The following is a 57,062-nucleotide window of genomic DNA, read 5'->3' as shown; positions in this document are numbered from 1 at the left end:
CCTGAATGACGGTTTGAAAGGAAATGCTGGCGGCGTTTTCGGCCACGGCCCGGACATTGGCCCGCGCGATCGGCAGGAAGGTCTGGAATACGCGCTTCTGCTGGAATTCGACCCAGATCAGGCTGCCGTAACGCCCGGACGGGCGTTCGTGAATGGCGACCATGTAGCGCTCGCTCAGCGGGATTTCCGACCACGTCTGCGAGAAGTACGTATAGAAATCGCGGCCGGCGAGCGTGACGGCGTCGGTCGTGACCGTGCCGCCAAGCTGGTCTTCCGGAAGTGCGTGGCGGGCGGCGGCCTTGGCACTGGCCGACGCGGCGCCGGCGGCCGGCTTCGCGGCGGCCAGGCCCGCGCCGGGCGCGGGTCTCGGTGCTTCAAGGACGCGCTCGGCGTTCAGCAGCGTCGAGGGCGGCGCGATCGGATGTCCGCCGTTCGCCGCGGCGGAAGGCGGCGCGTCGACGGTGTCCTGGGCCTGCGCGCGTGCCGTCGCGAATAGCGACAGGCACGTCACGGCCCCCCAGGCCAATCGCCTGCTTGCGCTCGAAACCATTTCCCCGACCCCCGGATTCATTTGTACGAAATAGGCCGGCGCCCGATTTTCGGGTTATTCGTTCCTGGTCGAACGCGGCACATGGTGGGGGGAGTCAGCAAGAGGCGTGCCTGCGGCTGTTTTAAACGGATTTTATTTTCAAGTGGTTATTCGTCTTATTTTTGGGGTGCATATTTTCTTCACGTAAAACGTTTGCGAGTCTGATATTCATTAACAAGCTTTCTTTTATTTATGGCGCATTACAGTTAAATCAGACGATATTCGATGGAAATCGTAATTTTCAAATTCCTGGCGATGCTGATGCGCGGCAAACGTAACGTGCTGCTACGAGCACGCCCGTAACGACACGACGTAACGTCCCGTTACACACGTAGAATCGTCCGACGAAAGCGCAGGTTCCGGGCCTCCGCCCCGGAAACATCTCTCCACGTTATTCATGTGAACGGACTTCGGGAGCACTCATGTCATCTCGCACGTATCTCGTCACCGGCGCATCGCGCGGCATCGGCCTCGCGGTGAGCGCATTGCTCGCACGGCGCGGCCATCGCGTCATCGGCCTCGCGCGGCATGCGCAGGGCATCGACTTTCCCGGCGAATTGCGCGCATGCGATCTCGCCGACCTCGAACAGACGGCGGCAACCCTTGCACGCATCAGCGAGCAGCACGATGTCGACGGCATCGTGAACAACGCCGGCATCGTGTTGCCGCAACCGCTCGGGAAGATCGATTTCCAGTCGCTGCAGACCGTGTTCGATCTCAACGTGCGGGCAGCGATCCAGGTCACGCAGCATTTCGCGGATACGATGAAGGCACGCGGTTACGGGCGCATCGTCAACATCTGCAGCCGCGCGATCTTCGGCAGTCTCGATCGCACCGCGTATTCCGCCGCGAAGAGCGCACTCGTCGGCTGCACGCGCACGTGGGCGCTCGAACTCGCCGAACACGGCGTGACCGTCAACGCGGTTGCGCCGGGGCCGATCGAGACGGAACTGTTCCGGCAGACGCGGCCCGTCGGCAGCGAAGCCGAACGCAAGGTGCTCGCGACGATTCCCGCGCGCCGGCTCGGCACATCCGATGACGTGGCGGCCGCGATCGCGTTCTTCCTGTCGGACGAAGCCGGTTTCGTCACGGGGCAGGTGCTGGCCGTGGATGGCGGCGGCAGTCTCGGCGGGCGTAGCTGACGCACGGCACGAAGCAGGCAGGCACGAGGCCCGGCAGCGGCCGGTTTCGGCGCGCATTCCGGGTGCGCGCATATGCGTGTGCTGATCGCCGGCATTCCGCTTGCGCGCATATTCCGCTACCCCGTTAGCATGTGACGAATCGGACTTTGGGTGCCGCGCGCGCGACGCTAAGATCGCCGATCCCGTAGATCGAGCGTTCAGAACAATGAAAAAGTCCGCGTCGCCGTTGCATGCTTTTCGTTTCCGTGTCGTCTACGCCGCGATTGCCGGCGCGCTGTCGCTCGCATCGTGCGGCGGCGTCGACAGCGATACGCCTTCGTCACAAACGAACACCACGCCGCCGCTGGCGGCGAAACGCCCGAACATCCTGTACATCATGGCCGACGATCTCGGCTATTCCGACATCCATGCATTCGGCGGCGAGATCAACACGCCGAACCTCGACGCGCTCGTCGCGTCGGGCCGCATCCTGTCGAACCATCACACGGGCACCGTCTGCGCGATCACGCGCGCGATGCTGGTGTCCGGCACCGACCACCATCTCGTCGGCGAAGGCACGATGGGCGTACCGACCGACGAACGGCGCGGCCTGCCCGGCTACGAGGGCTACCTGAACGACCGTGCACTGTCGTTCGCACAACTATTGAAGGATGCCGGCTACCACACCTACATCGCGGGCAAGTGGCATATCGGCTCGGGGATCGTCGGCAGCACGACGGGCAGCGGGCAGACGCCGGACCAGTGGGGTTTCGAGCACAGCTACGTGCTGCTCGGCGGCGCGGCGACGAACCACTTCGCGCACGAGCCGGCCGGCTCGTCGAACTACACGGAAGACGGCCGCTACGTGCAACCGGGCCAGCCCGGGCAGCCGGGCGGCGCGGGCGGCAGCCCGGCCGTGTTCTATTCGACCGATTTCTATACGCAGAAGCTGATCTCGTACATCGATTCGAACAAGCGCGACGGCAAGCCGTTCTTCGCGTACGCGGCCTACACGTCGCCGCACTGGCCGCTGCAGGTACCCGATCCGTGGCTGCACAAGTACGCGGGCGTGTATGACGCCGGCTACGACGCGATCCGCAACGCGCGGATCGCGCGGCAGAAGGCGCTCGGCCTGATCCCCGCCGATTTCAAGCCGTTCGACGGCCTGCCTGAAACGACGGCCGCGTCGCCCGCGACCGCGAACAACGGCACGGCCGGCGCGAAATACATCAGCGCGGTGCATTCGGCCGCGGACGGCTACAGCGACTACGGCCCCGGCAAGGTCGACAAGCTGTGGTCGAGCCTGTCGCCGGCCGAGCGCAAGGCACAGTCGCGCTATATGGAGATCTACGCGGGGATGGTCGAGAACCTCGACTACAACATCGGCCTCCTGATCCAGCACCTGAAGGACATCGGCGAATACGACAACACGTTCATCATGTTCCAGTCGGACAACGGCGCGGAAGGCTGGCCGATCGACGGCGGCGCCGACCCGACGGCGACCGATACCGCGAACGGGCAGGATCCGATTTACTCGACGCTCGGCACCGACAACGGCAAGCAGAACGCGCAGCGCCTGCAGTACGGGCTGCGCTGGGCCGAGGTGAGCGCGTCGCCGTTCCGGCTCACGAAGGGCTATTCGGCCGAAGGCGGCGTATCGACGCCGACGATCGTGCGCCTGCCCGGCCAGTCGCAGCAGTTGCCGACGCTGCGCGCGTTCACGCACGTGACCGACAACACGGCGACGTTCCTCGCGGTCGCGGGCGTCACGCCGCCGTCGCAACCGGCGCCGCCGCTCGTCAACACGCTGACGGGTGTCGACCAGAACAAGGGCAAGGTCGTCTACAACAACCGCTACGTGTATCCGGTCACGGGTCAGTCGCTGCTGCCCGTGCTCACGGGTTCAGCGACGGGCGAGGTGCATACGACGCCGTTCGGCGACGAAGCCTATGGCCGCGCGTACCTGCGCAGTGCCGACGGCCGCTGGAAGGCATTGTGGACCGAGCCGCCGCTCGGGCCGATCGACGGTCACTGGCAGCTGTACGACCTCGCGTCGGATCGCGGCGAGACGACCGACGTGTCGGCACAGAACCCGTCGGTGATCAGCACGCTGGTCGACCAGTGGAAGACTTACATGAGCAACGTCGGCGGTGTCGAACCGCTGCGTCCGCGCGGCTACTACTGAACCCGGGAGCGACAAGATGCGGTTCCGGTTCTGGACGATCGGCGCGGCGCTTGCCGGCACGCTGTTCGCCGCCGCGTTCGCGGCCGGTTATGCGAATCCCGTCGCACCGGCGGGCGATGCATTCGACGACGCGAATCGCGGCCGCGCGCTCGCGCCGCTCGGCTCGGAGCGGCAGTGCGCACGCTATTCGGGGCTGCCGGCCGGGTGGCGTGACGACGCGAAGGCCGGGATGGTGCACCTGCGCGGCGGCGCGTTCGTGTTCGGCAGCACGCGCGGCTACGCGGACGAGCGCCCGGTGGGCGACGGCCGCACGCGTGTCGGCGGGTTCTGGATCGACCAGACCGACGTGACGATCGCGCAGTTCGCCGCGTTCGTGCAGGCGACCGGCTACGTGACCGAGGCCGAGCAGCAGGCTGGCGCAGCCGTGTTCCACGTGCCGACACGCGACGAGATGAATGCGCGCGATCTTGCGTGGTGGTCGTGGGTGAAGGGCGCGTCGTGGCGTCATCCGCGCGGGCCGGGCAGCGGCATCGACGGGCTCGGCAACCTGCCCGTCACGCTCGTTACGCAGCGCGATGCGCTCGCGTATGCGCGCTGGCTGGGCCGCGACCTGCCGACCGAGGCCGAATGGGAATACGCGGGCAAGGCCGGCCGCGACGACGCATCGCTCGACGCGGCGCCGCGCGACGCGCAGGGCAAGCCGGCCGCGAACTACTGGCAGGGCGTGTTCCCGGTGCTCGACACGGCCGAGGATGGCCACGCGGGGCTCGCGCCCGTCGGCTGCTACGCGGCGAACGGGTTCCGGCTCTACGACATGATCGGCAATGCATGGGAATGGACGAAGGACGCGTACACGGGTCCGCACCAGTCGCATACGAACGGTGACACGGCGGCGGTCGCGCCGCCCACGCGCCGGCACGATACGCCGATGGTCATCAAGGGCGGGTCGTTCCTGTGTTCGCGCGATTACTGCGTGCGCTATCGCGCGTCGTCGCGCGAACAGCAGGAAGCCGATCTCGGCGCGTCGCATATCGGGTTTCGCACGATTCTGAGGGATGCGTCATGAAGCGCGTCATGGTTTGGGTGGGCGCGTGGCTGATGGTTGCGTGTGTGGCCGTTCAATCGGGTTCGACCGTTGCCGCCGAATCAGCCGCACCGGCCGTGCGCGTCGGCGTGACGCGCGGCGTGCATGCGCAGATCCTGGACGAAGTGAAGCGGGTCGCCGCGTCGCGAGGATTCGGCATCGATGTCGTCGAATTCGACGATGCATCGCGCATCGACGCGGCGCTTGCCGATGGCCGGATCGACGCGGCCAGCTTCGAGGATGCGCAACAGCTTGCCGCGACGCGCGCGCAGAAACGCTACGCACTGACCGAAATCGCGCCGACCGTCACGCTGCCGATGGCGCTCTATTCGCGCAAGCTGAAGAACTTGAACGAACTGCAGCCCGGCGCGACAGTCGCGATTCCCGCCGATCCGCGCGGGATGGCACGCGCGCTCGTGCTGCTGCAGAACGACACGCTGGTGACGCTGCGCGAGCAGGCCGGCCTGCATGCGACGCTGCGCGACGTGACCGGCAACCGGCTCGGGCTGAAGCTCGTCGCGCTGCGCCGCGATCGCCTGTACGCGGCGCTCGACACGGCCGCGTTCGTCGCGATCGACAGCGACGATGCCGCGCGTGCCGGGCTGCAACCCGCGCGCGACAGCATCAGCATCGAGGATGCGCGCTCGCCGTATGCGAACGTGCTGACGGTGCGCGATGCCGATCGCGCGAAGCCGTGGGTGACGCAGCTCGTCGCCGCGTATCACTCGGACGACGTCGCGCGCTTCATCCTCACGCGCTACCAGGATTCGGTGCGGCGGCCGTGGTAGACACCTACCTGCTCGCGTGCAACGCATGCGGACGCTGCTGTAACAGCGCACCGGCGCTGTCGTTGCGTGAACTGTTCCGGCATCGGCATCGCTTCGTCGGCGCACTGACGATCCGTCGTGTGCCGAAGCGGCGGATCGGCGAGCGCTGGCGTGCGGGCGGCCGCGAGCACGCGCTCGACGCGGACGACGTCGCGGCTTCCGATGCGCTGGCCGAGCGGTTGTTTCATCGCACCGGTAGCGCGGGGAACGAATGGATCGCGCTGACGCTGCAGGGCTACGACTATCCGTCGCTTGGCCGTTGCGCGGCGCTGGCCGACGACGGCCGCTGCAGCGTGCATGCGGACAAGCCGTCGATCTGCAGCGCGGTGCCGCTCGATCCGATGCTGCCGGACCGATTGCAGTCCCGCGTGCTGGCCGCACGACGCGACGATGCGGCGTGGCTTGGCGCGAACTGCATCGTCGAAACGGCGAGCGCGCAATCGTCGGTTGAATCTTCATTTCCGATTCCGCTGGTGACGGCCGGACAGGTCGCGGACCGTGCGGCGCTCGACGCGTATCGCGATGCGCTCGTGTTCGAGCGCGCGGTGTGGCGTGATGCGGTGTTCGCATCGTGGACCGATGGCGGGCAGGACGTGCGTCATGCGCTGTCGCGGCTTGCGCCCGGCGGCTACCTGACCGTGTCGATCGTGCCTGTCCTGCTCGCCGTCGCGTCGATATCCGCGCATTGCCGCGCGCTGTGCGTGACGTTCATCGACGCGCAACTCGCGTTGACCGGTATGAACATTGAAGCGGCACTCGCACGCCGGCATGCCGGCGACCGGCCCGCGACGCGCGAGTTGCGCGGCTTCGCGCAGGCGCTCGAACGTGCACGACAGGCACTGGCCGCGATGCCGGCGCCCGCGCCCGGCATGCGTGAAGACGCGCCGCGCATCGACGCGTGGCTCGACGACCGGCCCGGCATCGATACGCTCGCCGCGTGACGATCTCGGCACGCCGCACGTGCCTTACAATCGGCGCTCTTTCAATTCCCTTCGATGGAGCGGGCATGTACGCGTCGACCTTCATTTTCCGAGCCGGGCAATACGACGACGAATTCCACCGGCTCGACCGGCAGATCGCCGACATGGCGCGCGCGACGCCCGGCTATCTCGGCGAGGAGACGTGGGAGAACGCCGAAGCGGGGCTGATCCAGAACGTCTACTACTGGGAGTCGGAGGCGGCGCTGCAGCAGCTGATGCAGCATCCGGCGCATCTCGAGGCAAAGACGAAGCAGGCGCGCTGGCTCGACGGCTATCGCGTCGTGATTTCGAAAGTGTTGCGCGAGTATGGCGACGGCAAGCTCACGCAGCCGCATGCGGGGCAATCCGCCTGAATGCCTGTCTGATTCATTTCTTTCGCATTACGGATAAATAACACGGTGCCGAGCCTGGAAACCCGCGTACGCACGCGGGTTTCCGCTGCATCGCGTGCAATCAATTCTTCATCAAGCATGGCTAAGGTGGCGGGGCTTCACGTCGTCAGTCTGTCCACCAACAACGTCCTCACTCGATGTCGTACGGAGCCTTGTCCATGCCGAATTTCGCCTTGTCCGCGAAGCGCCGCCGCGCGCTGCGCGATCGTACCGTTCCTGTCGTTGCACTGACGCTGATTGCCGCGAGCATCGGCGCGCAGGCTGCCCCGCACGACAACGACGGCGATAGCCGTTTTGCGCCGGGTTTCGTGCCGGGCTTCCTGGTCCTCAGCCGCAGCGTGTACGACAACGTGTCGAGCAACGTCCAGCCCGGCGCGATCCTGCCGCCGAACTGCGCGAAGACCACCGGCGGTTGCGGCACGGCATCCGGCGCGCCGAACGACGGTACCTATCCGTACGTGTGGAACAACGACCGCTACGACGGCAGCTTCGGCATCACGTCGCGCATCTTCCTCGACCAGATCACGCCGGGCGGCGGCGTCGTCAGCACGCTCGAAGTGCCGAACAGCCTGCAGAAAGGCTTCGCGCACGACCAGATGGTGACGAGCTTCAGCTCGAAGTCGGAACTCGGCCTGCACCTGTCGCTCGACGGCAGCTACCTGACGTTCATGGGCTACGTCGCGCCGGTCAACGCGATCGACGTGTCGAACTCGAACACGCCGGTTGCGATCGATACGACGAACCCGGACGGGCAGAACTTCTATCGCGCGATCGCGCGCGTCGATCGCCACGGGCATTTCCGCTTCACCGAGACGAACGCGTACAGCGGCAACAACGGCCGCGCGGCGATCCTGAACAATCGCGACGGCCATGACCTCTACTACACGTCGGGCAATGCCGGCAACGGCTCGAACCCGCAACCGGACAACGTGATCCTCGGCGCGGGCGCGCAGCTGATCGACGGCGCGAAGCATCACGAAGCGCAGCAGGATCCGGGCGTGCCGACGCCGCTCGCGAGCTTCTCGGTCACGGAACTCGGCGCGAAGGCCGACAAGATCGGCAAGGACGACAACTTCCGCGGCATCGCCGTGCACGACAACGTCGTGTACTACACGAAGGGCAGCGGCGGCAACGGCGTGAACACCGTGTACTTCGTCGATACGACCGGCACCGCGTGCCCGTCGGGCGTCGGCGTGCCGTCGCCGAAGGCCGTGCTGCCGACGGCGCCGCTCGCCTACAACGCCGCCACGCTGCAGACGGCGGGCCTGCCGAACAACATGTGCGTGCTGGCCGGCTTCCCGGTCACGCCGAACAAGACCGCGACGACGCTCGCCTATCCGTTCGGGATCTGGTTCGCGGACGCGAACACGCTGTATGTCGCGGACGAAGGCGACGGCTACACGGGCGGTGCGGACCTGTACACGCATGCGGCTGCGCAGACGACGGCGGGCCTGCAGAAGTGGGTCTACGACGCGGGCACGAAGCAGTGGAAGCTCGCCTACACGCTGCAGAACGGGCTGAACCTCGGCCAGCCGTATTCGGTCGCGGGCTACCCGGCGGGCAACAATTCGGCGACGGGCCTGCCGTGGGCACCGGCGACGGCCGGCCTGCGCAACCTGACGGGCCGCGTCGAACGCGACGGCACGGTGACGATCTGGGCGATTACGTCGACGGTCAGCGGCAACGGCGATGTCGGTGCGGATCCGAACCGGCTGGTGGCCGTGCGTGACGTGCTGAAGAACACGAGCGCGACGACGGCTGCGCACGAGCAGTTCGCCGTGCTGCGGACTGCGAAGTTTGCGGAAGTGCTGCGGGGGATCGAGTTCGCGCCGGGGACGGATACGGGCCGGTCGCACTGAGGCAGGCAAGACCCGGTTGATGCCGGGTGACAGGGGCACGGCCGGGCGTTTCAGCGGCCGTGCCCTTCAACGTTGTAGCGGCGCGTACGCGATTCGCGCGGCGAGGTCGAATGCGTGCCGGCTGTGCGGCCTCGCCCCGCGCGGGCCCGTACCGCATCAAAGCGCTTCGACCAGCAAGCGCTTGCTCTTCTCGCAGTATTCGTGACACGCGGCCCGCGCCGCAATCGACGCGCCATGCACGAACCTCGGCGCGTCCGCCCGCCGCGACATCGATACGACGATCGACGGCGGCGACGGCTGCAGCGGCAGTTCGACCACTTCGCCGCTTTCGATCAACGCATCGACGAACAGCACCGGAATCGCAGCCACGCCGAACCCGTCGCGCACGAGCTGCACGATCACCGAGATCGACGGCGAACCCGTGATGCGCGTCTCCGCCAGCGGCACGCCGTGCGCATGAGCGAGCGTGCGGACGATATCCTCGAGTGCGCGATGGGGTGCCGTCCCGCGCCCGTAGGTGAGAATCGGCTGGCGCAGCACCTGCCTGGCGAGCCCCGTGCGCGTGTTCGGCAGCAGCCCCGCGCGCGCGATCCAGCGCACCGGATAGTTCGCGAGCGCATCGCACACGACCGACGCCTCGTCGCTGCCTTCCACGCGGATGATCAGGTCGAGCTCGCCGGCCATCAGCCGGCGCTGCAGCACCACGCTGACGTCGACGGTCAGGTCGATTTCGAGCTGCGGATAGTCGGCCGCCAGCCGCCGCATGTAGTGCGGCAGCCAGCTGTGCACGACGGTCTCGATCACGCCGAGCCGCAGCTTGCCGCGCAGCGCGCTTTCGCCGGATGCGGCGGCCTGCAGCTCCTGCGTCGCCTCGACCACGGCCTTCGCATAGCCGAGCAGGTATTCGCCGTTCGGCGTGAGCCGGAATTCGCGGCTGTCGCGGTCGACGAGTACCGTCTGCAGTTCGTCCTCGAGCGCCTTCAGGCGCTGCGAGATCGCGGCCGGCGTCGCGTGCAGCGCGGCGGCCGTCGTGCGGAAGTTGCGCAGCTTCGCGAGCGTGACGAAAGTTTCGAGAAAACGCGTGTTCATGGCGGTCGGGCGATGGGTGGATGCGCACTTTGCCGGTGAGGAAAAGTGAACGGAGCCGGGGAAAACCCCAAGATCCGTTAAGAAATTCTATACACGAAGCGCAAAAAAACTCGTTGGCGACAAAATTTTTTCTTTTCTATTCTTCGCCGTATCCGATGACACGGCACCGTCATCCCGACGACATACCGATCTGCGATAGAACCTCATGACGCCTTCCGAATTCCGCCAGTCCGTGCGCCACGGCGCGTTCCGCGGCCCGACCGCCGGCCACTGCGGCCCGTACGCACAAGCGAACCTCGCGATCCTGCCCGAGGCGGTCGCGCACGATTTCCTGCGCTTCTGCCAGGCGAACCCGAAAGCCTGCCCGCTGCTGGGCGTCGGCGAACCCGGCGCGTTCCGGGTCGACGCGCTCGGCGAGGATCTCGACATCCGCACCGACGTGCCGAGCTACAACGTCTACCGCGACGGCCGCCTGACCGAGCGCGTCGAGTCGCTGGAAGCGTTGTGGCGCGACGATTTCGTCGTGTTCGCGATTGGCTGCTCGTTCTCGTTCGAGGACATGCTGGCCCGCGAAGGGATCGGCCTGCGCCACGTCGAGGAGGGGCGCAACGTGCCGATGTACCGCACGTCGATTCCGAACCGCCGCGCGGGGATCTTCGGCGGCCAGCTCGTCGTGTCGATGCGGCCGATGCGCGGCGCCGACGCGATCCGCGCGGTGCAGATCACGAGCCGGTTTCCGGGCGTGCACGGCGCGCCGATCCATCTCGGCGACCCGCGCGAACTGGGCATCGCCGATCTGAACGCCCCCGAATTCGGCGACGCGGTGACGATCCGCGACGGCGAGCTGCCGGTGTTCTGGGCGTGCGGCGTGACGCCGCAAACCGCATTGATGGACGCGAAGCTGCCGATCGCGATCGCACATACACCCGGCCACATGCTGATGACCGACATCACGAACGCGTCGCTGGCCGTATTCTGATCCGGGGCGACGACCCGCACGACCACCCGCACGCACGATCGCCATTTGACGGCGCATAACGACAGGAGCACCACCATGGAAAGCAAGACCCTCGCGGCGAACGCCGCGGAGCCCGCGAGCCCCGAGCGCAACGGCCTGTTCTCGTGGTACGCGGACGCGCAGCCGCGCGAGCGCCGCGCGTTCTGGAGCTGCAAGGTCGGCTACATGCTCGACGGGATGGACACGCAGATGCTGTCGTTCGTGATCCCGACGCTCGTCGCGACCTGGGGCATCTCGTTCGCGGACGCGGGCTTCATCGGCACGATCACGCTGCTCGCGTCGGCGGCCGGCGGCTGGATCGCCGGCATCCTGTCCGACCGGATCGGCCGCGTGCGCACGCTGCAGCTCACCGTGCTGTGGTTCGCCGTGTTCACCGCGCTGTGCGGGCTCGCGCAGAACTACCACCAGCTGCTCGCGGCGCGCGCGCTGATGGGCTTCGGCTTCGGCGGCGAATGGACCGCCGGCGCGGTGCTGATCGGCGAAGTGATCCGCGCGCGCGATCGCGGCAAGGCGGTCGGCCTCGTGCAGTCGGGCTGGGCGATCGGCTGGGGGCTGTGCGCGCTGCTGTATGCGCTGCTGTTCTCGGTGCTGCCGGCCGAGCAGGCGTGGCGTGCGCTGTTCCTCGTCGGGCTGGCACCGGCGCTGCTGGTCGTCGCGATCCGCCGCTACGTGAAGGAGCCGGACGTCTACGAGAAGGAGAAGGCCGCGCAGGCGAAAGTGGCCGATGCGCCGCGCCTCACCGAGATCTTCGCGCCGAAGCTGATCACGACGACGCTGCGCGCGGCGCTGCTGACGACCGGCGCGCAAGGCGGCTACTACGCGATCACGACGTGGCTGCCGACCTTCCTGAAGACCGAACGTCACCTCACGGTGATGGGCACCGGCGGCTATCTCGCGATGATCATCTTCGGTTCGTGGGTCGGCTACCTGACGAGCGCGTACCTGACCGACCGCCTCGGCCGCAAGCCGAACTTCATCCTGTTCGCGGTCGGCTCGATGGTGATCGCGTTCGCGTACACGTCGCTGAACCTGACCAACGCGTCGATGCTGTGGCTCGGCTTCCCGCTCGGCTTCTTCGCATCGGGCATCTTCTCGGGGATGGGCGCGTTCCTCACCGAGCTGTTCCCGACCCGCGTGCGCGGCTCCGGCCAGGGCTTCTGCTACAACGTGGGCCGCGCGATCGGTGCGCTGTTCCCGTTCCTGATCGGCGCGCTGTCGAAGGAGTACGGGCTCGGCACGAGCATCGGCATCTTCGCGGTCGCCGCGTACGGCGTGGTGATCGTCGCCGCGCTGACGCTGCCCGAGACACGCGGCCGCGAACTCGACGCCGCCTGACCGACGTCGGCGGCGGGGCGCTCCGCCCTTCGTTTTCTTCCCCTTTCATCGACTCCGTGACACGGCGCGCGACGCGCGCCGTGCGGCGGCGCTCGCTCCTCGATTCAACGACGCATCGACCCGACATCATGACTGACCGACACCTTTCCCCCGTTCCCTCCGACGCTGCGCGCTGGCAATTCTGGATCGACCGCGGCGGCACGTTTACCGACATCGTCGCGCGCCGGCCCGACGGCACGCTCGTCACGCACAAGCTGCTGTCGGAGAACCCCGAGCAGTACCGCGACGCGGCCGTGGCCGGGATCCGCCACCTGCTCGGCCTCGCCGCCGGCGAGCCGATCACGCCCGAGCTCGTCGACATGGTGAAGATGGGCACGACGGTCGCGACCAACGCGCTGCTCGAACGCAAGGGCGAACGCACCGCGCTCGCGACGACGCGCGGCTTTCGCGACGTGCTGCGCATCGCTTACCAGAACCGGCCGCGCCTGTTCGATCTCGACATCGTGCTGCCGGACGCGCTGTACGAAACCGTCGTCGAGATCGACGAGCGCATCGGCGCGCATGGCGATATCGTCGTGCCGTTCGATGCGCAGGGCGCCGAGGCGTCGCTGCGCCGCGTGTTCGATTCCGGTGTGCGCGCGCTCGCGATCGTGCTGATCCACGGCTATCGCTACACCGCGCACGAACGCGCGCTGGCCGACCTGGCGCGCCGCATCGGCTTCACGCAGGTGTCGGTGTCGCACGAGGTGTCGCCGCTGATGAAGATGGTGTCGCGCGGCGATACGACCGTCGTCGACGCGTACCTGTCGCCGATCCTGCGCCGCTATGTCGAGCAGGTCGCGCACGAGATGCCGGGCGTGAACCTGCAGTTCATGCAGAGCAGCGGCGGGCTGACGCGCGCCGACGCGTTCCAGGGCAAGGACGCGATCCTGTCGGGCCCGGCCGGCGGCATCGTCGGGATGGTGCGGGCCGCGCAGGCAGCCGGCTTCGAGCGCGTGATCGGCTTCGACATGGGCGGCACGTCGACCGACGTGTCGCACTATCACGGCGAGTTCGAGCGCGTGTTCGAGACGCAGGTGGCCGGCGTGCGGATGCGCGCGCCGATGATGAGCATCCATACGGTGGCCGCGGGCGGTGGCTCGGTGCTCGGCTTCGACGGCGCGCGGCTGCGCGTCGGGCCGGAGTCGGCCGGCGCGAACCCGGGGCCGGCCGCCTACCGGCGCGGCGGCCCGCTGACGGTGACCGACTGCAACGTGATGCTCGGCAAGATCCAGCCCGATCATTTTCCGCGCGTGTTCGGCCCGCATGCGGACGAGCCGCTCGACCGCGACGGCGTGGTCGCGAAGTTCGCGGCGCTTGCCGACGAGATCCACGCGGCGACCGGGCGGCGCGAGACGCCCGAGGCACTTGCCGAAGGCTTCCTGGAAATCGCGATCGGCAGCATGGCGAACGCGATCAAGAAGATCTCGGTGCAGCGCGGCCACGACGTGTCGCGCTACGTGCTGACGACGTTCGGCGGCGCGGGCGGCCAGCACGCGTGCGGCGTGGCCGACGCGCTCGGGATGACGCAGGTGTTCGCGCATCCGCTCGCGGGCGTGCTGTCCGCGTACGGGATGGGCCTCGCCGACCAGACCGCGATGCGCGAACGCGCGGTCGAGGCCGTGTTGTCCGACGCGTCGCTGCCTGCGCTGAATGCCGCGCTCGACCGGCTGGCCGACGAGGCTGTCGGCGCGCTGCTCGAACAGGGGGTGCCGCCGGAGCGGATCGCAACCGAGCGCCGTGTGCACCTGCGCTACCAGGGCACCGATTCGGCGCTCGACGTGCCGGCCGGCAGCGTCGCCGAGATGCAGCAGGCGTTCGAGGCCGCGTACCGGCAGCGTTATGCGTTCCTGATGCCCGGCACGCCGCTCGTCGCCGAGCTCGCGTCGGTCGAGGCGATCGGCCGCTCCGACGCGCCGGTCGAGATCGCGCCGCTCGCGCCGCGCAGCGATGGCGACGCAGCCGCGCTGCGCGCCCATTCCGCGGTGCGCTTCTATTCCGGCGGCCAATGGCACGACGCGGCGCTTTACGTGCGCGACACGCTGCTGGCCGGCGACGCGATCGACGGCCCGGCGATCGTCGCGGAGAAGAACGGCACGACCGTCGTCGAGCCCGGCTGGCGCGCCGGGATGACCGCGCAGGGCAACCTCGTGCTGACGCGTACGACGCCGCTGCCGACGCGCCGCTCGCTCGGCACCGATGCCGATCCGGTGCGGCTCGAGATCTTCAACAACCTGTTCATGTCGATCGCCGAGCAGATGGGGCTGCGGCTGCAGAACACCGCGTACTCGGTGAACATCAAGGAGCGGCTCGACTTCTCGTGCGCGATCTTCGACGGCGACGGCAACCTGATCGCGAACGCACCGCACATGCCGGTGCACCTCGGCTCGATGGGCGAGAGCATCCGCACGGTGATCGAGCGCAACCGCGGCCGGATGCGCGACGGCGACGTGTTCATGCTGAACGACCCGTATCACGGCGGCACCCACCTGCCGGACGTGACCGTCATCACGCCGGTGTTCGCGGACGGCTCGGACGCGCCGCTGTTCTACGTCGGTTCGCGCGGCCACCACGCGGACATCGGCGGCACGACGCCGGGCTCGATGCCGCCCGATTCGACGCACATCGACGAGGAGGGCGTGCTGATCGACAACTGGCAGCTCGTGTCGGCCGGCACGCTGCGCGATGCGGAGACCCGCGCGCTGCTCGCGTCGGGCCGCTACCCGGCGCGCAACGTCGAGCAGAACATGGCCGACCTGCGCGCGCAGGTCGCCGCGAACCAGAAGGGCGTCGACGAGCTGCGCCGGATGGTCGCGCAGTTCGGCCGCGACGTCGTGCTCGCGTTCATGGGGCACGTGCAGGACAACGCGGAAGAAGCCGTGCGGCGCGTGATCGGCGCGCTGCAGGACGGCGCGTACCGCTACCCGCTCGACAACGGCGCGGAGATTCGCGTCGCGATCCGCGTCGACCGGGCGGCACGGCGCGCGGAAATCGATTTCACGGGCACGTCGGCGCAGCTCGACAACAACTTCAACGCACCGAAGGCCGTCTGCATGGCTGCCGTGCTGTACGTGTTCCGCACGCTGGTCGGCGACGACATCCCGCTGAACGCCGGCTGCCTGAAGCCGCTCACGGTGATCGTGCCCGCGCGCTCGATGCTGAACCCCGAGTATCCGGCGGCGGTCGTGTCGGGCAACGTCGAGACGTCGTCGGCCATCACCAACGCGCTGTACGGCGCGCTCGGCTGCGTCGCGTCGAGCCAGGGAACGATGAATAATTTCACATTCGGCAACGATCGCTACCAGTACTACGAGACGATTGCGGGCGGCAGCGGTGCCGGCGACGGTTTCGCGGGCGTCGGCGCGGTGCAGACGCACATGACGAACTCGCGGCTCACCGATCCGGAGGTGCTCGAATGGCGCTACCCGGTGCGGCTCGATTCGCACCGGATCCGCGCCGGATCGGGCGGCGGCGGGCGCTGGCGCGGCGGCGACGGTGCAGTGCGGCGGATCCGCTTCCTCGAGCCGATGATCGCGTCGATCCTGTCGAACAACCGGATCCACGCGCCGTTCGGCGCGGCGGGCGGCGAGGCCGGCGCGCTTGGCCGCAACACGATCGAGCGCGCGGACGGCACGGTCGAGGCGCTCGACCATATCGGCCGCGCGCAGATGGCGCCGGGCGACGTGTTCGTCGTCGAAACCCCGGGCGGCGGCGGATACGGCGCGGCGGGCTGAGCCGTGCAACCGGCGCGGGCACCCCGCGCCGGCGCGCGAACGGTATTGCAACGGACTGTGGAATAAAGTCGCGCATTAACGCACGAAAAGAATCAAAAAAAGACGAAAAGTCGGGTCGCCGGCCTGCGATCCGACCCTGCCGCGACGGTCCTGCCAGGTCGGGTTCCCGCGCTGCCGAGATCACCCGCAAACGCCCGCCCGGCGGGGCTCTCAGCCTGTCTCGCCAGGGCCGTTGCGCAGCGCCGCACCTGCGAATGAGCAGGCTGCCAATCATGAAAAATCCGGCTTGCCAATCGAGTCCCAATTCCTTGACACTCTGCTCTAAATGTGAGTGCCAATCCTGATCGTCATTTGATAAGATGGCTCTCATCATTCGTTAGGCAGAACCTGCGCGCATGACGCGCGAACGCCGGTCGCATTAGCTGGAAACAAGTACGGGACGAGGCCCATCATCACGGCAATCACGATTGCCCTGCCGGGAGCGCGCGACGCGCGGCCTGGAGGGGCGGTCGGCCGGCTCGCCTCCGTCTACACTGTGCGTTTTTTCTGGATCGGGGCGTCTTCATGGATGACGAAAACGATAGCGCGGTGCTCGAGGCGCACGTCGGTACGCGCAGCCCCTGCTGGCGTCTCGGCAGCGACAGCAATGCCCTCGAACTGGCGGCCGTCCGCGGCCTGACCAACGTCGCCGTCGCGCTGACGGGCGAACAGGCCGCGTGCATTCGCGCGCTGACCGGCGTCACGTCGCACCTCGTGCTCGACATCGCGCTGTTCGGCGAACCGGTCAAGCTTCACCTCGTCGGCAGGAAGGTCGACACGACCGACTGGGCCGGCACCGCTTGCGCCTATTCCGATGCCGAATCCGTCGCGGGCGATCTCTCGCACGGGCTCGCGTTCGCCGAGCAGGTCGTGTCCGAAGTGAATTCGCTCGTGGTGATCCTCGACCGCAACGGGAGGGTGCAGCGCTTCAACCGCCTGTGCGAGGAAGTGACGGGCAAGCGCGAGGTCGACGTGATCGGCCGCAGCGCGTTCGAGCTGTTCATGAGCCCGGAGCAGGGCGAGCAGTCGCGCACCAACATCACGGGCTTTTTCGCGAGCAACCACTCGTTCGCGGTCGAGCGCTACATCAACACGGTCAATGGGCCGCGCCTGTTCCAGTTCCGCAACAAGTTCGTGCAGAGCGGCAGCGGCGTCGAAGAGCAGTTCCTGATCTGCTCGGGCATCGACATCACCGAGGAGCGCAGCGCGCAGCAGCGGCTCATCGAGCTCGCGAACACCGACGTGCTCACCGGGCTGCCGAACCGCCATGCGATCAGCGAGCGCATCCACGCGGCGATCGCCGCGGAGACCGCCGCGTCGCGCGGGCAGGTCGGCATCCTGTTCCTCGATCTCGACAACTTCAAGCGCGTCAACGATCACTACGGGCACATCACCGGCGACCGGTTGCTGCAGGACGTGTCGAAGATCATCAGCGGCTGCCTGTCGTCCGGCGCGACGCTCGCGCGGCTCGGCGGCGACGAATTCCTCGTGCTGTTCGAGCACGGCACGCGGCCGCTGCTCGAAGCGACCGCGCAGATCATCCTCGAACGGCTGCGCACGCCGATCCATCTCGGGCTGATGGAGGTCTACACGAGCTGCTCGATCGGCATCGCGATGCATCCGCAGCACGGCGATTCGCTCGAGACGTTGATCCGCAGCGCGGATACCGCGATGTACGTCGCGAAGGAAGAGGGCAAGCATACGTACCGCGTGTTCTCGCTGGAGATGAACCAGAAGGTCGCGAAGTACATGTGGCTCGACACGAACCTGCGCAAGGCGCTCGAAGAAGAGCAGTTCGTGCTGCACTACCAGCCGGTGGTCGATATCGCGACCGGCGACGTGCATGGTGTCGAGGCGCTGATCCGCTGGCAGTCGCCCGACCGCGGGCTCGTCGCGCCGATCGAGTTCATCCGCTTCGCGGAGGAGTCGGGCCTGATCGCGCCGCTCGGGCGCTGGGTGATGCGTACCGCGGCCGCGCAGGCCGCCGCGTGGAAGGCGAAGGGGCTCGACATCCGGATCGCGGTGAACGTGTCCGCGCGGCAATTGCAGGACATGAACATCGTGCACCAGTTGGCGTCGATCCTCGATGCCGCGGGGCTGAAGCCCGGCCTGCTCGACATCGAGCTGACCGAGAGCTGCTTCATCGAGGACGAGGATGCGGCCAACGGGCTGATGCGGCAGTTCCGCCAGCTCGGCGCGGAGATCCATCTCGACGATTTCGGCACCGGCTATTCGTCGCTGTCGCAGTTGTCGCGCCTGCCGCTCGACGCGATCAAGCTCGACCGCAGCTTCATCACCGGCATCGACCGCAATCCGCGCTCGCAGGCGCTGGTGCGCTCGGTCGTGTCGCTCGCGAAAGCGCTGAATTTCGCGGTGGTCGCCGAAGGCGTCGAAACGCATGCGGAAGCCGAATTCCTCAAGCAGCTCGACGTCGATCACGCGCAGGGCTACTACTACGCGCGCCCGATGCCGGCACAGGCATTCGAGGCGTGGCTCGCGGAGACGAGAAAGCTCAGGCTGATCGCCTGAGCTTCGTTCACGCACGGGCGCCGCCGGCAAGCGGCGGCGCCCGTCGCATTACACCGTGCGCAGCTTAGACACGCGCCGGTTCTGCAGCATCACGAGGCGTTCCATGTACGCGAGATCCTTCGGCTCGATCGTGAACGCCGCATGCACCCATGCTTCCGTAATGTCCATCAGCTCGGAGCGCGACAGCTGGAACACCCGCTCGCGCGCGCGCAGCATCGCACGCACGCCGTTCAGCTTCGGCTTCATCACGTCGATGAAGGTGCGCGTCGCGAGATACGCGTCACCGGCGTCGAACGTCTGGTCGACCAGGCCGCGATCCTCGTACCACTCGGCGGCGTGTGCTTCACCGGTCGAGATCAGTTGCTCCGCAATGCCCCGATCGGCCTTGCGCGCGACGAGCGAATAGCCGCCCATGCCCGGGAACAGGTTGAACGCGATCTCGGGGAACCCGAGCTTCACGCCCTTCTGCGCGAGCATGTAGTGATGCGCGAGCGCGGCCTCGAAACCGCCGCCGAGCGCGCTGCCCTCGACCATCGCGATCGAGATCGACCCGGTGCCGAAGCCCGTGTAGATCTCGTACACGCCGTCGATGCACGAGCGCGCATAAGCCATCAACAGGTCGCGCTTGCCGCTGCGGATCGCGTCGACGAAAAAGCTCAGGTCACCGCCGACGTTGAACAGCTCGGGGACGAGCGAGCCCGTCACCCAGAAGTCGAACGGCAGGCCCGAATCGCGTGCGACGCGCGCGAGATGGATGATGTCTGTAACGAGTTGCTGGTTGAAGCACGGCCGCGGCTCCGATCGCAGCATCATCCACATGACATTACGTCCTTCTTCGTAAAAGGCAGTCAGTTGCGTGAGTTCGCCGGCTTCATAAAACGGGCGGCACGCGGGATGGGATTGGAGTTGCATGGTATGTCCTCGTGAGATGTGGTTTTCGAAGACCGTCGCGCCCGGTGCCGAGCGGGAGGCGAGTGTCCTGCAGGGAGCCGGACGCGAGGCATCGCCATTGTTGCGCGCGCACATTCGGCATATCTGTGGAATGGGTCACCGGAAAGCCGCGCCGGCCCATGCCCGGCGGCGGTCGCGGACGAGCGGTCGAGGTGCGGGGGGGAGGCCGGCCGGGACGGTATCGCGGCGTTCCGGACGTGACGACGGAATGCGGGCCTGGGGCATGACGGCAAACCTGCGAACTGCGCGGCAATGCCGCGTGCGATGCCGGCAGTCGTAACCGCGAATTGGCAATGCGGGGAGCGCGTCGCGACCGCGCGCCGTGCAGGGTATTCACCGGTACCGACGGGTATCCGGCAAATTTTTTGCAGCGTTAGAATCGCGCGCCCGTTCATTTCTGCGCGCCCCGTTTCGCGCGCAGGGACGCGGCGCTCCTCCCCGGCACGGATCCGACGGAACTTGCCAGAGTCGGTCGGCTTCAGCCAACATTCGCATCCGGCACGGCCGCGCGTTCCGAGCGCGGCCGGCATGGAGGAGAACACGCATGTCAGAGAAACATCGGGTCCTGGTGCTGGACGACGATCCGGAGGTGCGCGCCTGGCTGAGGGGCGTGCTGGAAGAGGCGGGGTTCGACGTATCGACGGCCGACAGTGCCGCGATGATGCAGCGGCAACTGGCCGCCGCGCCGCACGCGCTCGTCATCCTCGACCTGAAGCTGCGCGGCGAGGACGGCCTGACGGTGGCGCGCGAGCTGCGGCGCCGCTCCGACGTATCGATCATCATGATCAGCGGGCTGGGCGACGAGACGGACCGCGTGCTCGGCCTCGAAACCGCCGCGGACGATTTCATCACGAAGCCGGTGTCCGGGCGCGAGCTGATCGCGCGCGTGCGCGCGCAGCTGCGCCGCACGACCGAACTGTCGATGCCGCGTCCCGCATCGAACGGCGGCGGCCCGCGCTTCTGCTTCGACGGCTGGACGCTCGATTTCGCGGCGCGGACGCTGACGCACGGCGGCAATCCGTGCGCGCTGACGCAGGGCGAGTTCGAGCTGCTGGCGGCGATGGTGCAGCAGCCGTCGCGTGTCTGGTCCCGCGAGCAGTTGCTGGAGCGCACGCGCGGCTTCGGCATCGACGTCTACGATCGCACGATCGACGTGCTGATCCTGCGCCTGCGCCGCAAGATCGAACCGAATCCCGAGCACCCGACCTATATCCGTACGCAGCGCGGTGCCGGTTACGTGTTCTCGGTGCCGGTCGTGCGTGTGTGACGCGATGCGCATGCCCCATACCCCGTTGCCCCCGTGGAGCGTGCGGGCCAAGCTGATCGCGACGTTCCTGGTGCTGTTCGGCATCACGCTGGCGGTCGTGGTGGTCGGCGTGCTCGGCATGCGCGCGAACCAGAACGCGCTCGACGAATACGAGGCGAACGTCGTGCCGGAGATCGCGCGCGCGCTCGAGCTGTCCGACAAGGTCGCGCAACTCGCTGCGGTCGCGCCGAGCATGATGCTGACCGATTCGCCGGACCTGCTGCACAGCGATTCCGAGCTGCTGCGCGGCCTGCTCGGCGACATCCGGCGCCTGTCGCCGGGTTTCGGCAAGCCGGCCGGTACGGCCGAGCGGGCGGGCGGCCGGCTCGCGGTGATCGACGATCTCGATGCGATCGACCAGGATCTGGCGCGGCTGCTGCTCGTATCGGGGCGGCAGCGGCAGCTCAAGGCCGAGCTGACCGACCTGCGTGCCGCGACCGACAGCATCGGCGACGGCATCGCGCGCCAGAAAGGGCTGATCGCACGGCAAGCGCCGACGCTGCTGGAAATCTGGGCGCGCACGGCCGGCGCGTTGCAGGCGGCGAACGCGGCGGAGCTCGGCAGCGCGGAGAGCGACAACGAGGCGCTGTGGCTGCGGGTGCGCGAGCGCGGCGAGGATCGCAGCCAGCCCGCGCTCGCCGACGCGTTGCAGCAGCTCGACGGCGGCGCGCGCAACGTGTTCGCGGTGCGCCGGGAGTTTCTGTCGAGCGAAGCGCAAACCGGCTATCTCGTCACGCTGTTGCGCGGTCACGCCGATCACCTCAGCGGCAAGTCCGCACGCTACGTCGAGCGATTGCGGCAGATCGCGAGCGAGCGCAGCGACAAGGTGCGCAAGGTCGCGGTGTCGAGCCAGTCGGGCCTGCTGCTGCTGGCCGTCGCGGGCGTCGTGGTGGCATTGCTCGGCGTGGCGTACGCCAGCCGCATCCTGCACAAGCTGCAGGCGATGACACGCGTGATGGCGCGCCTGGCGAAGGGCATCACGTCGGACCGGATGCCGTCGATGCACCGGCCCGACGAAATCGGCGAGCTGGCGCGCGCGTTCGAGGTGTTTCGCACCAACCTGATCGAGAAGGAGCAACTGACCCAGGGGCTGGAAGCACAGCGCCGCCTGCAGGAATCGGTGCTCAACTCGATGAACGACGGCGTGTCCGTGCACGACACGCAAGGCGGCCTGGTCGCGTGGAACCCGACGTTCGCGAAGCTGCTCGGCATCGACGCGGCCGCGTTGAGTGCGGGCCTGCCGCTCGCCGCGCTGCGCGCTGCGCTGGCCCGGCCCGCCCGGTGGCACCAGGTATCGGCGGAGACCGCGACGCACACGTCCGGCGGCGTGCGCGTCGCCGCGTCCGCCGAGCTGCACCTGAGCGACCGGCGCACGCTCGAGTTCCACTGTCAGCCGTTGCCGGATGGCGGATGGGTATCGGTATGCCGCGACCTGACGAGCCGCCGCGCGGTCGAGGCCGAACTGCGTCAGGCGCAGAAGATGGACGTGCTCGGCCAGTTGACGGGCGGGGTGGCGCACGATTTCAACAATTTTCTCGTCGCGATTCTCGGCAACCTCGAAATGTTGCTGCCGCGGCTCGACGGGCAGCATGACGCGCAGACGATGGCCGAACGTGCGCGCCGGGCGGCCGAGCGCGCGTCGCGGCTCACGCGGCGGCTGCTCGCGTTCGCGCGGCGTCAGCCGCTGCAGGCCGAGCGCGTGTCGGTCCGGGGGATGCTCGCGGAAATGCTCGACCTCGTCGAGTATTCGGCGGGGCAGCGCGTGACCGTCGTGCTGGAGCCGGCCGCCGACACGATGTGGGTGAACGTCGACCGCGGTCAGCTCGAGAACGCGGTGCTCAACCTGACGCTCAACAGCGCGGCGGCGATGCCGGACGGCGGGACGCTCACGCTGGCCGCGCATCGCGAGCCGGCGCCGGATGCGACGGGCGGCCCGGCGACGATCGTGCTGAGCGTGACGGATACCGGGTGCGGCATCGCATCCGTGCTGCTCGACAAGGTGATCGAGCCGTTCTTCACGACCAAGGCCGCCGGCGAAGGCAGCGGGCTCGGGCTCAGCAGCGTGTACGGGTTCGTCCGGCAAAGCGGCGGCGATTTGCGGATTCACAGCGAGGTCGGCCGGGGCACGCGCGTCGAGCTTCGGTTGCCGGACAGCGGGCCGCCCGTCGGCGGGCCGGCGGTGCGACGCGGCGGGCCTGCGGCCGGGCGCGACCGCGATGCCGACGCGGGCCGGGGCGCGCGCGTGCTGGTGGTGGACGACGATGCCGAGGTGCGCGACACGGCGGTCAGCCAGTTCGCGGTGCTTGGCGCACGGGCCGACGCGGTGCCCGACGGTGACGCCGCGTTGCGCTGGCTGGCCGAGCATGGCCCGGTCGAACTGGTGCTGTCGGACATTTCGCTTGGCGCGAGCGGCAGCGGCATCGCGTTCGCCGCGCGGCTCGCTGAACGCTGGCCGGCCCAGCGCGTCGCGCTGACCTCGGGCCTGCCGCCCGAGATGCACCAGGCGCATCCCGACTGGCGGGCGGACCTGCCGTTCGTGCAGAAGCCGTTCGATCTGGCGGCGCTCGTCGCGCTGCTGGGCTGACGCCCGGCGCCGATTGTTTCGATTGTTAATGGCAACGCGTGTTTCCGAAATGTTCGATTAACGGGACGGGTGTTTCATAGCGGTACGGCAGCGGCGACGCAGTCGCGACGCCACGGCGTAAAAATCGAACAACGGACGGAGACACCCCATGACGAAGATCAAGTCGGTCTTGCTGGCGATGGCGCTTGCGACAACGGCCGCCACGGCCGGTGCGGCGACGCTGAGGATTGCGTGCGGCGCGGCAGGCGTCGACCAGGACATCTGCCAGGTATCGGCGAAGCGCTGGGCCGAGAAGACCGGCAACGAGGTCGAGTTCATCAGCATGCCGAACAACTCGAGCGAGACGCTCGCGCTCTACCAGCAGCTCCTCGGCAGCGGATCGGACAAGATCGACGTGATGCAGATCGATACGGTCTGGCCGGGGATCCTCGCGAACCACCTGGTCGACCTGAAGCCGTACAGCAAAGGCCAGGAAAGCCAGTCGTTTCCGAGCATCGTCGCGAACAACACCGTGAACGGCAAACTGGTCGCGATGCCGTGGTTCATCGACACGGGCCTGCTCTACTACCGCAAGGACCTGCTCGACAAGTACCGGGCGAAGGTGCCCGCGACGTGGGACGAACTCGACGCGACCGCGCGCAGGATCCAGGCGAGCGAACGCGCTGCCGGCAACGAGAAGGTGTGGGGCTACGTCTGGCAGGGGCGTGCGTACGAAGGGCTCACCTGCGATGCGCTCGAATGGGTCGCCAGCCACAACGGCGGCACGGTGATCGACGACAAGGGGCGCGTCACGATCGACAACCCGGGTGCGATCAAGGCGCTCGACCAGGCCGCGAAATGGGTCGGCACGATCAGCCCGAAGGCGGTGCTGAACTACGGCGAGGAAGAGTCGCGCGGCGTGTTCCAGGCCGGCAATGCGGTGTTCATGCGCAACTGGCCGTACGCATGGGCGATCACGAACCGCGCCGGCAGCCCGATGAAAGGCAAGGTCGGTATCGCGCCGCTGCCGAAGGGCGGCGCCGACGGCCGTCAGGCCGCCGCGCTCGGCGGCTGGCAGCTCGCGGTGTCGCGCTACTCGCCGAACCCGAAGCTGGCCGCCGATCTCGTGATGTACCTGTCGAGCGCGGACGTGCAGAAGATGCGCGCGGTGCAGGCGTCGTTCAATCCGACGATGCCCGCGCTCTACCATGACAAGGACGTCCTCCAGGCCAACCCGTTCATGGCCGACCTGCTGCTGACCTTCAACAGCGCGGTGGCGCGCCCGTCGACGGTCACCGGTGCCCGATACAACCAGGTCAGCAACCAGTTCTGGAATGCCGCGCACGACGTGCTCGCGGGCAGCGACGGCGCGGCGAGCGCGCTCGCGAGGCTCGCTTCGTCGCTCAACCGGCTCGCGCCGGCCGGCAACTGGCGCTGAGCGCGGCGCCTCACGACCGATCGACCCGGCCGGCTGCCCGACGGCGCCGGCCCTGACGGGAGACTTCTCATGAGAACCGCAAGCATCCAGATAGACAGGACTCCTTCGTTAGTAGAGAGTCAGACGCGAACCGGAACCGGCCTGGCGAGGGCCCGCCGACGCCAGGCGTGGCTGCTGGTCGCGCCGGCGATGCTGATGCTGGTGGCGATCGCAGGCTGGCCGCTGTTGCGCACCGCGTGGTTCAGCCTGACCGACGCGCAACTGTCCGACCTGACGCAGCGACGGTTCGTCGGCCTCGACAACTACGTCGGCGCGGCGGGCGTCCTGCGCGATCCGTCGTGGTGGCAGGCGGTGGGCAACACGGTGCTGTTCGCGGTCGTATCGGTGCTGCTCGAGACGGCCGCCGGGCTCGGCGTGGCGCTGCTGCTCGACGTGCCGTCGCGGTTGCGCACGCTGCTGCGCGCTGCCGTGCTGGTGCCGTGGGCGATCCCGACCGTCGTTTCCGCGAAGATCTGGAGCTGGATGCTCAACGACCAGTTCGGCATCGTCAATGCGATGCTGATGGCGATCGGCGCGATTCACGAACCGCTCGCGTTCACCGCCGATGCCCGCCTCGTGTTTCCGACCATCGTGTTCGTCGACGTCTGGAAGACCACGCCGTTCATGGCGCTGCTGATGCTCGCCGCGCTGCAGACCGTGCCGCGCGACTGCTACGAGGCCGCACGCGTCGACGGCGTGCCGCGCTGGCGGGTGTTCCGGTCGGTGACGCTGCCGCTGATCCTGCCGGGCGTACTGGTCGCGATGATTTTCCGGTCGCTCGACGCATTGCGCGTGTTCGACCTGATCTACGTGATGACGTCGAACAGCCGCGTCACGAAAAGCATGTCGGTGTACGTGCGCGAACAACTGATCGATTTCCAGCAGGTGGGCTTCGGGTCGGCGTCGGCGATGCTGCTGTTCGCGACGATCGTGCTGTTCACCGTCGGCTACATGGCCGTCAGCCGGCGCCGGATCCAGGAGGCCTGAAATGAAGAAGCATCCGCTCGAGACCGCGGTGTACGGGGTGCTGTCGGCGCTCGTGCTGACGGTCGCGCTGTTCCCGCTCGTCTACATGATCGGCACGTCGGTCAAGCACGGCGACGCGCTGTTCGATACGTCGCTGTTTCCGGCGAGCCCGTCGCTCGACAACTACCGGCAGCTGTTCCGCGACCAGCCGTTCGGCGCGTACCTGCTGAATTCGGCATGGGTCGCCGGCGGCGCGGTGGCGCTGTCGCTCGCGGTGTCGGTGCTGGCTGCGTACGCGCTCGGCCGCGTGTCGTTTCGCGGGCGCGGCGTGCTGATGATGTGCATCCTCGGCGTGTCGATGTTTCCGCAGGTCGCGATCCTGTCGGGGCTGTTCGAGCTGATCCGCGCACTCGGCCTGTACGACCGCCTCGGCGCGCTCGTGCTGTCCGACCTGATCTTCACGCTGCCGTTCACGATCTGGATCCTCGTCACGTTCATGCGCGAGCTGCCGCGCGAGCTGGAGGAGGCGGCGCTGGTCGACGGGGTCGGCGTGTTCACGCTGATCTTCCGGATCTTCATGCCGCTGCTGCGGCCCGCGCTTGCCGCGACGTCGCTCCTCGCGTTCGTGTCGGCCTGGAACGAGTTCCTGTTCGCGCTGACCTTCACGATCTCGTCCGGGCAGCGGACGGTCCCGGTTGCGATCACGATGATCTCCGGGGCGAGCAGCTTCGAACTGCCGTGGGGAACGATCATGGCCGCGTCGGTGATCGTCACGGTGCCGCTCGTGCTGCTGGTGATGGTCTGCCAGCGTCAGATCGTGTCCGGGCTGACGGCAGGCGCGGTCAAGGGTTGAGCGGGCGTGCGCCCGACGTCGTCAAACAGGAGCAAAAGCATGAGCCAGATCAAGTTGAGCGGTCTTCACAAACAGTTCGGTGCAACGCCGATCCTCCATGACGTGAACCTGACGGTCGAGCCCGGCGAGTTCTGCGTGTTCATCGGCCCGTCCGGCTGCGGCAAGTCGACGTTGCTGCGGATCATCGCCGGACTCGACGAGCAGAGCGCCGGCGACGTGTGGATCGACGGGCGCTGCGTCAATGCGCTGGCGCCCGCGCGCCGCGATATTGCGATGGTGTTCCAGAGCTACGCGCTGTATCCGCACATGTCGGTCTACGAAAACATGGCGTTCGGCCTGCGGCACCTGGGTCTGCCGAAGGAAGAGATCGACCGGCGCGTACGGCTTGCGTCGGAATCGTTGCGCCTCGACGAATTGCTCGGACGCAAGCCCGGTGCGCTGTCCGGCGGGCAGCGGCAGCGTGTCGCGATCGGCCGCGCAATCGTACGCAAGCCGAAGGTGTTCCTGTTCGACGAGCCGCTGTCGAACCTCGATGCCGCGCTTCGCGTGAAAACGCGCGTCGAGATCGCGAAGCTGCACCGCAGCCTCGACAGCACCAGCATGATCTACGTGACGCACGACCAGGTCGAGGCGATGACGCTCGCGGACAAGATCGTCCTGCTGCGCCCGCTCGAAGGGCGGGCCGGCGTCGCGAGCATCGCGCAGGTCGGCACACCGCTCGACCTCTATCACCGCCCGGCAAGCCAGTTCGTCGCCGGCTTCATCGGTTCGCCGGCGATGAACTTCCTGCCGGCGACGGTCGCGTCGGCCGGCCCCCGCGACGTGCGTGCGCTGGCCGGCGGCCACGCGCTCGGCTCGAGCGTGTCGGGCGACGGCCTCGCGCGAGGCGGCGACGTGACGCTGGGCATTCGCCCCGAGCATGTGCGGGTCGGGGCCGGCGACGTAACGGGAGAAGTCGCGCACGTCGAGCAGATGGGCGAACACACGTATCTCTACCTCGATACGCCGCTTGCCAGGCAGCCGATCGTCGCGAAGACCGACGCCGCCGGCGCGCGGATCGGCGAGCGTATCCGCGTCGACCTGCCGGTCGGCGCGCTGCACCTGTTTCACCCGGACGGCCGCGCGGCCGTGCGCATGCCGAGCGACGCCGCTGCCGCGGCGCGCGCGACGGCCTGAGCACCACGCTCTAAATCCGGTCACGGCTTTCAGGCGGCCACGGCGCGCGGCCGCTGTCGAATCGGCGCCCACTCATACAAAAAGGATAGTTATGCAAAGCAAAAAACTTTCGGTGATCGTCTGGAACGAATTCGAACACGAACGCGAAAACGCCGGTGTGCGCGCGATCTATCCGGACGGCCTGCACCAGGTGATCGCCAGCGCGCTTGCAGAAACGCCGGCGCTCGGGCACGGCGCGCTGCCGCTCGAGATCGGCGTCGCGACGCTCGACCAGCCGGAGCACGGGCTCGACGAGGCGCGGCTCGCCGCGTGCGACGTGCTGATCTGGTGGGGGCACAAGGCGCATGCGAAGGTATCCGACGAAGTCGTCGAGCGTGTGCAGCGCCGCGTGCTCGAGGGGATGGGCCTGATCGTGCTGCATTCGGGGCATTTCTCGAAGATCTTCCGCCGCCTGCTCGGCACGAACTGTTCGCTCAAGTGGCGCGAGGCCGCCGAGAAGGAGCGGTTGTGGGTCGTCGAACCGTCGCATCCGATCGCGGCCGGGCTCGGCGAGTATTTCGAGCTGCAGCACGAGGAAATGTACGGCGAGCGCTTCGATATCCCGCAGCCGGATTCGACGGTGTTCATCTCGTGGTTCGAGGGCGGCGAGGTGTTTCGCTCCGGCTGTTGCTGGGAGCGCGGCCACGGCCGGATCTTCTACTTCCGTCCGGGCCATGAAGCCTATCCGACCTATCACGATCGCAACGTGCAGCGCGTGATCGCGAATGCGGTGCAGTGGGCCGCGCCGCGCGTGAATCTCGCGGACCGTTGCCCGTCGTCGGCGCCGCTCGAGGCACTCAGCGAGAAGAGCGGGCAGTTCGCGCACGTCGGTATCCAGCAGACCGCGGGAGATCTCGCATGAACGACGACTACAAGGTGGAGCTGCCTGAAGCCGCGGCGGTGGCGCGTGGCCGGCGCCTGCGTGTCGGCGTGATCGGGCTCGGCATCGGCCGCAAGCATATCGAGGGCTGGCGCGAGCACCCGGACGTCGACGTCGTCGCGATCGCGGATCCCGACGCGAAGCGCGTCGCGAAGATCGGCGATGCGTTCGGGATCGATGCACGCTACGCGTCGGCGGAAGCGATGTTCGCCGCGGAGCGGCTCGATGTCGTCAGCGTCTGCACGCCGAACAAGTTTCATCGCGACCTGACGCTCGCGGCGTTCGATGCCGGTTGCCACGTGCTGTGCGAGAAGCCGATGGCGCTGAACGCGGACGAGGGCCGCGAGATGCTGATCGCCGCGCAGCGCGCCGGCAAGCGGCTGATGATCAATTTCTCCTACCGTTTCAGCGCGCAGTCGCGCGCGTTGAAGGCACAGGTCGATGGTGGCGTGTTCGGCGATTTCTACTTCGGCCGCACCGTCTGGCACCGCCGGCGCGGGATGCCGGGCTTCGGCGGCTGGTTCGGCACGAAGGCGCTGGCGGGCGGCGGGCCGCTCATCGATCTCGGCGTGCATCGCCTTGATCTCGCACTGTGGCTGATGGGCTACCCGAAGCCGGTCTGGGTGATGGGCAGTACCTACGATCCGATCGCGCGTGCGCTCGCGACGCGTGCGGGCAAGACCTTCGACGTCGAGGATCTCGCGGCCGCGCTGATCCGTTTCGACAACGGTGCGACGCTCGCGCTCGAGGCATCGTGGGCAACCCATATCCAGGAGGCGGAGCTGATGGAGACGCGCCTGCTCGGCACGCGCGCCGGTCTGCTGCAAAAGAACCTGAACGAAGGTTACACGTTCGACGCGCACATCTTCGTCGAGCAGCACGGCGCACAGTTCGACATGCATCTGAATCCGCCGGCCGACGGCGCGCGTTCGGCGATGTACGACTACGCAGAGGCGATCCTGTGCGACGTGCCACATCCTGCGCCGGGCGAGGAAGGGTTGATCGTGATGGAGATTCTCGACGCGATCTATGCGAGCGCGGCAGCGGGCGAGCCGATCCGCATCCATGCACCGCAACCGGCGAGCGTCTGCGCGCCGCCGGTGCTCGATCTCGATCTCGACGTCGCAGGCTGACGGGCGCCGTGCCGGTGCGGCGCGTCAGTCGCGCCGGCACGCCGTAACCGGGGCGGACGGCCCGGCATCAATACACATTCGACGACGCCGCGCATCGTACGCGGCGCGCATCCTACGTTTGGAGACACGTTCATGTTCAACGAAGCAAGCCGCGCGGCGCGCCGCCGCGTGCGTATGCCTTTCCGACTCGCGCGGCTCGCCGCCGCCTGCTCGCTGACCGCCGCATCGATGGCGTTGCATGCGGCGCCGGATCCCGTCTCGACCGTGGCCGCCGATACCGGTCCGGGCGGCCTCTCGCAGTCGACCGGCGTCGTGCCGGCCGACACCAGCCCGGCCAACGTGGTCACGCCGACGCCGTCGTCGGCATGGAATCAACTGACACCCTGGACGCAGTTCCACGGCTATATGCGGGCCGGCGTCGGAACCAGCGACGGCCATTCGCAGGCCTGCTTCCAGCTGCCCGGCGCGTCGAGCAAATATCGGCTGGGCAACGAATGCCAGGTCTACGGCGAACTCGAGATCGACCAGACGCTCTACAAGTTCTCGAACGGCATGCAGCTTTCCGCGGTGGGCATGGCAAGCCTCGTGAACGATCTCGATCGCACGCCGACCTTCAACGGCGACCACGGGCGGATTCGCCTGCCGCAGTCGTATGTGCAGCTCACCGACATTCCCGGGCTCGACGGCACGCGAATCTGGTTCGGCCGCATCTACTACCGGCGCAACGACGTCCACATCGACGATTTCTATTACTGGAACCCGAGCGGCCTCGGCGCCGGCATCGAGAACGTGCCGATCGGTGGCGGCCTGAAGCTCAGCTACGCGCTGTTTCGCGAGGACTATATCGACCAGCCCAACTACGCGACCCGCCACGACCTCCAGTTGTCGGGCGTGCATCCGAATCCGGGCGGCGAACTGCAGTTCGGGCTGTCGTACATTCCCGCCCGTGCGCCGGTACTGAATGCGAGCGGGGTATTGCAGGACGCGCACGGCGGATGGTCGTTCACGGTTCAGCACGTGCAGACCAACCTGCTCGGCGGCAAGAACAAGCTGGCGGTGCAGTACGGCGTCGGTCCCGGCACCGGACTCGGCTACACGGGGACGCTGACCAATGACAATCGCTACAAGAGCATTCGTGTGCTCGACGCATTCGACTGGCAGGCCACGCAGAACTTCGGCGGGCAGGTCGTCGGCATCTACCAGCGCGACATCGCGCCGGCGGGCGGATCGCAGACCTGGGTGTCGATGGGCGTGCGGCCCGTGTACGCGTTCACGCAGCACGTCAAGCTGCAGGGCGACTTCGGGCACGATCGCGTCACGCCTTCCGGGGGACCGACGCGCACGCTGCTCAAGGCGAGCGTGGCGCTGACGCTCGCGATGGACCGCTCGTTCTGGTCGCGGCCGGAATTCCGCGTGTTCTATACGTACGCGCGCTGGAATCAGGCCGCGCAGGATGCGGCGGCGCCTGGCGATCCGCTGTCGACGACGGGTGTTTTCGGTACGTCGCGCTCGGGCTCGACCGTCGGCGCGCAGGTCGAATGGTGGTGGTAGCCGACATGATGGAGCTGCCCATGACGATGCAGAAGGAGGGCGATGCGCTTGCGCTGTCGCGAGGAGCGGGCGGGCCGCGGTTCGGCGCTGGCCCGAGCCGTTTCGCGCGGTGCGCGGCGCGGCCGTGCCGGGGCGTGCGGGCCCGGCGGGCCGCGACTTTCCGGGAGGCACGATGAGCGATCCGGTCCGCGGTGGAGGTACAGGTGCCGGCGTGTCGGGGGCGGTCGGCCCCCGCCTGCTGGCGGATATCGGCGGCACGAACGCGCGCTTCGCGCTGGAGACCGCGCGCGGCGCAATCGGCTGCGTGCGTGTGTATCGGTGCGGCGACCATACGGATGTCGCGGGCGCGATACGGTCGTACTTGCGTGAGGCGGGCGCCGCGCCGGTCCGTCACGCGGCGATCGCGATCGCCAACCCGGTGGACGGCGACACGGTTCGCATGACCAACTTCGACTGGTGTTTCTCGGTCGATGCGACGCGCCGGGCGCTCGGGTTCGACACGCTGCACGTGGTCAACGACTTCGCGGCGCTGGCGATGGCGGTGCCGTACCTGCCGGCCGGGCACCGGCGACAGGTGGGGGGCGGATGCGCGCAGGCGGGCGGCACGATCGGCGTGCTCGGGGCCGGTACCGGGCTTGGCGTGTCGGCGCTCGTGCGTGCGGGCGACGCGTGGGTGCCGCTGTCCGGCGAAGGCGGGCACGTGTCGTTCGCGCCGTCGGACGAGCGCGAGGATCGGGTGCTCGCCCATGCGCGCAAGCGCTGGCCGCACGTGTCGTTCGAGCGGCTCGCGGCCGGCCCCGGTATCGCGGTGATTCATGAGGCGCTGGCTGCGCGCGACGGCCGTGCGGTCGTCGAGACCGATCCGGCCGTCATCGTCGAGCGCATGCTCGCGGGCGATCCGGATTGCGGCGAGACGCTCGATTGCTTCTGCGGCATGCTCGGGACGCTCGCGGGCAACCTGGCACTGACGCTCGGCGCGACCGGCGGCATCCATATCGGCGGCGGGGTGGTGCCGCGACTCGGCGCGCGTTTCGATGCTTCGCCGTTTCGCGCGCGCTTCGAGGCGAAAGGCCGTTTCGCGGGCTATCTCGCGCGCATTCCGACGTTCGTGATCACCGCGCCGTTTCCGGCGTTCGCCGGCGTTTCGCGGTTGCTGGCACGCGTGCTCGGCGAGGCCGATTGACGGTGCAGTCGCTTCACGCGTCCGCAGTATGACGTAATGTCATCGATTAGTCGGAAATACGTCGGCATCCTGAAAGAAAATTGTCCGGATTCGCCATTCTCCTATGGAATGTGCGGACTGGAAGTTGATCGGCAGCTCATTTATCGTTGATGGGGAGGCTTCGGCGTATCGCGCTCGGGAGGCGTCGTGACAAGAGTTGAGAAGGTCTGGCAATTGCTCGTCGGAAAGCCGCTCGATCCGCTCGATCCACGCACGCGCCATGCGATCGCCGTGACGCCGCTGCTGGCCTGGGTCGGGCTCGGCGCCGACGGGCTGTCGTCGTCATGCTACGGCCCGGAAGAAGCGTTTCTCGCGCTGGCGCATCACACGCCGCTCGCGCTGTTCCTCGCGCTCGCGACGGCGGCGACCGTGTTCATCATCGCGCTCGGCTACAACCAGGTGATCGAGCTGTTCCCGACGGGCGGCGGCGGCTACCGCGTCGCGACGTCGCTGCTCGGGTCGAAGCCGGGGCTGGTATCCGGCGCGGCATTGCTGGTCGACTACGTGCTGACCGTCGCGACGTCGCTCGCGAGCGGCGTCGACGCATTCTTCAGCCTGCTGCCGGTGAGCGCGCAGGCGTTCAAGCTCACGACCGAGATCGTGCTGATCCTGCTGATGACGGGGCTCAATTTCCGCGGGATGCGCGAATCGATCATGGTGCTGCTGCCGATCTTCATCGGCTTCGTGATCCTGCACTTCGCGCTGATCGTGTACGGCGTTGCCGTGCACGGCAGCAACCTCGCGATGATCGTGCCCGATGCCGTGCACGAGGCACACGGGATGTCGCAGTCGCTCGGCGTATTCGTGATGCTCGCGCTACTGATGCGCGCGTTCTCGCTCGGCGGCGGCACCTATACGGGCCTCGAGGCCGTGTCGAACAACGTGAACATGCTGGCGGACCCGCGCGTGCCGAACGGCAAGGTGACGATGTGGTACATGTCGACGTCGCTCGCGTTCACGGCCGGCGGCATCATCCTGCTGTACATGCTGTGGCACGCGCGGCCCGTCGAAGGCCAGACGCTCAACGCGGTCGTGTTCGGCAGCGTGATCGACCATCTCGGGCTCGGCTCGGCGTTCGCGCGCCACGCATTGCTCGCGGCCGTGCTCGCGTTCGAGGCCGGACTGCTGATGGTCGGCGCGCAGACCGGCTTCCTCGACGGCCCGGCCGTGCTGTCGAACATGGCGTCGGATTCGTGGGTGCCGCGCCATTTCCGCGACCTGTCCGGGCGTCTCGTGCGGCAGAACGGGATCATCGTCGTCGGGCTGTCGAGCCTGCTGATCCTCTTGTGGACGCACGGCAGTGTCGACGTGCTCGTCGTGCTGTACAGCATCAACGTGTTCCTCACGTTCAGCCTGTCGCTGCTCGGGCTGTGCACGTACTGGTGGCGCCATCGCAGCGAGCAGGGCTGGTTCAAGCACTTCTTCCTGTCGGCGCTCGGGCTGAGCGTGACGGCGACCGTGCTCGTCATCACGCTGATCGAGAAGTTCACGGCGGGCGGCTGGCTCACGGTGCTCGTGACGAGCGCGGTGATCGCGCTGTGCTTCATGATCAACCGCCACTACGCCTATACGCGTGCGCAGCTCGCGAAGGAAGACGCGCTGTTCTCGGGGAAGACGCCCGAAGTCGACGAGGCGACCGCGCCGGGCAAGCCCGATCCGCTGCAGCCGACGGCCGTGCTGCTGGTCGGCAAGCATCGCGGCGCGAGCATGCACGCGCTGCTGTGGGTCAACCGGCTGTTTCCCGGGCATTTCCGCAACGTGATCTTCCTCGCGGTCGGCGAAGTCGATGCGAAGGCATACGACGGCCACGAACATCTTGAACGGTTGCGTCATGCGATCACCGAATCGCTCGACTACTATGTCGCGCACTGCCGCCGCAACGGCATCGCGGCCGACTACCGGATCGCGTTCGGCACGAATCCCGTCGTCGAATTCATGAACCTCGCGTCGTCGACGCTCGACGAGTATCCGAACTCGGTGTGCTTCGCGAGCAAGCTGATCTTCCGGCGCGTGAATTTCCTCACGGCCTGGCTGCACAACCAGACGCCCGTCGAACTGCAGGCGCGCCTGCACGTCGAGGGCAAGCAGATGGTGCTGTTGCCGATGAATGTCGGGTAGCGGGCGGGCGAGACGGCTCGCCTGGCCGATGAAAACGATTCAACCTGACGTATCGCGTCAGATCTTAAGCAATAGAAAACAATTCGCTGGTTTCGTCGGAAAGATTTGGTAAGATTCGCGCGCTTCGAATCAACAATAAATCCTTTCCGAGAGACTTCATGACGACCGCCTCCACGACCGCCACCCGTTTCTTGCGCCACGGCCCGCGCGCGCTGTCCGCCGCCGTGCTGCTGTCGCTTTCCGCGCTCGCGTGTGCCGCCGGCGACGTGCCCGGTGCCAAGGACCATCCGCTGGTCTCGCGCTTTTCAGGCGCGACGATCAAGGCCTATTCGCAGACGGCATTCGACGAGGCGTTCCTGCCGAACCAGCCGGTCGACGACGAGAAGACCGCGAAGGGGCTGAACCTGGAAGGGAAGGTCACGCGCATCGGCTATACGATCGGTGGCGACAAGTCGACGCTCGAAGTCGAGCGCAACTATCTCGATGCGCTGCAGAAGGGCGGCTTCCAGATCCTGTTTCGTTGCACGGCGGAACAGTGCGGCAAGAGCGGCGGCAGCGATTTCCAGAGCCTGGTGATCAATTCCGGGCGCATGCGCAAGGCCGGTTTCGGTGACGCGAATTTCGGCGACAAGCACCGGACGATTCTCGCAAAGCTGCCGCGCGCGTTGGGCGATGCGTATGTGTTCGTGCACGTGATGGACGATTCGGCGTCGAACAAACGTACGCTCGTCTACGAGGAAGTCGTCGAGGTGAAGCCGATGCAGACGGGGCAGGTGAAGGTGGTCGATGCCGGCGCGCTGCAGAAGGGGCTTGCCGCGACGGGCAAGATCGCGTTGTACGGCATCTACTTCGACACCGATAAGGCACAGGTGAAGCCCGAGTCGAAGGCGCAGCTCGACGAGATGGCAAAGCTGCTGACGGCCAACCCGGCGCTGAAGGTCTATATCGTCGGGCATACCGACAACCAGGGGCCGCTCGCGCGCAACGTCGACCTGTCGCAGAAGCGTGCGGAGGCCGTCACGCAGGCGCTTGCCGCGACGTACCGGATCGCGCCGGCACGCCTGGTTGCGAAGGGTGTCGCGTCGCTGTCGCCGGTCGCGTCCAATGCCGACGACGCGGGCCGCGCGCAGAATCGCCGCGTCGAGCTCGTGCAGCAGTAATTCCGTTCAAGCCGGGCGCCCGCGTGACCGCGCGGGCGTCGTCCATTCGAAGATCGATCTCATGAAACTGCTGATTGCCGCCGCGCTCGCCGGCTTTGCCGCCACCTCCTTTGCGCAGACCGTATCGCCGGGCATCTGGCACGACGACACCGCGTACACGCTGAACGGCAAGCCGCTGCCGCAAGGCACCGATCAGATGCCGGACCAGTGCCTGACCGACGCGGATGCGAAGAACCTGCGCAAGACGATGGCCGCCCGCCTGCAGCGCGACAACGTCCACTGCACGATCACGAACTGGGACTACGCGGGCACGACGCTGAAGGTCGCGCTGTCCTGCGCGAACGAACAGGGGCGCGGCAACGGCACGGTGACGGGCGCCGTGACGCCGACGAGCTACGACCTGAAGGGGCAATTGCACGGGCAGCACGCGCAGGCCGGCGCGTACACGCTCGCATGGACGTGGCGCGGCAAGCGCGTGGGCGACTGCAAGTAACGGGACACGGGATGAAGCGGCGCGCATCACACGGCGCGTGCCGCCCGCGGTACCGGACCTCCGCTGGAAGGCCGGCGGCATGCGTGTCGTGCGACGCGCGGCCGCCGGCCGATTTTTTTGCGCGACGTGATGACGCGATTACGGATGACGATGCGTATGCGAGCGTGACGAGCGTCGCGCGGGCCGGCGTAGCAGCTTGTCGCGCGTGCGGTCGCGGCCGCGCCCGGCCGTGAAGAACAGCACCGCGAACACGAGCAGCGCGAGCAGCACGAGGATTGGGACGATTCCGTTTTCCATGTCGCCTCCGGCATGACGAGGGACGAAGGGCGCCGCGGCCGGCCTTCAACCGGTGGGCATGAACGTGCCGGCTAGCATCGTGTCGATGAAGCGTGTGGCCAGCGCGATCGAGATCCTGACCGCGTCCGCGTCGTTGCGGAACACGCGATGCTTCGGGGCGAGCAGGTGCGCTTCGTGGCATCCGCCAGCACCGTGTCGGACTAGGACGGCGAGCGGCTTGTGGATCGCGCCGAGTTCGGGCCTTTCACCGGCCACCGGGGCGACGAGCCTGACCGAGCGAATCCCGCCCAGGCGATAGGTCAGGCAAAGCGGCGAAGCCACGACGGCCTTCGCGGCAGGCGCCGGTCGTTCCGACCCCGCACGGCGCGTGATCGGACGAATGGGCGCCGGACCGTGTTCACGTCAGCATCGGTATCGCTTCGATCAGCACGATGCCGAGCAGTGCGCCGAGCGCGGCGCCGACCAGTCTCGGGTGCCACCGCAGATGCAGCGCCGTCAGCAGTGCGCCGAACAGGACCAGGCCCAGCAGCGCGAACGCGATCACGAGGTACCCCATTTCGAAGTCGCTATTGATGACCGCCATGATGCCTCCTTCCCCACGTCGGCGTGTCGCGTTCGGCGGAGCGTCATTCCGTCGACGTCGCGCGCATGGATGATCTCTCTCAAGTATATGTCGCGGCGTGATGCAAAAAAGCGCGCTCGCCCGGGACAGGATGCACGCCAGGCATGCCGGCGTGGCGAGGCCGACGATGCGAGCCTGGCGGGCTCGCCGCCGCGTGGCTTGACGCTCGCGGGCACGTCACCCACACTGGTTCGCACGACGGGCATGCGGCGCGCGAGCCGTCATGTGCGCGTCATGCGGATCTAACCGTCCGCGCCGGCGCGCGGCCCTGGCGCCCGGCAACGAACGCGCGGAGAGCTTCGACGTGGTGCTTTTTCCTTCCCGATGGACCGGTCGCCTGCTCGCCTGCGCGATCGCGCTGGGCGCTGGCGTGGCCATGGCCGATGTGCGCGGCACAGGCAACGCACTCGACACGGGCGGCGACGCGCCCGTCACGCTCGTGAGCGATATCCACGAATTCGTGATCCAGCATGATGGTTCGCTCGACGAGCATGACGATTCGACGCTGCGCGCGAACGATGCGAACGGCATCGACGCGGTCGCGCAGCGCTACGTGTGGTTCGACAAGAATCTCGAGAAGGTGGACCTGCTCGCGGCCGAGACGATCGACCGCGACGGCGTCGCGCATCCGGTCGGCGCGGACGCCATCCGCGACGTGCAGGAGCCGCGCTCGGCCGGCGCGCCGACATTCCAGGACGGGCTGTTGCGTACCGTCGTGTTTCCGGGCGTCGAAGCCGGGTCGAGCACGCGCGTGGCGTTCCGCAAGACCCGCACGAAGCCGGTCAACCGCGGCTACTTCGGCTATACGGTCGAGCCGTCGCGCGAGCCGGTCGGTAGCCAGCGGCTGATCTTCGACGTGCCGGCCGACATGCCGCTGTACGCGGATGCGCGCGGTTACGTCGCGCTGCCGCCGGTCACCGCGAACGGCCGCACGCGCTACGAGTTCGACTATCGGCACGGGCCGTACGACCGCATCGAGAGCGGCGCGGTCGGCTACGCGACCTACGGCGACCGGCTCGTCGTGTCGACGCTGCCCGACTATGCGGCGTTCGCCGCGCGCTACCGCAACGCGGCGGCCGATCCGGGCGCGGACGATCCGGCCGTCGCGCAACTGGCGCGCACGCTCACCGCGGGCGCCGCCGATCCGCGCGACAAGGCGCGCATCCTGTACGACTGGGTGCAGGCGAACATCCGCTACGTCGGGCTGTTTCTCGGCGAAACGGCGGCCGCGCCGCATCGCGTCACGGACATCCTGCGCAACCGCTACGGCGACTGCAAGGATCATGTCGCGCTGTTCGGCGCGCTGCTCGCGGCGGTCGGCATCCGCAGCGAACCGGTGCTGCTCAATCTCGGGTCCGTGTACACGCTGCCGTCGGTGCCCGGTTACGGCGGCGGGGCGATCAACCACGCGATCACGTGGCTGCCCGATCTCGAACGCTTTGCGGACACGACGACGGCCGGCATCGCGTTCGGCTACCTGCCGCCGATCGTGATGGACCGTCCCGCGCTGCTCGTCGACACGGGCGTGCTGTCGCGCACGCCGGCCACGCAGCCGCGCGGCCGCATCGCGCGGGTCGAGATCGATGCGGCCGGGCCGGGCGCCACGCGTTTTCATGCGTATATCGAGGACGACGGCTGGACGGCCGAACTCGAACGCAACCTGTTTCGCCGCGCGACGCCCGACGTCATCGCGCAGCTTGCGAACAACCGTCTGCGACAAAGCGGCCTGCGCGGCCGCGCACAACTGTCGACCAGCGACCGGCACGTGACCGACGGACCGTTCGACGTGACGATATCGGGCACGCTCGATCATTTCGTGTGGCCCGACGGCACGACCGCGTTGCCCGCGCTGTCGAGCCTGACGGGCGGCATCGCGACGCAGGTCGAGAGCTGGCTCGCCGAACCCGTGCGCACGCAGCCGTGGGGCTGCATCGGCGGCACGTTCGACGAGACCGGCCAGATCGCACTGCCGGCCGACGTCGCGATGACCGACCTGCCGGCCGATACGGCCGTGCACGACCGCTTCGTCGACTTCACGTCGCATTACGTATTCGATGCAAGCGCGCGGGTCGTGCAGGTCACGCGGCGGATGACGGCGGATTTCGGCCGTCAGGTGTGTACGCCGGACGAGTTCACTGCACTGCGCACGTCGCTCGAACGCATCGAACGCGACACGCAGGCGCAGATCGTCGTGCGGGCGAAAGGGCGTTGAACGGGCAGGGGAAGTGTAGACGTCGACGCCATTGGTCGACGCGCAGGAGGGACATCATGACGGAACGGGATCACGAGATCGCCGATCTCTCGAAGGAATTGCTGGGCCGGATCGTGCAGGGCACCGTGGCGAGCGGTGCGGTCGTGGATGCGGAGCAGTGCGCGGCGCTTGCCGTGCAGTGCGCGACGGCGCTGGTCGACCGGCTGGATGCGGGCGGAGACTGAGCGGGCGGATTCATGCGTTACGCGCGCGTCGCGCACCGGTCCGGTGTCACGGGCTGGTCACCAGCGTTCCGCGAACGGCCGCGCGCTGACGCTGACAATACCGCCCGAGCCCGACGATGCCGACGAGGGAGACGAACGACAGCAGCGTGAAGAACGCCGCGAGGGGCAGCCATTGTCCGCGAAACTGCTGCGCGAGCATCGTGCCGATCAGCGGCGTCGTGCCGCCGGCGACCATCGCGCACAGCTGGTACGCGATCGAGATGCCGGAATAGCGGACGCGTGTCGGAAACGCCGGTGTCATGAAGCCGGCGATGACCGCGTAGATCGCCGACAGCGTGACGACCGCGAACGAAATGCCGGCAACGATCGCGACGGGGTTCTGGGTCTGAACGAGCAGGAACATCGGATAGGGTGTCAGCATCGACAGCACGGCCGCCCAGGCGAGGAAGCGCGTTTCGCCGAACCGTTGCGCGAGCAGCGCGGAGACGGGCTGCGACAGCAGCTGGATCACGGTGACGACGAACAGGCAGTCGAGAATGAACGACTTGGACATGCCGAGGTAGGTCGTCACGTACGAAATCATGAACGTGTTCGTGAAGAAGAATCCGGCCGAGCCGATCGTCGTTGCCGCGGCGGCGAGCAGGATCGGCGCCCACGCGGTGCGCAGCACTTCGGCGACGGGGTACTTCGCCACCGCGTTGGTATCGCGCACGCGCTCGAATTCGGGCGATTCCTTCACGCCGAGCCGGATGGCCATCCCGATGAGCAACAGTACGAAGCTCGCAAGGAACGGCAAGCGCCAGCCCCAGCTGACGAAGCTCTCGTGGTCGAGCGACGTGACGAAGCGGAACGAGAGCAACGAAAGGATCAGTCCGGCGGGGCTGCCCATTTGCGGGAACGACGCGAAGAACGTCTTGCGGCCGGCCGGTGCGTGTTCGCTGGCCATCAGCACGGCGCCGCCCCATTCGCCGCCGACCGCGATGCCCTGCAGGATCCGCAGCAGCACCAGCAGGATCGGCGCCCAGATGCCGATCGTCGCGTAGCCGGGCAGCAGGCCGATGCCGGTTGTCGCGATCCCCATCAGGAACATGGTCAGCACGAGCATTTTCTTGCGGCCGATGCGGTCGCCGAGGTGGCCGAACACGGCGCCGCTCAGCGGCCGCGCGACGAAGCCGACGAAAAAGGTGCCGAACGACGCCATGGTGCTCAGGAAGTGATTGCTGCTCGGAAAGAACACCTCGCCGAGCACGAGCGCGGCGGCGGTCGCGTACGTGTAGTAGTCGTAGAACTCGACGGCCGTGCCGATGAACGCCGCGGTGGCGGCGCGCACGGGTTGATGCGTTTGGGAAGCAGGTTGAGACATGGACTGTCCTGTCGTTCGTATGGGGGAGCCGGCCGCACCGCGGCGGCAAGTCGCGCGTGGCCCTGGCGTGCCGCAATGCGGTTTATCCGTCGCCGATATGCGGGCGTAAAATTCTGTTTTTTAATCCCGAACATTAGCGGCGTTTATGCTCGCCGCCCGTGCATGCTCGTCGGCAACGCGCCGGCATTGCGCATGGCGTTCGAGCAGCCGGCGTGCATTGTTCGCGTCGGGCGCATCGATGCGCCCGGGTGCGGCGGCGTGGCCGGATACCGATTGCGCGCGATAGGCGTCCAGCAGCGCACGCGCCGCGTGCGCGTCTGCATCGGACGGCGTCAGCGCCCGGTTGATCGCGTCCACGTGGGCGGCGAATACCGCGCATTTCGACCGGAAGCCGAGCCCGGTCGACGTGTCGAGATCGTGCGCGAGGGCGTCTGCTGCGAGGTAGGTGCACGGCAGGTCGATCGGCCCGCAGCCGGCCGCGATGCATTCGATCAGGAAGCGGCTGCGCGCATGAAGCAGTTCCAGGCCGTCACGCGTGCGGCGCGCGCCGAGGCTCGCAGCGAGATCTTCGACCGCCAGCATCGCGTGTCGGATACGCGGGCTCGCGGCGAGCATCGCGCCGACGTGCACGAGCCCGCGAGCCGACTCGATCGTCGGCACGATCTCGGTCGAGCCGGCCGGCATGCCGTGTCGCGCTTCGAGTGCGGTCAACGCGTCGGCGAGCCGCGCGAGCTGCGCCGGCGTTTCCGCATGCGGCAGGAAGATCGCCGCCGGGCGGCCGGGCATCACGCCTTCGAGATCGTCGTGGCCGTCCTGCTCGAGCGGGTTGATCCGCACCGCGCCGAGTGCGCCGCAGGCGGCCGCGGCGCCAAGCAGTGCGACGATGCGGAGGCGCGCGGCGGGCCGGTCGGCCGGCGCGGTCATTTCCTCGAGGTCGGCGACGATCGCGTCGGCGGCGCTGCCGAGCGCGGCGGCGTGAGCGGCGGCATCGGCGCCGGGGACGAAGAGCCACGCGCGTCGCAGCGCGGCCAGCGGTCGGTCAGGGTAGCAGGTCACGGTCGGGATCGATGTCGGGGTCGGGGTCGGAAAGGGGGAGCCGCTCACGCGCGCGTTGCCCGCGCGAGCATCGCGTGCAGCAGCACGTCCGCGCCGCGCGCCACATCGGCCGGCAGCGCGTCTTCGGCTTCGTTGTGGCTCAATCCGCCGACGCACGGAATGAACACCATCGCCGTCGGGCAGTGTTTCGCGAGATGGATCGCGTCGTGTCCGGCGCCGCTGATGATCCGCTGGTTCGGATAGTCGAGCAGGTCGACCGCGTGCTGGACGGCGTCGACGCAGGCCGGATCGAACGGCGTCGCCGGGCTGACCCAGTGTTGGCCGATCTCGACCGCTACGCCGCGCCGCGCGGCCACCTTGCCGAACCGGGCGCGCACGGCGGCTTCCATGTCGGCGATCGCCGCGTCGTCCGGATGGCGCAGGTCGACCGTGAACGCGACGTCGCCCGCGATCGTGTTGCGCGACGCATTGCGGATCTGCCATTCGCCGATCGTCGTCAGTCCCAGCGGGAAGTATTCGGCCGCGATCGCCTCGAGTTCGGCCGCCATGTCGGTGGCGGCAAACAGCGCATCTCGCCGGTACTGCATCGGCGTCGTGCCCGCATGGGCGGCCTGCCCCGTGACGCGCACGTCGAGCCAGCGGATCGCCTGGCCGCCCGTGACGACGCCGATCGGCACGCCGTTTTCCTCGAGCACCGGCCCTTGTTCGATATGCGCTTCGAAATAGGCGTCGAACGGGGTGCCGGGCACCGCACGCTCGCCGGCATAGCCGCTCGCGCGGAGCGCATCGGCGACACTTGCGCCCGCCGCATCGCGTGACGCGAGCGCCGCGTCGAGCGGCATCACGCCGGTGAACGCGGCGGAGCCGAGCATCGCGGGTGTGAACCGCGCGCCTTCCTCGTTGGTCCACACGACGATCTCGATCGGCCGTTCGGTGTCGATCCCCGCGTCGTTCAGCGTGCGCACGACCTCGAGCGCAGCGAGTACGCCATACACGCCGTCGAAGCGTCCGCCTTCCGGCTGGGTATCGAGGTGGCTGCCGCTCGCGACGGGCGCCGCGTCCGGCCGCCGGCCCGCGCGCCGCGCGAACAGGTTGCCGACGCGGTCGACGGTGAGCGTGAGTCCCGCGTCCCGGCACCACGTCTCGAAGCGCGTGCGTCCGGCCGCGTCTTCGTCGGTCAGCGCGAGGCGGCGCACGCCGCCTTTCGCGGTCGCACCCACTTGCGCCATGTCCATGAGGCTCTGCCAGAGCCGCTCCGCATTGATCTTCAGCATCGTCAAGGTTCCTGATCGGTCGGCCGCCCAACGGCCGGTGTTCGTCGTGTCGTCTTTATCGAAAATCAAAAACAATTAGTCCAATTTTTAATCGTTATCCTGAGTATAATTTTCACGAATGATGAAGTCGTGAGACCCGTGATGAGCAAAGATCGCCCCGACACCTACCTGAACGACCGCCTCGACTGGAACCTGCTGCGCACCTTTCTCGCGATCGCACGCGAGAAGAGCGTGAGCCGCGCCGCGATGCGCCTGCACCTCACGCAGCCGGCCGTGAGCCAGGCGCTGCGGCGGCTCGAGGAGCAGCTCGGCCTGCGCCTCGTCGATCGGCACGGGCCGCGCATCGAGGTCACGCAGGCGGGCATCGAGGTGCAGCAGATCGCCGAGGACATCTACGGCACGATCTCGCGGCTGTCGCTTGCCGACGTCGATCGCGATCACGACATCTCGGGCACCGTGCGCATCGGGATCGTCAGCGGCATCGACTTCCCGGCGTACGACGATTTCCTCGCCGAGTTTCATCGGACTTATCCGCGCATCGAATTCGAAAGCCAGGTGATGCGCAGCGCCGACGTCGTCAACAGCCTGCAGCAGCGGGCGTTGACGCTCGGGCTGACGCCGCGCCGTGCGCTGCCGAAGCGAATCGACGCCCGCGTGTTCCTGCGCCAGCACTACGCGCTGTTCTGCGGGCGTCACCATCCGCTGTTCGGGCGCGACGGCCTGCGCACGGCCGACCTGGCCGGCCTGCCGTTCGTGTCGTTCACCGGCGACAAGGTCGGCGATCACATGTCGCCGCTGACGATCTTCCGCGACGAGATGGGGTTCACCGGGCGCGTGATCGCGTCGTCGTCGAGCATGGCCGAAGTCAAGCGCTTCATCTTCGCGGGGCTCGGGATCGGCTGCCTGCCCGAGCACATCGTCCGGGACGACATCGCGCACGGACGTTTCCAGCGCTTGCCGCCCGACGAAGGCGTCGCCGATGTCGACATTCACTTCCTGTGGTCTCAGGACCGCAAACTCAATGCGGCCGAGGAGGCGTTCGTCGACGCGCTGAACGCGTTTCTCGACCGTGAGGAAGCGCCGGACGCACCGGCAGCGCCGTGACCCGGGCAGCCGAAGCGCATGCACGCGGCCGCCGGCGTTCAGTAGCCGCGCGCGACATCCACCACGTTGCGCAGCGGCTCGCCGTCCAGCAGCCGCTGCACGTTCTGCGCGACCTGCTGGCCGATCGTGTCGGAGCTGGCGACCGACGCCATATGCGGCGTGACGATCAGGTTCGGCGCACGCCATAGCGGATCGTCGGCCGGCAGTGGCTCGACCGGGAACACGTCGACGAGTGCGCCGCCGAGCTGGCCGCGTTCGAGCGCCACGGCAAGATCGGCGACGACGAGGTGCTCGCCGCGTCCGACGTGGATCAGCTTTGCGCCCGGCTTCAGCCGGTCGAACGTTGCCGCATTCAGGATGCCGCGCGTTTCATCGGTGAGCGGCAGCAGGCATACGAGGATGTCGGTACCGGCGAGAAACGCGTGCAGGCCGTCTTCGTGTTCGAACAGGTCGACACCGGGCAGCGCGCGCGGCTGGCGCGCCCAGCCGCGCACCGCGTAACCGCGTTGCTGGAGATCGACAGCAACCCGGCCGCCGATCTCGCCGAGCCCCATGATGCCGACGGTGCATTGCGACGGATGCGCCTGTTCCGGGCGAAACCAGCGTGCCGCCTGCTGGTTGCGCATCGCGAGGTCGAGCCGGCGGTGGAAATGCAGCACGCCCCAGGTGACGAATTCGCTCATGCCGCGTGCATGTTGCGGATCGACGACGCGGCACAGCGGCAGTGCGGGCAGCGCGGGATCGGCGAGGATGTTGTCGACGCCGGCCGCGATGCTGTGGACGAGCCGCAGGTTCGGCATCGCGGCGAGCGCGCCATGAGGCGGATCCCAGCACGCGGCGATTTCCGCGTCGGCGGCGCCCGGTTCGCCGTGCATCACGACGTCGAAGGCCGGCGCCGCGCGCCGGATCGAGTCGACGAGATGCGACATGTCGTAGTTTTTACTGAGGAGTGCGATAGTAGTCATCGGAAGCAGTGGCAGAGGCCGGCCCGGATGGCCGGCGCATGACGAAGGAGTTTCAGCAGCGGTAGTCGGACGCGGGATCGTCGATCAGGCGCAGCGCCGCGCGCCACGCGGTGTCGGCGATGTCGGCCGAATCGTCGCGCGTGAATTGAGCGGCCGTGCGCCGGCAGACGTCGGCCGGCGGCACGATCAGCTTTGCGCCGCCGGCCAGCGCCTGCACCTGCGCCTGGCACGCGCGTTCGAGGAAGTAGATTTCGTGGAACGCCTCGGCGGCGGTGGCGCCGCCCGCGAGCAGGCCGTGGTTGCGCAGGATCATCGCCTTGTGCGTGCCGAGATCGCGCACCAGCCGCTCGCGTTCGGCGAGGTCGAGCGCAATGCCCTCGTAGTCGTGATAGCCGAGTTTTTCGTAGAACTTCAGCGCATGCTGGCTGATCGGCAGCAGGCCGTGTTCCTGTGCGGACACCGCGATGCCCGCGGCGGTATGCGTGTGGACGACGAAGTGCAGGTCGTCCCGCGCGGCATGAACCGCGGAATGGATCGTGAAGCCCGCCGCGTTGACGCGGAACCGTGCCGGCTCGCCGGCTGCACGCGCGTCGATCACGTTGCCGTGCGCGTCGATCTTCACGAGATCGGACGCGCGCATCTCATGGAACAGCACGCCGTAGCGGTTGATCAGGAACGTCGGCGTGTCGCCGGGCAGGCGCGCCGAGATGTGCGTGTCGATCATGTCCGTCATGCGGAAATGCGCGACGAGGCGGTACAGCGCGGCAAGGTCGGTACGAATCGCCCATTCGTCGGGCGGGCAGTCGTGCGCGCCGGCCGGCAGGCGTGCGTCTTCGAAGGATCGCATCGGTGTCTCTCCATGTTCAGGCAGTGATGGCGGGGTAGTGTTCGCCCGCGCGGGGCGACCCGTCAATTTCATTGTGCTAATGCGGATCATTAGCGCGGCGAATGCTCGTGCTGCTCGGTGACGGACAGCACGTCGGATACCGGTTCGCCGGCCCGCAGGCGGGCGAGCAGCGCAGGCTCCACGCGGTCCGATGCGAGTGCGGCGTCGATGACGGCGGCGAGTGTCGCCGGGTCGGCGAACAGCACGCCGTTGTCGTCGGCCACCACGATCGAGCCCGGCGCGACCGTCACGCCGCCGCACGAGACGGGGATGCCGAATGCGCTGGCGCCGTCATCGAGGCGCTTGGTCGTCAATGCACTCGTGCCGCGAGCGAAGACGGGCAGGCCGATCTGCCGAAGCTCGTGCAGGTCGGTCGCCACACCGTCGACGACGATGCCGGCCGCACCCACGCATTGCGCGGCTGTCGCCGTGACGGCGCCGACACACGCATGCGTGTGGTCGCCGTGCATGTCGATCACGAGCACGTCGCCCGTCCCGAGCCGGGCCAGTGCGCGATTGACCGCGATCGCATCCGGGTTGCGCAGTTGCAGCGTGACCGCGCGGCCCACCAGCTTCACGCCGGGGACGAGCGCGCGCAGCATCGGATTTGCGAAGCCGGTTTCGAGAAAATGGCCGAGCGTCGGCAGGCTTACGTCACGCAGTTGCTGCGCGAGCGACGGATCGAGGGGGCGTGTCACGGGATTCACCGTTCGGCTGGCCGGATTCATGCGCGTCCACCGGCCGGTTCGTCACGGTACGCGTGCGCGGACAGGTCGCGTTTCAGCGTTTCGGTGAGCAGCAGGAGCGCGAGCGCGGATACCAGTGCGGACGCAACCATGTACCACGCGACCGACGAGCCGCGCCCGGTCGCGGAGAGTAGCGCGGTGGTCACGATCGGCGTTGCCGCGCTGCCGAGCAGGCCCGACAGCATGTAGCTGACCGACAGCCCCGAATAGCGCACTTCGGTGCCGAACAATTCGGCGAGGAAGGTCGCGATCGGCCCGTAGTTTGCCGCGAATGCGGTCATCATCAGCAGGTAGCCGGCGAGCGCAAGCGACAACTCGCGGCTGTCGAGCAGCCAGAACATCGGGAACGCAAACAGCGCCTCGGCGAGAATGCCGCCGAAGATCACGGGTTTGCGACCGATGCGGTCCGACAAGCGTCCGAACAGCGGCAGCATCACGATGCAGAGCGCGCAGGCGATCAACGCGATCGACAGCATCGCGCCGCGCGAGTAGCCGAGCGTCTGCGTACCGTACGTGAGGCCGAACGCGACCATCAGGTTGAAAGCGGTGCCGGTCGACATCGTCGCGACGCCGCCGAGCACGACCTGCTTGCCGTAACGGCCCAGCACCGCGGCGATCGGCAGCTTCACCTGCGCGGCGGCTTCCTTGACCTTCACGAAGGTCGGCGTTTCCGTCGTGTTCAGGCGGATATACAGGCCGACACCGACGAGCAGCGCGCTCGCAAGGAACGGAATGCGCCAGCCCCACGCGAGCAGTGCTGCAGGCGACAGCATCGCACTGCTGACGAGAAATGCGAGATTCGCGATCAGCGTGCCGGCAGGGACGCCGACCTGCACCCACGAACCGAACAGGCCACGCTTGCCGGCGGGCGCATGCTCGACCGCCATCAGTACCGCGCCGCCCCATTCGCCGCCGAGCGCGAGCCCCTGGACGATGCGCAGCGTCAGCAGCGACACGGGCGCCCAGATGCCGATCGCACCATAGCTCGGCAGCAGGCCGATCGCGAATGTCGCGCAGCCCATCAGGACCAGCGACACCAGCAGCATCGACTTGCGTCCGAGCCGGTCGCCGAAGTGGCCGAACAGCGCGGCGCCGACGATGCGTGCGAGATACGCGGACGCGAAGGTGCCGAATGCGAGCAGCGTGCCGACGAGCGGCACGAAGCTCGGGAAGAACACCTTGTTGAAGACGAGCGCGGACGCGGTTGCGAACACGAACAGGTCATACCATTCGACCGTCGTGCCGATCACGCTCGCGACGGCGATGCGCTTCAGGTCGTTGGGGGCAGCATGAAGCGCGGGGGATGAGGCGGCGGGACGAACCGTGGCCATGGCTTTCTCCGGGGTGGGGCGGTCAGCGTTGAGATGACGGGCCGCGCGGCGTGCGCGGCAGGTGCGCCTTTATCGGAAGCCAAAAACAATAAGTAAAAGTGCGTTTTCTGATTCTTTGTATTAATGGCGTTGATGATGCATCCGGTGGTTGCCGGCGATGCTCAGTGCGGGCTGGCCACCTCGCCATCCGCACGCACCGCACCCGGCGGCTTGCCCACCACGCGCTTGAACGCGCGGCTGAACGCGGCGAGCGAGCCGTAGCCGAGCCGGTACGCGACGGCCTCGATCGTCTCGTGGTCGCGCGTGATCCATTGCGCGGCGAGTCGCATCCGCAGCTCGGTCAGGTAGCGCACCGGCGTCATCCCGGTCGCCGCGAGAAAGCGTTCGGCGAACACCGAGCGCGACACGCCTGCTTCGGTCGCGAGCTCCGCCACGCTCCAGTTGCGGCCCGGGTCGCGATGCAGTGCGACGATCGCGCGGCCGAGCTTCGGCTCGCGCAGCGCCTGCACCCAGCCGGTCGCGTCGCCGCATCCGCACTCGACCCAGCCGCGCACGATGAACGCCGCGACCACATCCGCGAGCCGCGCGAGGATGCCCGCGAAGCCCGCGCGCGCCGAGCACGCTTCGCGCTCCATCGCGTCGAGCATCGGGCGGATTTCCGGGTAGCGCGCGAGCAGCGTGCCGACGTGCATGAACTCCGGCATCGTGCCGACGAGCGGCTGCATGCCGCCGAGATCGAGCTCCATGCACGCGCTGAAGATCAGCGCATCGCCGGCGCCCGGCTCGGTCGTCGCGCAACTGGCGGGCGACGCACCGGCCGACGCCACCGACGCAACCGTATCGCAGATCTTCGCGACCTCGAAGCCGTTGATCTCGCGGCACGGCGCATCGGGGTCCGACACCAGCGCGTGCATGCCGCCGTGCGGCAGCAGGATCGCGTCGCCGGCCTCGAGCCGCATCGTGTCGCCCGACGCGTCGCGCAGCAGCACGGGCCCGCGCCCGACGAAATGGAACTGCGCGCGGCCCGTCACGTGGCCGAAGTTCAGCCCGAACGGCCGCGCGACCTGGATGCGGCGGTACTGGACGCCGCTCAGGCGCATCCCCAGCAGCAGCTCGCTGACGAGGTCGTGCACGTCGGGGATGGGAGGAAGCAGGGGCTCGGACATTTCGAGATTCGGACGATCGATCAATAAGAACGGATTGTATGTCATAGACCGTCCTGTCGTGGTTCCTTACGATACGCCGTCATCAGTATTTTCCCTAACCGACACGGAACCACGCATGAATCCCGGAATCTCCTCGGCCGCCTCGATGGCGGCCCCCCGCGAACCGGCCTGGGGCGCGGTATTCGCGATGACGCTCGGCGTCTTCGGGCTCGTCACGGCCGAATTCCTGCCCGCCAGCCTGCTGACGCCGATGGCCGAGAGTCTCGGCGTGACCGAAGGCGTGGCCGGGCAGGCCGTCACGGCCACCGCGACGGTCGCGCTGGTCACGAGCCTGCTGATCTCGGCGCTGACGCGCACGATCGACCGGCGGCGCGTGCTGCTCGTATTTTCGGTGCTGCTCGTCGCATCGAACCTGGCGGTCGCGTTCGCGCCGAACCTGACGACGCTGCTGATCGGCCGTGTCGTGCTCGGCGTCGCGCTCGGCGGCTTCTGGACGATGGCGACGGCCACCGCGATGCGGCTCGTGCCGACGGCGATGGTGCCGCGCGCGCTGTCGATCATCTTCAGCGGCGTGGCGGTCGCGACGATCGCGTCGGCGCCGATGGGCAGCTACTTCGGGCACCTGATCGGCTGGCGCAACGTGTTCCTGATCGCGGCCGTGCTCGGCGGCATCGCGTTCGTGTCGCAGGTCGTCACGCTGCCGTCGATGCCGCCGAGCGGCACGACGCGGCTGCGCACGCTGATCGACGTGCTGCGCCGGCCGACCGTTGGCCTCGGGATGTTCGCGACGATCCTCGTGTTCACCGGCCACTTCGCGTTCTTCACGTACCTGCGGCCGTTCCTCGAACAAGTTGCCGGTGTCGGCGTGAACGGGCTGTCGGCCATCCTGCTCGGCTACGGCATCGCGAACTTCGTCGGCACGTCGCTCGCCGGCCGCGTGCTCGAACACCGTCTGCGGCCGATGCTGATCGGTATGCCCGCGCTGATGGTCGTGCTCGGCGTCGCGCTCGTCGCGCTCGGCCGCGCGCCGATGGTCGACGCGGTGCTCGTCGCGTTGTGGGGGATGGCGTTCGGCGGCGTGCCCGTCGCATGGTCGACGTGGGTCACGCGCACCGTACCCGATGAAGCCGAGAGCGCGGGCGGGCTGATCGTCGCGGCGATCCAGCTCGCGATCGCGACGGGCGCGGCGGCCGGTGGCGTCGTGTTCGACGCGAACGGCGCGGCCGGCGTGTTCATCGCCGCGGCCGTCGTGCTGGCCGTTGCGGTCGCAACGATCGTGACCGGTGTGCCGAAGCGCGTCGGCGTGGTGTCCGCGCTCGCGGAATGACCTTGCACCGGCGGGCCGCCCGGCCCGCCGCTCAGCGCGCTGGTGCGTGCGTGTCGAGCAGGTGCCGGTGGCGCGCTTCGGTCTCGTCGTCGGCGGGGAACATGCACTCCATGCGCAGCTCCTGCGCGGCGGCGCTTTGTGGCGTCCCCACCGTCGTGACCAGCGAGAAGTAACGCAGCACGACGCCTTCGTGCACGAAGCCGATCGGGATGACCGGCAGCGATGGTGCGGCGGCCGGCGCCGGCGGCGTTTTCCAGTCGCGCGGCGCATCGGGGCTGGCGAGCAGATCGTCGAGCAGCCGCCGCGTGTCGTCGTCGATCACGCGGCCGACCGATTCGCGATGCACGCGCTGCAGCAGGCTGCGCGACACCGTATCCCAGTCGGCCACGAACGGCCGCATGCCGTGCGGATCGAACATCAGGCGCAGCAGGTTGCGCGGGCCGTCGCGCGCGGCCATGTCGATGAAGCAGCCGAAAAAGCGTGGTGCCGCGTCGTTGGTCATCAGCACGTTCCAGTGGCGATCCATCACGATCGCCGGAAACGGATCGTGCTGGCGCACGACCCGTTCGAGCGCGCGGATCACACCGTGCATCTCCTGCGCATCCCACGGCGCCTCCGAATACACCGGCGCATACCCGGCCGCGAGCAGCAGCGCGTTGCGCTCGCGCAGCGGCACGTCCAGAGTTTGCGCGAGCGTCAGCAGCGTGTCGCGGCCCGGCACGCTGCGCCCGCTTTCGATGAAGCTGATCTGGCGCTGCGAGATACCCGCGTCGAGCGACAGGTCGAGCTGGCTCACGCCGCGCACGTCGCGCCAGTAGCGCAGCAACTGGCCCAGTTCGTGCGGCGGCGCGTGCTGATCGCGGCGGCTGGCGTTCATCGTGCCTCCCTGGGCGTTCCGTGAGCGACGCGATCGACTATATCGGACTCATGCGGCGTTCGCATGCCACGCGAATGCGTCGAACGGCGCTTCGAGCGCGGGTCGCGTCACGCTGCCGACGTAGTTCGTGATCGTCGATGCGGCGACCACCGCAATCACCTCCAGCAACTGTTCGGCGCTGAAGCCGGCGTCGAGGAACGACTGCCGGTCGGCATCGGGCAGGCGGCCGCGGGTGTCGATCAGCTTGCGTGCCGTGGCCGACAATGCGGCCAGTTTCGCGTCGCCGGGCAGGCTGCCATGGCGGATCGCGTCGACGTCGGCGTGGGTCACACCCTGTTTCAGCGCAAGCGCGGTATGGAACGCGACCGGCCATTCGCTCGCGTTCGTGACCGCATTGGTGAGCAGGAGCGTCTGGATTTGCGGCTCGGTGAGGCTGCTCGTGTGCACACGCTCGAACAGGCCGATGAAGCCGTTGATCAGCACCGGTGACGCGGCCATGGTCGCCGCGATGTTCGGGACGATACCGAAGGTTTGCTGGAGCTGCTGGAGGACGGGCTTCGATTCGGCCGGTGCCGAGTCGATCGTATGAAGCGGATAGGCGGACATGATGTCTCCGGGGATGAGCGCCGCCGGAATGGCGGCGCGACACCCGAAGCGTAGGATCGGCCGTGTCGTGCGCCAATTACATGTCATGTAATCGTTCGATGCGCGCGCGGCCGGCCGTCCCGCGAATCGATCAGCCGCCTTGCCTGACCATCTCCGCCAGCGTCTTCATCGCCTGCAGGTACGGATACGGCCCGTGGCTGATGCGGGCCACGCCGTATTCCGCGAAGTCGGCGAGCGTCGGCGTGGCCGTGACGCGCATCACGTTCACCGGCAGCGGCGACGCGGCCGTCAGCGCGCGAATGAGCGCCGGCGAGCGCAGCCCCGGCACGAACAGGCCATCGGCACCGGCCGCGGCATAAGCACGCGCGCGGGCCAGCGTGGCGTCGAGCAGGCGCTCGTCGTGCGTATCGGCCGGCGCCTTGAAAAACACGTCGGTGCGCGCGTTGATGAAGTAGTCGGCGCCCGCGCGATCCGCGGCCTGCCGTGCTGCCGCGAGACGGGCCGCCGCTGCGTCGACGTCGCGCAAGTCGCCCGTCGCCGGGAAGCTGTCTTCGAGGTTGCAGCCGATCGCGCCGGCCTTGATGCTCAGCGCGATCGTTTCGGCCACATCCTCCGGGCGCTCGCCATACCCGCTTTCGAGGTCGACGGTGACGGGCAGGTCGGTCGCGCGCGTGATCCGCTCGAGTACTTCCATCATCAGCGCGCGCGGCATCTGCTCGCCGTCGACGAAACCGTTGGCTGCTGCAACCGACCAGCTGCCGGTCGCCAGCGCGACGGCGCCCGCGTCGGCCGCCGTGCGCGCGCTGCCGGCGTCCCACACGTTGAACAGCGCCAGCGGCTGGCCCGCGCGGTGAAGCGAACGGAAATACGCGCCCTTCTCGTTGCTGCTCATGCTTGCGTCTCCTTGTGGAAAACCGGATCGGTTGTCGTGCCGAGCGATATTGCCACCGAATCGGGCGCCGCGACGGATTCGTCCGATGACAACTGACAAGGAATGGCAGGAGTCGAGCGATCGGCCGCGCGCAGGTTCAGTCGCGCGCGGCCGGATCGACCGACAGTGCCCGCAACTGGCCGCGCAACTGATCGACTTCTCCCGGCGCGAACGGCTGTTCGATCTCGGCGTGCGTTTGCTGCCACAGTGGAAATGCTTCGGCGAGCAGGTCGTGGCCGGCCGGCGTCAGTTCGAGCAGGCGGCTGCGCCGGTCGTCCGGATCCTGCATGATCGTGACCAGGCCGCGCCGCTCGAGCGGCTTGAGCGCGGCGGTGAGCGTGGTGCGGTCCATCGCGAGCAGCGACGCGACCGACTTCATCGGCGCCGGCTGCGGCCGGTTCAGCGACATCAGCAGCGAAAACTGGCCGTTGGTGAGATCCAGCGGACGCAGCACATCGTCGAAAATCCGCGCAAGATTGCGCGCCGCGCGCTGCATGTGCAGGCACAGGCAGCAATCGCGCACCATCAGCGTCGTTTCGAAAGGGAGCTTTTCTTTTCGTGCCATGTTGCAATTGTGTTGATATCAACCTATCTTGTCAAGGTCGAGGCGCGACAGCCCGTTGCGTCCGTCACCGGAGGAGACAGCATGAGTGCTCAACAACAGTTGTATCTCGCGGTTTTTCTCGGAACCAAGGATAGCCCGGCCATGAAGGCCTGGATGGCGCTGCCGGAAGAGGAGCGGCGCACGCGCGAGCGCGACGGCATCGCCGCATGGCATGCATGGGTCGACCGGCATCGCGACGCGATCGTCGAGATGGGCGGGCCGCTCGGCAAGACCAAGACCATCGATGCGGCCGGCGTCACCGACACGGCGAACGCGATGAGCGGCTTCACTGTCGTGCGGGCAGCCTCGCACGACGCGGCGGCCGCGCTGTTCGAGGGCCATCCGCATTTCACGCTGTTTCCGGGCGTGGCGATCGACGTGATGCCGGTGCTCGCGATTCCCGGCGCATGAACGACGGGCGAGGCCAGGCGTCGTGTATCGGCGATGCGCGGTGGCCGGCACGTGGAGATGTTCCCGACATTCTGGATGGAGACTGGCGATGAAGCTTTACGGATTTGCCGGCACCCGCTCGCAACGCGCGCTGTGGGGGCTGAAGGAGCTGGATGCCGATTTCGAGTTCATCTCGGTGAACCTGCTTCAGGGCGAGCACAAGCGGCCCGAATTCCTGCGCCTCAATCCGGCCGGCAAGGTGCCCGTGCTGGTGGACGGCGACCTCGTGATTCCCGAATCGGCCGCGATCGTGCTGTATCTCGCGGACAAGTACCCGGAGAAGGCGCTGCTGCCGGTCGATCCGGCGCTGCGGGCAGAGGCTTACCGGTGGGTCATGTTCGCGGTGACGGAGCTCGAGCAGCCGCTGTGGCGGATCACGCGGCACTCGTTCATCTATCCGCCGGAGAAGCGCTCGCCAGCGGATATCGAACTGGCGCGCGAGGATTTCAGGACGATGGCCGCGATCCTCGACAAGCATCTCGAAGGGCGCGAGTTCATCGTCGGCGACACGCTGACGGTGGCCGATTGCGTGACGGCCTACCTGATCGACTGGGCCGGCGAGTGCAACCTGATCGAATCGTTCCCGCAGCTGCGCGCGTATCTGGAGCGGTTGTATGCGCGGCCGAAGGCGCCGCAGCGGATCGCGGACGCGCGCAAGGCGGCGTGACGAGCGGCGGTCGGTCATGTGCGCATCGGCGTGACCGGCCATTACGTTCGCACGGTCGGCGAACGGCGGTCAGCCGCGTTTCATGGTGGTGAAGCGTGCGTCGCGAACGCGGCGCACGCAGACGCTCACACGACGTCGTCAGGCCCGCCAAGCATGCGACACAGCATCGACAGGTCGCTGAGCGTGAGGTGCGGCGTCGCGGCCTGCTGCTGAACCCGCTCCGCTTCCGGATGCGTATCGCGAACGACCCACGCCGCCTGAAGCCCCGCGTTCAATGCACCGACGATATCGAGGTGATAATCGTCGCCGACATGCAGCAATTCCGCCGGCTGCACATCGAGCGCTTCCGCCGCCGCATGGAAGATCCCGGCCTCCGGCTTCGCGACCCCGAACGCCTGCGCGCTGAGCGTCGCACGAAAGAATTCGCCGCCGCCGGTCAGCCGGAGGTCCGCGTTGCCGTTGGTCACTGCGATCAACGGAAACCGCGCGCTCAACCACGCGAGCGCCGGCAATGCATCCTCATAGAATTCGACCCGGTTGCGCGCGGCATAGAAGGCTGCGTACGCACGGTCGGTGAGCGCGACATCTTCGTTCGCCCGCTCCAGCGCAAGCCTGATCGAGCCGATTCTCATTGCACGGAAGTCGCCGGCGAGCTCGGGGCACAATCGTTCGTATTCCTCACGCAACTCGCTCAGCGCCTGCTGCGTGGGCAACACGCTCGCGGTGCCGGGCGCATGCTCGATCAGCCACGTGCGAAGCTCCCCTTCGGCCCGTACGACGGACGGCCCGAACGGCCACAGGGTGTCGTCCAGGTCGAACGAGAGAGCGGAAACTTGGGTGAGACGCATAGAGGTTGACGGGGAGTTTCGTTTACCAGGGCCACGGAATGGCGATTCCGGTGCCGTTTTCGAGGGCCTGCCGATACAGGAAGCGTGCGACGGTCAGGTCCTGAAGCGCGAGCCCGGTCATGTCGAAGACGGTGATCTCGTGCGGCGCGCGGTCGACCGTCGCGGTTCCGGCGAGGATGTCACCGATTTCGGTGCGTGGCAAATCCGGCGCCCACTGGCACTCGCCGATGCTGCGCGCCTGATCGTGATCGTCCACGAAAATCCGCGCGCGTTCCAGCACGCCTGCCGGCAACTCGCGCTTGCCGGCGGTATCGGCGCCCACGCAGGTCAGGTGGGTGCCCGGCTGAACGGCATCCGCATCGAACAGCGGGCCGCCGCCGGGCGTTGCCGTGATGACCACGTCGCTATTGGCCACCGCGTCGTTCCGGTCGCGCGCCACGGCGATCGTGCATCGTTCCCGGAACGCCGATTCGAATACGGGATCGGGTTCGCCGCTGACGTTCACGTACCGCACCGTGCACCGTTGCGGCAGCAGCCCGAGCGCGTAGTCGAGCTGGACGCGCGCCTGCACGCCGGTGCCGAACACGCAGATTCGCGTGCTGTCGCGACGTGCGAGCAGATGCAGCCCGAGGCCGCCGGCGGCGCCGGTTCGCGCGGTGGTGATCGCATTGCCGTCCATGATGCACAGCGGTCGGCCGGTGGCCGGGTCGAACAGCGCGACGGTGGCCTGATGCGGTTCGCCGCCGAGCGCCCGGTTGCAGGGCCAGAACCCGGCCGCCTTGAAACCGAGCAGATCCT

49 protein-coding genes and 1 pseudogene (2 of these 50 running past the window's edge) are annotated in these 57,062 nt (G+C 67.8%); 30 read left to right on the top strand and 20 right to left on the bottom strand.

Annotation, left to right across the window (positions count from 1 at the left end; all coding sequences use genetic code 11):
• Nucleotides 1-526, bottom strand: the 5' portion of a protein-coding gene (locus tag BCO18175_RS02855; protein WP_174968091.1) for a CsgE family curli-type amyloid fiber assembly protein. Its footprint begins 56 nt before the window's first position; the window shows 526 of its 582 coding nt (coding positions 1-526); it begins with the start codon at nucleotides 524-526; its stop codon lies beyond the left edge, outside the window.
• A gap of 485 nt (nucleotides 527-1,011) precedes the next feature.
• Here BCO18175_RS02855 and BCO18175_RS02850 point away from each other — a divergent pair, with 485 nt between their 5' ends.
• The 7 genes from BCO18175_RS02850 (at nucleotide 1,012) to BCO18175_RS02820 (ending at nucleotide 9,037) form a co-directional block, all read left to right on the top strand.
• On the top strand, nucleotides 1,012-1,731 hold the full coding sequence (locus tag BCO18175_RS02850; protein WP_174979252.1) for an SDR family oxidoreductase: 720 nt from the start codon (nucleotides 1,012-1,014) through the stop codon (nucleotides 1,729-1,731).
• 205 nt (nucleotides 1,732-1,936) lie between these two features.
• The gene (locus tag BCO18175_RS02845; protein WP_174979251.1) at nucleotides 1,937-3,895 is read left to right on the top strand and encodes an arylsulfatase; all 1,959 of its coding nucleotides are present in this window, start codon (nucleotides 1,937-1,939) and stop codon (nucleotides 3,893-3,895) included.
• A 16-nt stretch (nucleotides 3,896-3,911) separates the two neighbouring features.
• A complete protein-coding gene (locus BCO18175_RS02840; RefSeq protein WP_174979250.1) occupies nucleotides 3,912-4,961 on the top strand; it encodes a formylglycine-generating enzyme family protein in 1,050 nt (349 codons plus the stop codon).
• Nucleotides 4,958-5,767: a MetQ/NlpA family lipoprotein gene (locus tag BCO18175_RS02835; RefSeq protein ID WP_174979249.1), complete on the top strand. Its 810-nt coding sequence runs from the start codon at nucleotides 4,958-4,960 to the stop codon at nucleotides 5,765-5,767. Before BCO18175_RS02840 ends, BCO18175_RS02835 begins: the two co-directional genes overlap by 4 nt.
• Nucleotides 5,761-6,747, top strand: a complete 987-nt coding sequence (locus BCO18175_RS02830) for a YkgJ family cysteine cluster protein (RefSeq protein ID WP_174979248.1) — start codon at nucleotides 5,761-5,763, stop codon at nucleotides 6,745-6,747. The genes BCO18175_RS02835 and BCO18175_RS02830 overlap by 7 nt, the downstream gene beginning before the upstream one ends.
• A gap of 65 nt (nucleotides 6,748-6,812) precedes the next feature.
• On the top strand, nucleotides 6,813-7,139 hold the full coding sequence (locus tag BCO18175_RS02825; RefSeq protein WP_174968097.1) for an antibiotic biosynthesis monooxygenase family protein: 327 nt from the start codon (nucleotides 6,813-6,815) through the stop codon (nucleotides 7,137-7,139).
• A 197-nt stretch (nucleotides 7,140-7,336) separates the two neighbouring features.
• Nucleotides 7,337-9,037, top strand: coding sequence for a hypothetical protein (locus BCO18175_RS02820; protein ID WP_174979247.1), 1,701 nt, complete (start codon nucleotides 7,337-7,339; stop codon nucleotides 9,035-9,037).
• A 156-nt stretch (nucleotides 9,038-9,193) separates the two neighbouring features.
• Here BCO18175_RS02820 and BCO18175_RS02815 read toward each other — a convergent pair whose 3' ends face one another.
• Nucleotides 9,194-10,126 (bottom strand): LysR family transcriptional regulator, encoded by a 933-nt coding sequence (locus BCO18175_RS02815; RefSeq protein ID WP_174915680.1) that lies wholly within the window; start codon nucleotides 10,124-10,126, stop codon nucleotides 9,194-9,196.
• A 205-nt stretch (nucleotides 10,127-10,331) separates the two neighbouring features.
• Here BCO18175_RS02815 and BCO18175_RS02810 point away from each other — a divergent pair, with 205 nt between their 5' ends.
• From BCO18175_RS02810 to pdeR, 4 genes are all read left to right on the top strand, one after another.
• Nucleotides 10,332-11,105 (top strand): putative hydro-lyase, encoded by a 774-nt coding sequence (locus BCO18175_RS02810; protein WP_011356168.1) that lies wholly within the window; start codon nucleotides 10,332-10,334, stop codon nucleotides 11,103-11,105.
• 75 nt (nucleotides 11,106-11,180) lie between these two features.
• Complete coding sequence (locus BCO18175_RS02805) at nucleotides 11,181-12,479, top strand: MFS transporter (RefSeq protein WP_174979246.1); 1,299 nt, start codon at nucleotides 11,181-11,183, stop codon at nucleotides 12,477-12,479.
• Between the two features lie 128 nt (nucleotides 12,480-12,607).
• Nucleotides 12,608-16,252 (top strand): hydantoinase B/oxoprolinase family protein, encoded by a 3,645-nt coding sequence (locus BCO18175_RS02800; RefSeq protein WP_174979245.1) that lies wholly within the window; start codon nucleotides 12,608-12,610, stop codon nucleotides 16,250-16,252.
• A gap of 564 nt (nucleotides 16,253-16,816) precedes the next feature.
• Nucleotides 16,817-18,820, top strand: coding sequence for a cyclic di-GMP phosphodiesterase (gene pdeR, locus BCO18175_RS02795; RefSeq protein WP_174979244.1), 2,004 nt, complete (start codon nucleotides 16,817-16,819; stop codon nucleotides 18,818-18,820).
• 48 nt (nucleotides 18,821-18,868) lie between these two features.
• Here pdeR and BCO18175_RS02790 read toward each other — a convergent pair whose 3' ends face one another.
• Nucleotides 18,869-19,732: a crotonase/enoyl-CoA hydratase family protein gene (locus BCO18175_RS02790; RefSeq protein ID WP_174968102.1), complete on the bottom strand. Its 864-nt coding sequence runs from the start codon at nucleotides 19,730-19,732 to the stop codon at nucleotides 18,869-18,871.
• Between the two features lie 583 nt (nucleotides 19,733-20,315).
• On the opposite strand from BCO18175_RS02790, the gene BCO18175_RS02785 reads away from it, so the two are divergent.
• The 13 genes and pseudogenes from BCO18175_RS02785 to BCO18175_RS02725 all read left to right on the top strand — a co-directional run bounded on the left by BCO18175_RS02785 (nucleotide 20,316) and on the right by BCO18175_RS02725 (nucleotide 36,708).
• Entirely contained in the window at nucleotides 20,316-21,038 is a 723-nt protein-coding gene (locus BCO18175_RS02785) for a winged helix-turn-helix domain-containing protein (RefSeq protein ID WP_174979243.1), read from the top strand.
• A 10-nt stretch (nucleotides 21,039-21,048) separates the two neighbouring features.
• Nucleotides 21,049-23,661 carry an ATP-binding protein gene (locus BCO18175_RS02780; protein ID WP_254607947.1) on the top strand — a complete coding sequence of 871 codons (2,613 nt, stop codon included), beginning with the start codon at nucleotides 21,049-21,051 and terminating at the stop codon, nucleotides 23,659-23,661.
• 148 nt (nucleotides 23,662-23,809) lie between these two features.
• The gene (locus BCO18175_RS02775; RefSeq protein WP_174979241.1) at nucleotides 23,810-25,078 is read left to right on the top strand and encodes an ABC transporter substrate-binding protein; all 1,269 of its coding nucleotides are present in this window, start codon (nucleotides 23,810-23,812) and stop codon (nucleotides 25,076-25,078) included.
• A gap of 189 nt (nucleotides 25,079-25,267) precedes the next feature.
• Complete coding sequence (locus BCO18175_RS02770) at nucleotides 25,268-26,104, top strand: carbohydrate ABC transporter permease (RefSeq protein WP_217483899.1); 837 nt, start codon at nucleotides 25,268-25,270, stop codon at nucleotides 26,102-26,104.
• A 1-nt stretch (nucleotide 26,105) separates the two neighbouring features.
• Entirely contained in the window at nucleotides 26,106-26,936 is an 831-nt protein-coding gene (locus BCO18175_RS02765) for a carbohydrate ABC transporter permease (RefSeq protein ID WP_174979240.1), read from the top strand.
• Between the two features lie 39 nt (nucleotides 26,937-26,975).
• Complete coding sequence (locus BCO18175_RS02760) at nucleotides 26,976-28,112, top strand: ABC transporter ATP-binding protein (protein ID WP_174979239.1); 1,137 nt, start codon at nucleotides 26,976-26,978, stop codon at nucleotides 28,110-28,112.
• A 91-nt stretch (nucleotides 28,113-28,203) separates the two neighbouring features.
• Nucleotides 28,204-29,013 carry a ThuA domain-containing protein gene (locus BCO18175_RS02755; protein ID WP_174979238.1) on the top strand — a complete coding sequence of 270 codons (810 nt, stop codon included), beginning with the start codon at nucleotides 28,204-28,206 and terminating at the stop codon, nucleotides 29,011-29,013.
• Entirely contained in the window at nucleotides 29,010-30,164 is a 1,155-nt protein-coding gene (locus BCO18175_RS02750; protein ID WP_174979237.1) for a Gfo/Idh/MocA family protein, read from the top strand. The genes BCO18175_RS02755 and BCO18175_RS02750 overlap by 4 nt, the downstream gene beginning before the upstream one ends.
• Before the next feature lie 132 nt (nucleotides 30,165-30,296).
• On the top strand, nucleotides 30,297-31,715 hold the full coding sequence (locus BCO18175_RS02745; RefSeq protein WP_217483898.1) for a maltoporin: 1,419 nt from the start codon (nucleotides 30,297-30,299) through the stop codon (nucleotides 31,713-31,715).
• Between the two features lie 172 nt (nucleotides 31,716-31,887).
• Nucleotides 31,888-32,883 (top strand): annotated as a pseudogene (locus BCO18175_RS02740) (glucokinase); the annotation flags it as partial.
• Between the two features lie 201 nt (nucleotides 32,884-33,084).
• The gene (locus BCO18175_RS02735) at nucleotides 33,085-35,055 is read left to right on the top strand and encodes an APC family permease (RefSeq protein WP_174979235.1); all 1,971 of its coding nucleotides are present in this window, start codon (nucleotides 33,085-33,087) and stop codon (nucleotides 35,053-35,055) included.
• Nucleotides 35,056-35,213: 158 nt separating this feature from the next.
• A complete protein-coding gene (locus BCO18175_RS02730; RefSeq protein ID WP_174979234.1) occupies nucleotides 35,214-36,215 on the top strand; it encodes an OmpA family protein in 1,002 nt (333 codons plus the stop codon).
• A 61-nt stretch (nucleotides 36,216-36,276) separates the two neighbouring features.
• On the top strand, nucleotides 36,277-36,708 hold the full coding sequence (locus BCO18175_RS02725) for a DUF3617 domain-containing protein (protein WP_174979233.1): 432 nt from the start codon (nucleotides 36,277-36,279) through the stop codon (nucleotides 36,706-36,708).
• A gap of 138 nt (nucleotides 36,709-36,846) precedes the next feature.
• On the opposite strand, the gene BCO18175_RS02720 is transcribed toward BCO18175_RS02725, so the two are convergent.
• The 3 genes from BCO18175_RS02720 to BCO18175_RS02710 form a co-directional block, all read right to left on the bottom strand.
• Nucleotides 36,847-37,005, bottom strand: a complete 159-nt coding sequence (locus tag BCO18175_RS02720) for a hypothetical protein (protein ID WP_174979232.1) — start codon at nucleotides 37,003-37,005, stop codon at nucleotides 36,847-36,849.
• A gap of 45 nt (nucleotides 37,006-37,050) precedes the next feature.
• Entirely contained in the window at nucleotides 37,051-37,326 is a 276-nt protein-coding gene (locus tag BCO18175_RS02715) for a hypothetical protein (protein ID WP_174979231.1), read from the bottom strand.
• Nucleotides 37,327-37,402: 76 nt separating this feature from the next.
• Nucleotides 37,403-37,588 carry a hypothetical protein gene (locus BCO18175_RS02710; protein ID WP_174979230.1) on the bottom strand — a complete coding sequence of 62 codons (186 nt, stop codon included), beginning with the start codon at nucleotides 37,586-37,588 and terminating at the stop codon, nucleotides 37,403-37,405.
• Between the two features lie 343 nt (nucleotides 37,589-37,931).
• Here BCO18175_RS02710 and BCO18175_RS02705 point away from each other — a divergent pair, with 343 nt between their 5' ends.
• The gene (locus BCO18175_RS02705) at nucleotides 37,932-39,839 is read left to right on the top strand and encodes a DUF3857 domain-containing transglutaminase family protein (RefSeq protein ID WP_174979229.1); all 1,908 of its coding nucleotides are present in this window, start codon (nucleotides 37,932-37,934) and stop codon (nucleotides 39,837-39,839) included.
• Between the two features lie 56 nt (nucleotides 39,840-39,895).
• Nucleotides 39,896-40,063 (top strand): hypothetical protein, encoded by a 168-nt coding sequence (locus tag BCO18175_RS02700; protein ID WP_174979228.1) that lies wholly within the window; start codon nucleotides 39,896-39,898, stop codon nucleotides 40,061-40,063.
• 46 nt (nucleotides 40,064-40,109) lie between these two features.
• Here the strand turns inward: BCO18175_RS02700 and BCO18175_RS02695 are convergent, their stop codons facing one another.
• The 3 genes from BCO18175_RS02695 to BCO18175_RS02685 all read right to left on the bottom strand — a co-directional run bounded on the left by BCO18175_RS02695 (nucleotide 40,110) and on the right by BCO18175_RS02685 (nucleotide 43,756).
• A complete protein-coding gene (locus BCO18175_RS02695; RefSeq protein WP_174979227.1) occupies nucleotides 40,110-41,426 on the bottom strand; it encodes an MFS transporter in 1,317 nt (438 codons plus the stop codon).
• A gap of 120 nt (nucleotides 41,427-41,546) precedes the next feature.
• Entirely contained in the window at nucleotides 41,547-42,482 is a 936-nt protein-coding gene (locus tag BCO18175_RS02690; RefSeq protein ID WP_174979226.1) for an HpcH/HpaI aldolase/citrate lyase family protein, read from the bottom strand.
• Nucleotides 42,483-42,526: 44 nt separating this feature from the next.
• On the bottom strand, nucleotides 42,527-43,756 hold the full coding sequence (locus tag BCO18175_RS02685; RefSeq protein ID WP_174979225.1) for a Zn-dependent hydrolase: 1,230 nt from the start codon (nucleotides 43,754-43,756) through the stop codon (nucleotides 42,527-42,529).
• Between the two features lie 141 nt (nucleotides 43,757-43,897).
• Here BCO18175_RS02685 and BCO18175_RS02680 point away from each other — a divergent pair, with 141 nt between their 5' ends.
• Complete coding sequence (locus BCO18175_RS02680; protein ID WP_174979224.1) at nucleotides 43,898-44,860, top strand: LysR family transcriptional regulator; 963 nt, start codon at nucleotides 43,898-43,900, stop codon at nucleotides 44,858-44,860.
• Nucleotides 44,861-44,898: 38 nt separating this feature from the next.
• On the opposite strand, the gene BCO18175_RS02675 is transcribed toward BCO18175_RS02680, so the two are convergent.
• The 5 genes from BCO18175_RS02675 to BCO18175_RS02655 all read right to left on the bottom strand — a co-directional run bounded on the left by BCO18175_RS02675 (nucleotide 44,899) and on the right by BCO18175_RS02655 (nucleotide 49,999).
• Complete coding sequence (locus tag BCO18175_RS02675; protein ID WP_174979223.1) at nucleotides 44,899-45,825, bottom strand: 2-hydroxyacid dehydrogenase; 927 nt, start codon at nucleotides 45,823-45,825, stop codon at nucleotides 44,899-44,901.
• A gap of 52 nt (nucleotides 45,826-45,877) precedes the next feature.
• A complete protein-coding gene (locus BCO18175_RS02670) occupies nucleotides 45,878-46,672 on the bottom strand; it encodes a class II aldolase/adducin family protein (RefSeq protein WP_174979222.1) in 795 nt (264 codons plus the stop codon).
• 89 nt (nucleotides 46,673-46,761) lie between these two features.
• A complete protein-coding gene (locus BCO18175_RS02665; RefSeq protein WP_254607946.1) occupies nucleotides 46,762-47,409 on the bottom strand; it encodes an RraA family protein in 648 nt (215 codons plus the stop codon).
• A 26-nt stretch (nucleotides 47,410-47,435) separates the two neighbouring features.
• Entirely contained in the window at nucleotides 47,436-48,788 is a 1,353-nt protein-coding gene (locus BCO18175_RS02660; protein ID WP_174979220.1) for an MFS transporter, read from the bottom strand.
• A 161-nt stretch (nucleotides 48,789-48,949) separates the two neighbouring features.
• Nucleotides 48,950-49,999: an AraC family transcriptional regulator gene (locus tag BCO18175_RS02655; protein WP_174979219.1), complete on the bottom strand. Its 1,050-nt coding sequence runs from the start codon at nucleotides 49,997-49,999 to the stop codon at nucleotides 48,950-48,952.
• A gap of 70 nt (nucleotides 50,000-50,069) precedes the next feature.
• Here BCO18175_RS02655 and BCO18175_RS02650 point away from each other — a divergent pair, with 70 nt between their 5' ends.
• The gene (locus BCO18175_RS02650; RefSeq protein WP_174979218.1) at nucleotides 50,070-51,281 is read left to right on the top strand and encodes an MFS transporter; all 1,212 of its coding nucleotides are present in this window, start codon (nucleotides 50,070-50,072) and stop codon (nucleotides 51,279-51,281) included.
• Nucleotides 51,282-51,312: 31 nt separating this feature from the next.
• On the opposite strand, the gene BCO18175_RS02645 is transcribed toward BCO18175_RS02650, so the two are convergent.
• The 4 genes from BCO18175_RS02645 to BCO18175_RS02630 form a co-directional block, all read right to left on the bottom strand.
• On the bottom strand, nucleotides 51,313-52,158 hold the full coding sequence (locus tag BCO18175_RS02645) for a helix-turn-helix domain-containing protein (RefSeq protein WP_174979217.1): 846 nt from the start codon (nucleotides 52,156-52,158) through the stop codon (nucleotides 51,313-51,315).
• 48 nt (nucleotides 52,159-52,206) lie between these two features.
• The gene (locus BCO18175_RS02640) at nucleotides 52,207-52,764 is read right to left on the bottom strand and encodes a carboxymuconolactone decarboxylase family protein (RefSeq protein ID WP_174979216.1); all 558 of its coding nucleotides are present in this window, start codon (nucleotides 52,762-52,764) and stop codon (nucleotides 52,207-52,209) included.
• A gap of 130 nt (nucleotides 52,765-52,894) precedes the next feature.
• Nucleotides 52,895-53,656: an isocitrate lyase/PEP mutase family protein gene (locus tag BCO18175_RS02635; RefSeq protein WP_174979215.1), complete on the bottom strand. Its 762-nt coding sequence runs from the start codon at nucleotides 53,654-53,656 to the stop codon at nucleotides 52,895-52,897.
• 136 nt (nucleotides 53,657-53,792) lie between these two features.
• Nucleotides 53,793-54,260, bottom strand: coding sequence for a MarR family winged helix-turn-helix transcriptional regulator (locus BCO18175_RS02630; protein ID WP_174979214.1), 468 nt, complete (start codon nucleotides 54,258-54,260; stop codon nucleotides 53,793-53,795).
• 81 nt (nucleotides 54,261-54,341) lie between these two features.
• Between BCO18175_RS02630 and BCO18175_RS02625 the strand changes: the two genes are divergently transcribed.
• Nucleotides 54,342-54,710, top strand: a complete 369-nt coding sequence (locus BCO18175_RS02625; protein ID WP_174915666.1) for a hypothetical protein — start codon at nucleotides 54,342-54,344, stop codon at nucleotides 54,708-54,710.
• Between the two features lie 88 nt (nucleotides 54,711-54,798).
• A complete protein-coding gene (locus tag BCO18175_RS02620; protein WP_174938297.1) occupies nucleotides 54,799-55,416 on the top strand; it encodes a glutathione S-transferase family protein in 618 nt (205 codons plus the stop codon).
• Between the two features lie 125 nt (nucleotides 55,417-55,541).
• On the opposite strand, the gene BCO18175_RS02615 is transcribed toward BCO18175_RS02620, so the two are convergent.
• Both BCO18175_RS02615 and BCO18175_RS02610 read right to left on the bottom strand, forming a co-directional pair.
• Nucleotides 55,542-56,264 (bottom strand): HAD family hydrolase, encoded by a 723-nt coding sequence (locus BCO18175_RS02615; RefSeq protein WP_174979213.1) that lies wholly within the window; start codon nucleotides 56,262-56,264, stop codon nucleotides 55,542-55,544.
• A 22-nt stretch (nucleotides 56,265-56,286) separates the two neighbouring features.
• Nucleotides 56,287-57,062, bottom strand: the 3' portion of a protein-coding gene (locus BCO18175_RS02610; RefSeq protein ID WP_174979599.1) for an ornithine cyclodeaminase family protein. It continues 196 nt past the right edge of the window; 776 of the gene's 972 nt are visible here — the last part of the coding sequence; its start codon lies beyond the right edge, outside the window; the stop codon is at nucleotides 56,287-56,289.

Source organism: Burkholderia lata, from assembly GCF_902499335.1.
In the GTDB taxonomy this organism is placed as follows: domain Bacteria; phylum Pseudomonadota; class Gammaproteobacteria; order Burkholderiales; family Burkholderiaceae; genus Burkholderia; species Burkholderia lata_B.
Note: the sequence above shows the minus strand (reverse complement) of the source record. Positions and strands in the feature narration are given on the sequence as shown.

What these genes read in the sequence shown, in the direction of transcription:
- BCO18175_RS02725 (WP_174979233.1), top strand. Translation starts at nt 36,277, where the DNA reads ATGAAACTGCTGATTGCCGCCGCGCTCGCCGGCTTTGCCGCCACCTCC.
- BCO18175_RS02680 (WP_174979224.1), top strand. Translation starts at nt 43,898, where the DNA reads ATGAGCAAAGATCGCCCCGACACCTACCTGAACGACCGCCTCGACTGG.
- BCO18175_RS02805 (WP_174979246.1), top strand. Translation starts at nt 11,181, where the DNA reads ATGGAAAGCAAGACCCTCGCGGCGAACGCCGCGGAGCCCGCGAGCCCC.
- BCO18175_RS02785 (WP_174979243.1), top strand. Translation starts at nt 20,316, where the DNA reads ATGTCAGAGAAACATCGGGTCCTGGTGCTGGACGACGATCCGGAGGTG.
- BCO18175_RS02700 (WP_174979228.1), top strand. Translation starts at nt 39,896, where the DNA reads ATGACGGAACGGGATCACGAGATCGCCGATCTCTCGAAGGAATTGCTG.
- BCO18175_RS02635 (WP_174979215.1), bottom strand. Translation starts at nt 53,656, where the DNA reads ATGAGCAGCAACGAGAAGGGCGCGTATTTCCGTTCGCTTCACCGCGCG.
- BCO18175_RS02730 (WP_174979234.1), top strand. Translation starts at nt 35,214, where the DNA reads ATGACGACCGCCTCCACGACCGCCACCCGTTTCTTGCGCCACGGCCCG.
- BCO18175_RS02835 (WP_174979249.1), top strand. Translation starts at nt 4,958, where the DNA reads ATGAAGCGCGTCATGGTTTGGGTGGGCGCGTGGCTGATGGTTGCGTGT.
- BCO18175_RS02615 (WP_174979213.1), bottom strand. Translation starts at nt 56,264, where the DNA reads ATGCGTCTCACCCAAGTTTCCGCTCTCTCGTTCGACCTGGACGACACC.
- BCO18175_RS02675 (WP_174979223.1), bottom strand. Translation starts at nt 45,825, where the DNA reads ATGACTACTATCGCACTCCTCAGTAAAAACTACGACATGTCGCATCTC.
- BCO18175_RS02815 (WP_174915680.1), bottom strand. Translation starts at nt 10,126, where the DNA reads ATGAACACGCGTTTTCTCGAAACTTTCGTCACGCTCGCGAAGCTGCGC.
- BCO18175_RS02670 (WP_174979222.1), bottom strand. Translation starts at nt 46,672, where the DNA reads ATGCGATCCTTCGAAGACGCACGCCTGCCGGCCGGCGCGCACGACTGC.
- BCO18175_RS02630 (WP_174979214.1), bottom strand. Translation starts at nt 54,260, where the DNA reads ATGGCACGAAAAGAAAAGCTCCCTTTCGAAACGACGCTGATGGTGCGC.
- BCO18175_RS02790 (WP_174968102.1), bottom strand. Translation starts at nt 19,732, where the DNA reads ATGCAACTCCAATCCCATCCCGCGTGCCGCCCGTTTTATGAAGCCGGC.
- BCO18175_RS02625 (WP_174915666.1), top strand. Translation starts at nt 54,342, where the DNA reads ATGAGTGCTCAACAACAGTTGTATCTCGCGGTTTTTCTCGGAACCAAG.
- BCO18175_RS02750 (WP_174979237.1), top strand. Translation starts at nt 29,010, where the DNA reads ATGAACGACGACTACAAGGTGGAGCTGCCTGAAGCCGCGGCGGTGGCG.
- BCO18175_RS02775 (WP_174979241.1), top strand. Translation starts at nt 23,810, where the DNA reads ATGACGAAGATCAAGTCGGTCTTGCTGGCGATGGCGCTTGCGACAACG.
- BCO18175_RS02845 (WP_174979251.1), top strand. Translation starts at nt 1,937, where the DNA reads ATGAAAAAGTCCGCGTCGCCGTTGCATGCTTTTCGTTTCCGTGTCGTC.
- BCO18175_RS02850 (WP_174979252.1), top strand. Translation starts at nt 1,012, where the DNA reads ATGTCATCTCGCACGTATCTCGTCACCGGCGCATCGCGCGGCATCGGC.
- BCO18175_RS02755 (WP_174979238.1), top strand. Translation starts at nt 28,204, where the DNA reads ATGCAAAGCAAAAAACTTTCGGTGATCGTCTGGAACGAATTCGAACAC.
- BCO18175_RS02645 (WP_174979217.1), bottom strand. Translation starts at nt 52,158, where the DNA reads ATGAACGCCAGCCGCCGCGATCAGCACGCGCCGCCGCACGAACTGGGC.
- BCO18175_RS02695 (WP_174979227.1), bottom strand. Translation starts at nt 41,426, where the DNA reads ATGTCTCAACCTGCTTCCCAAACGCATCAACCCGTGCGCGCCGCCACC.
- BCO18175_RS02825 (WP_174968097.1), top strand. Translation starts at nt 6,813, where the DNA reads ATGTACGCGTCGACCTTCATTTTCCGAGCCGGGCAATACGACGACGAA.
- BCO18175_RS02655 (WP_174979219.1), bottom strand. Translation starts at nt 49,999, where the DNA reads ATGACATACAATCCGTTCTTATTGATCGATCGTCCGAATCTCGAAATG.
- BCO18175_RS02720 (WP_174979232.1), bottom strand. Translation starts at nt 37,005, where the DNA reads ATGGAAAACGGAATCGTCCCAATCCTCGTGCTGCTCGCGCTGCTCGTG.
- BCO18175_RS02710 (WP_174979230.1), bottom strand. Translation starts at nt 37,588, where the DNA reads ATGGCGGTCATCAATAGCGACTTCGAAATGGGGTACCTCGTGATCGCG.
- BCO18175_RS02810 (WP_011356168.1), top strand. Translation starts at nt 10,332, where the DNA reads ATGACGCCTTCCGAATTCCGCCAGTCCGTGCGCCACGGCGCGTTCCGC.
- pdeR (WP_174979244.1), top strand. Translation starts at nt 16,817, where the DNA reads ATGGATGACGAAAACGATAGCGCGGTGCTCGAGGCGCACGTCGGTACG.
- BCO18175_RS02840 (WP_174979250.1), top strand. Translation starts at nt 3,912, where the DNA reads ATGCGGTTCCGGTTCTGGACGATCGGCGCGGCGCTTGCCGGCACGCTG.
- BCO18175_RS02765 (WP_174979240.1), top strand. Translation starts at nt 26,106, where the DNA reads ATGAAGAAGCATCCGCTCGAGACCGCGGTGTACGGGGTGCTGTCGGCG.
- BCO18175_RS02745 (WP_217483898.1), top strand. Translation starts at nt 30,297, where the DNA reads ATGTTCAACGAAGCAAGCCGCGCGGCGCGCCGCCGCGTGCGTATGCCT.
- BCO18175_RS02660 (WP_174979220.1), bottom strand. Translation starts at nt 48,788, where the DNA reads ATGGCCACGGTTCGTCCCGCCGCCTCATCCCCCGCGCTTCATGCTGCC.
- BCO18175_RS02760 (WP_174979239.1), top strand. Translation starts at nt 26,976, where the DNA reads ATGAGCCAGATCAAGTTGAGCGGTCTTCACAAACAGTTCGGTGCAACG.
- BCO18175_RS02770 (WP_217483899.1), top strand. Translation starts at nt 25,268, where the DNA reads ATGCTGATGCTGGTGGCGATCGCAGGCTGGCCGCTGTTGCGCACCGCG.
- BCO18175_RS02620 (WP_174938297.1), top strand. Translation starts at nt 54,799, where the DNA reads ATGAAGCTTTACGGATTTGCCGGCACCCGCTCGCAACGCGCGCTGTGG.
- BCO18175_RS02650 (WP_174979218.1), top strand. Translation starts at nt 50,070, where the DNA reads ATGAATCCCGGAATCTCCTCGGCCGCCTCGATGGCGGCCCCCCGCGAA.
- BCO18175_RS02800 (WP_174979245.1), top strand. Translation starts at nt 12,608, where the DNA reads ATGACTGACCGACACCTTTCCCCCGTTCCCTCCGACGCTGCGCGCTGG.
- BCO18175_RS02780 (WP_254607947.1), top strand. Translation starts at nt 21,049, where the DNA reads ATGCCCCATACCCCGTTGCCCCCGTGGAGCGTGCGGGCCAAGCTGATC.
- BCO18175_RS02685 (WP_174979225.1), bottom strand. Translation starts at nt 43,756, where the DNA reads ATGCTGAAGATCAATGCGGAGCGGCTCTGGCAGAGCCTCATGGACATG.
- BCO18175_RS02820 (WP_174979247.1), top strand. Translation starts at nt 7,337, where the DNA reads ATGCCGAATTTCGCCTTGTCCGCGAAGCGCCGCCGCGCGCTGCGCGAT.
- BCO18175_RS02640 (WP_174979216.1), bottom strand. Translation starts at nt 52,764, where the DNA reads ATGTCCGCCTATCCGCTTCATACGATCGACTCGGCACCGGCCGAATCG.